At 68.3% G+C, this 57671-nt stretch carries 41 protein-coding genes and 9 pseudogenes (1 of these 50 running past the window's edge); 17 read left to right on the top strand and 33 right to left on the bottom strand.

What is annotated here, in order from left to right; all coding sequences use genetic code 11:
* A protein-coding gene (locus ABZ937_RS18280; protein ID WP_361692962.1) for a DJ-1/PfpI family protein crosses the window boundary here: on the bottom strand, nt 1-519 show its 5' portion. It extends 105 nt beyond the left edge of the window; the window shows 519 of its 624 coding nt (coding positions 1-519); its start codon is at nt 517-519; its stop codon lies off the left edge, out of view.
* 89 nt (nt 520-608) lie between these two features.
* Here ABZ937_RS18280 and ABZ937_RS18275 point away from each other — a divergent pair, with 89 nt between their 5' ends.
* Both ABZ937_RS18275 and ABZ937_RS18270 read left to right on the top strand, forming a co-directional pair.
* Complete coding sequence (locus tag ABZ937_RS18275) at nt 609-1946, top strand: PLP-dependent aminotransferase family protein (RefSeq protein ID WP_361692960.1); 1338 nt, start codon at nt 609-611, stop codon at nt 1944-1946.
* A gap of 124 nt (nt 1947-2070) precedes the next feature.
* A pseudogene (locus ABZ937_RS18270) lies at nt 2071-2184 on the top strand (IS5/IS1182 family transposase); the annotation flags it as partial.
* A gap of 117 nt (nt 2185-2301) precedes the next feature.
* Here the strand turns inward: ABZ937_RS18270 and ABZ937_RS18265 are convergent.
* From ABZ937_RS18265 to ABZ937_RS18255, 3 genes and pseudogenes are all read right to left on the bottom strand, one after another.
* Nucleotides 2302-2499, bottom strand: a pseudogene (locus ABZ937_RS18265) (transposase); the annotation flags it as partial.
* A 210-nt stretch (nt 2500-2709) separates the two neighbouring features.
* A pseudogene (locus tag ABZ937_RS18260) lies at nt 2710-3027 on the bottom strand (IS701 family transposase); the annotation flags it as partial.
* 175 nt (nt 3028-3202) lie between these two features.
* Nucleotides 3203-3796: a TetR/AcrR family transcriptional regulator gene (locus ABZ937_RS18255; RefSeq protein WP_361692958.1), complete on the bottom strand. Its 594-nt coding sequence runs from the start codon at nt 3794-3796 to the stop codon at nt 3203-3205.
* 273 nt (nt 3797-4069) lie between these two features.
* On the opposite strand from ABZ937_RS18255, the gene ABZ937_RS18250 reads away from it, so the two are divergent.
* From ABZ937_RS18250 to ABZ937_RS18235, 4 genes are read left to right on the top strand one after another with little or no spacing between them, the layout of a single operon-like run.
* Nucleotides 4070-5059: a fumarylacetoacetate hydrolase family protein gene (locus ABZ937_RS18250; RefSeq protein ID WP_361692956.1), complete on the top strand. Its 990-nt coding sequence runs from the start codon at nt 4070-4072 to the stop codon at nt 5057-5059.
* Between the two features lie 20 nt (nt 5060-5079).
* The gene (locus ABZ937_RS18245) at nt 5080-6300 is read left to right on the top strand and encodes a thiolase family protein (RefSeq protein ID WP_361692954.1); all 1221 of its coding nucleotides are present in this window, start codon (nt 5080-5082) and stop codon (nt 6298-6300) included.
* A complete protein-coding gene (locus ABZ937_RS18240; protein WP_361692952.1) occupies nt 6297-7838 on the top strand; it encodes an AMP-binding protein in 1542 nt (513 codons plus the stop codon). Before ABZ937_RS18245 ends, ABZ937_RS18240 begins: the two co-directional genes overlap by 4 nt.
* Before the next feature lie 33 nt (nt 7839-7871).
* Complete coding sequence (locus ABZ937_RS18235) at nt 7872-8672, top strand: cyclase family protein (protein ID WP_361692950.1); 801 nt, start codon at nt 7872-7874, stop codon at nt 8670-8672.
* A gap of 49 nt (nt 8673-8721) precedes the next feature.
* Here ABZ937_RS18235 and ABZ937_RS18230 read toward each other — a convergent pair whose 3' ends face one another.
* Nucleotides 8722-9798: a hypothetical protein gene (locus ABZ937_RS18230; protein ID WP_361692948.1), complete on the bottom strand. Its 1077-nt coding sequence runs from the start codon at nt 9796-9798 to the stop codon at nt 8722-8724.
* A 72-nt stretch (nt 9799-9870) separates the two neighbouring features.
* Entirely contained in the window at nt 9871-10479 is a 609-nt protein-coding gene (locus ABZ937_RS18225) for a TetR family transcriptional regulator (RefSeq protein WP_361692946.1), read from the bottom strand.
* A gap of 449 nt (nt 10480-10928) precedes the next feature.
* Between ABZ937_RS18225 and ABZ937_RS18220 the strand changes: the two genes are divergently transcribed.
* The 3 genes from ABZ937_RS18220 (at nt 10929) to ccrA (ending at nt 17144) form a co-directional block, all read left to right on the top strand.
* On the top strand, nt 10929-11672 hold the full coding sequence (locus ABZ937_RS18220; protein ID WP_361692944.1) for a hypothetical protein: 744 nt from the start codon (nt 10929-10931) through the stop codon (nt 11670-11672).
* Between the two features lie 190 nt (nt 11673-11862).
* Nucleotides 11863-15858 carry an acyltransferase domain-containing protein gene (locus tag ABZ937_RS18215; protein WP_361692942.1) on the top strand — a complete coding sequence of 1332 codons (3996 nt, stop codon included), beginning with the start codon at nt 11863-11865 and terminating at the stop codon, nt 15856-15858.
* Nucleotides 15859-15917: 59 nt separating this feature from the next.
* Nucleotides 15918-17144 carry a crotonyl-CoA carboxylase/reductase gene (ccrA, locus tag ABZ937_RS18210; protein WP_361692940.1) on the top strand — a complete coding sequence of 409 codons (1227 nt, stop codon included), beginning with the start codon at nt 15918-15920 and terminating at the stop codon, nt 17142-17144.
* Here the strand turns inward: ccrA and bla are convergent.
* Nucleotides 17143-17977, bottom strand: a pseudogene (bla, locus tag ABZ937_RS18205) (class A beta-lactamase); the annotation flags it as partial. The gene ccrA and the pseudogene bla overlap by 2 nt on opposite strands.
* 187 nt (nt 17978-18164) lie before the next feature.
* On the opposite strand from bla, the gene ABZ937_RS18200 reads away from it, so the two are divergent.
* Nucleotides 18165-18899: a hypothetical protein gene (locus tag ABZ937_RS18200; RefSeq protein ID WP_361692938.1), complete on the top strand. Its 735-nt coding sequence runs from the start codon at nt 18165-18167 to the stop codon at nt 18897-18899.
* Here the strand turns inward: ABZ937_RS18200 and ABZ937_RS18195 are convergent.
* Nucleotides 18881-19153: pseudogene (locus ABZ937_RS18195) on the bottom strand (transposase); the annotation flags it as partial. The gene ABZ937_RS18200 and the pseudogene ABZ937_RS18195 sit on opposite strands and share 19 nt — an antisense overlap.
* 163 nt (nt 19154-19316) lie before the next feature.
* A protein-coding gene (locus ABZ937_RS18190) for an IS5 family transposase (protein WP_361693214.1) occupies nt 19317-20110 on the bottom strand; the annotation gives its coding sequence in 2 pieces (ribosomal slippage) (nt 19317-19789 and nt 19789-20110; 795 coding nt in all).
* Between ABZ937_RS18190 and ABZ937_RS18185 the strand changes: the two genes are divergently transcribed.
* The 3 genes and pseudogenes from ABZ937_RS18185 to ABZ937_RS18175 all read left to right on the top strand — a co-directional run bounded on the left by ABZ937_RS18185 (nt 19998) and on the right by ABZ937_RS18175 (nt 22872).
* Nucleotides 19998-20804: a 5-formyltetrahydrofolate cyclo-ligase gene (locus ABZ937_RS18185; protein WP_361693212.1), complete on the top strand. Its 807-nt coding sequence runs from the start codon at nt 19998-20000 to the stop codon at nt 20802-20804. The two genes, ABZ937_RS18190 and ABZ937_RS18185, sit on opposite strands and share 113 nt — an antisense overlap.
* Nucleotides 20805-21622: 818 nt before the next feature.
* Nucleotides 21623-21947 (top strand): annotated as a pseudogene (locus ABZ937_RS18180) (site-specific integrase); the annotation flags it as partial.
* 292 nt (nt 21948-22239) lie between these two features.
* Nucleotides 22240-22872 (top strand): BTAD domain-containing putative transcriptional regulator, encoded by a 633-nt coding sequence (locus tag ABZ937_RS18175; RefSeq protein WP_361692936.1) that lies wholly within the window; start codon nt 22240-22242, stop codon nt 22870-22872.
* 29 nt (nt 22873-22901) lie between these two features.
* Here the strand turns inward: ABZ937_RS18175 and ABZ937_RS18170 are convergent, their stop codons facing one another.
* The 19 genes from ABZ937_RS18170 to ABZ937_RS18080 all read right to left on the bottom strand — a co-directional run bounded on the left by ABZ937_RS18170 (nt 22902) and on the right by ABZ937_RS18080 (nt 48524).
* Nucleotides 22902-25973, bottom strand: coding sequence for a hypothetical protein (locus ABZ937_RS18170; protein ID WP_361692934.1), 3072 nt, complete (start codon nt 25971-25973; stop codon nt 22902-22904).
* Between the two features lie 13 nt (nt 25974-25986).
* Nucleotides 25987-27507, bottom strand: coding sequence for an IPT/TIG domain-containing protein (locus ABZ937_RS18165; RefSeq protein ID WP_361692932.1), 1521 nt, complete (start codon nt 27505-27507; stop codon nt 25987-25989).
* 34 nt (nt 27508-27541) lie between these two features.
* Nucleotides 27542-29518, bottom strand: a complete 1977-nt coding sequence (locus tag ABZ937_RS18160) for a hypothetical protein (protein ID WP_361692930.1) — start codon at nt 29516-29518, stop codon at nt 27542-27544.
* Nucleotides 29515-31152, bottom strand: coding sequence for a putative baseplate assembly protein (locus tag ABZ937_RS18155; protein ID WP_361692928.1), 1638 nt, complete (start codon nt 31150-31152; stop codon nt 29515-29517). Before ABZ937_RS18155 ends, ABZ937_RS18160 begins: the two co-directional genes overlap by 4 nt.
* A 60-nt stretch (nt 31153-31212) precedes the next feature.
* Complete coding sequence (locus ABZ937_RS18150; RefSeq protein ID WP_361692926.1) at nt 31213-31575, bottom strand: GPW/gp25 family protein; 363 nt, start codon at nt 31573-31575, stop codon at nt 31213-31215.
* Between the two features lie 8 nt (nt 31576-31583).
* Nucleotides 31584-32069, bottom strand: coding sequence for a hypothetical protein (locus ABZ937_RS18145; protein WP_361692924.1), 486 nt, complete (start codon nt 32067-32069; stop codon nt 31584-31586).
* Nucleotides 32070-32075: 6 nt separating this feature from the next.
* Nucleotides 32076-32870, bottom strand: a complete 795-nt coding sequence (locus tag ABZ937_RS18140) for a phage baseplate assembly protein V (RefSeq protein ID WP_361692922.1) — start codon at nt 32868-32870, stop codon at nt 32076-32078.
* The gene (locus tag ABZ937_RS18135; RefSeq protein ID WP_361692920.1) at nt 32870-34000 is read right to left on the bottom strand and encodes a contractile injection system protein, VgrG/Pvc8 family; all 1131 of its coding nucleotides are present in this window, start codon (nt 33998-34000) and stop codon (nt 32870-32872) included. The genes ABZ937_RS18140 and ABZ937_RS18135 overlap by 1 nt, the downstream gene beginning before the upstream one ends.
* Entirely contained in the window at nt 33997-34590 is a 594-nt protein-coding gene (locus tag ABZ937_RS18130; RefSeq protein ID WP_361692918.1) for a hypothetical protein, read from the bottom strand. The genes ABZ937_RS18135 and ABZ937_RS18130 overlap by 4 nt, the downstream gene beginning before the upstream one ends.
* Before the next feature lie 6 nt (nt 34591-34596).
* Nucleotides 34597-35313 (bottom strand): hypothetical protein, encoded by a 717-nt coding sequence (locus tag ABZ937_RS18125; protein WP_361692916.1) that lies wholly within the window; start codon nt 35311-35313, stop codon nt 34597-34599.
* Nucleotides 35313-37319, bottom strand: coding sequence for a DUF4157 domain-containing protein (locus ABZ937_RS18120; RefSeq protein ID WP_361692914.1), 2007 nt, complete (start codon nt 37317-37319; stop codon nt 35313-35315). Before ABZ937_RS18120 ends, ABZ937_RS18125 begins: the two co-directional genes overlap by 1 nt.
* Nucleotides 37320-37537: 218 nt before the next feature.
* On the bottom strand, nt 37538-39805 hold the full coding sequence (locus ABZ937_RS18115) for an AAA family ATPase (RefSeq protein ID WP_361692912.1): 2268 nt from the start codon (nt 39803-39805) through the stop codon (nt 37538-37540).
* The gene (locus ABZ937_RS18110) at nt 39802-40641 is read right to left on the bottom strand and encodes a Pvc16 family protein (protein WP_361692910.1); all 840 of its coding nucleotides are present in this window, start codon (nt 40639-40641) and stop codon (nt 39802-39804) included. Before ABZ937_RS18110 ends, ABZ937_RS18115 begins: the two co-directional genes overlap by 4 nt.
* On the bottom strand, nt 40638-41300 hold the full coding sequence (locus tag ABZ937_RS18105; protein WP_361692908.1) for a hypothetical protein: 663 nt from the start codon (nt 41298-41300) through the stop codon (nt 40638-40640). Before ABZ937_RS18105 ends, ABZ937_RS18110 begins: the two co-directional genes overlap by 4 nt.
* 709 nt (nt 41301-42009) lie before the next feature.
* Nucleotides 42010-42897, bottom strand: coding sequence for a hypothetical protein (locus ABZ937_RS18100; RefSeq protein ID WP_361692906.1), 888 nt, complete (start codon nt 42895-42897; stop codon nt 42010-42012).
* An 11-nt stretch (nt 42898-42908) separates the two neighbouring features.
* Nucleotides 42909-43409, bottom strand: a complete 501-nt coding sequence (locus tag ABZ937_RS18095) for a phage tail protein (RefSeq protein ID WP_361692904.1) — start codon at nt 43407-43409, stop codon at nt 42909-42911.
* A 29-nt stretch (nt 43410-43438) separates the two neighbouring features.
* Nucleotides 43439-45046 carry a phage tail sheath C-terminal domain-containing protein gene (locus tag ABZ937_RS18090; RefSeq protein ID WP_361692902.1) on the bottom strand — a complete coding sequence of 536 codons (1608 nt, stop codon included), beginning with the start codon at nt 45044-45046 and terminating at the stop codon, nt 43439-43441.
* A 437-nt stretch (nt 45047-45483) separates the two neighbouring features.
* Entirely contained in the window at nt 45484-45846 is a 363-nt protein-coding gene (locus ABZ937_RS18085; RefSeq protein WP_361692900.1) for a hypothetical protein, read from the bottom strand.
* A 344-nt stretch (nt 45847-46190) separates the two neighbouring features.
* On the bottom strand, nt 46191-48524 hold the full coding sequence (locus ABZ937_RS18080; protein ID WP_361692898.1) for a DUF4157 domain-containing protein: 2334 nt from the start codon (nt 48522-48524) through the stop codon (nt 46191-46193).
* 757 nt (nt 48525-49281) lie between these two features.
* Between ABZ937_RS18080 and ABZ937_RS18075 the strand changes: the two are divergent.
* Nucleotides 49282-49991: pseudogene (locus ABZ937_RS18075) on the top strand (FAD-dependent oxidoreductase); the annotation flags it as partial.
* On the opposite strand, the gene ABZ937_RS18070 reads toward ABZ937_RS18075, so the two are convergent.
* Together ABZ937_RS18070 and ABZ937_RS18065 are read right to left on the bottom strand one after the other, a co-directional pair.
* A complete protein-coding gene (locus ABZ937_RS18070) occupies nt 49886-50434 on the bottom strand; it encodes a substrate-binding domain-containing protein (RefSeq protein ID WP_361693210.1) in 549 nt (182 codons plus the stop codon). The pseudogene ABZ937_RS18075 and the gene ABZ937_RS18070 sit on opposite strands and share 106 nt — an antisense overlap.
* A gap of 44 nt (nt 50435-50478) precedes the next feature.
* Nucleotides 50479-51203, bottom strand: a pseudogene (locus ABZ937_RS18065) (transposase).
* A gap of 149 nt (nt 51204-51352) precedes the next feature.
* On the opposite strand from ABZ937_RS18065, the pseudogene ABZ937_RS18060 reads away from it, so the two are divergent.
* Together ABZ937_RS18060 and ABZ937_RS18055 are read left to right on the top strand one after the other, a co-directional pair.
* A pseudogene (locus ABZ937_RS18060) lies at nt 51353-52538 on the top strand (IS701 family transposase).
* Between the two features lie 1325 nt (nt 52539-53863).
* Nucleotides 53864-54250, top strand: a complete 387-nt coding sequence (locus tag ABZ937_RS18055; protein ID WP_361692896.1) for a peptidoglycan-binding domain-containing protein — start codon at nt 53864-53866, stop codon at nt 54248-54250.
* Between the two features lie 231 nt (nt 54251-54481).
* On the opposite strand, the gene ABZ937_RS18050 is transcribed toward ABZ937_RS18055, so the two are convergent.
* Nucleotides 54482-55750 carry a transposase gene (locus tag ABZ937_RS18050; protein WP_361692894.1) on the bottom strand — a complete coding sequence of 423 codons (1269 nt, stop codon included), beginning with the start codon at nt 55748-55750 and terminating at the stop codon, nt 54482-54484.
* 321 nt (nt 55751-56071) lie between these two features.
* On the opposite strand from ABZ937_RS18050, the gene ABZ937_RS18045 reads away from it, so the two are divergent.
* On the top strand, nt 56072-56632 hold the full coding sequence (locus tag ABZ937_RS18045) for a YrhB domain-containing protein (protein ID WP_361692892.1): 561 nt from the start codon (nt 56072-56074) through the stop codon (nt 56630-56632).
* 23 nt (nt 56633-56655) lie between these two features.
* On the opposite strand, the gene ABZ937_RS18040 is transcribed toward ABZ937_RS18045, so the two are convergent.
* A complete protein-coding gene (locus tag ABZ937_RS18040) occupies nt 56656-57021 on the bottom strand; it encodes a hypothetical protein (RefSeq protein WP_361692890.1) in 366 nt (121 codons plus the stop codon).
* 17 nt (nt 57022-57038) lie between these two features.
* Complete coding sequence (locus ABZ937_RS18035; RefSeq protein ID WP_361692888.1) at nt 57039-57395, bottom strand: hypothetical protein; 357 nt, start codon at nt 57393-57395, stop codon at nt 57039-57041.
* Nucleotides 57396-57671 lie beyond the last annotated feature (276 nt).

Here is a 57671-nt window from a genome sequence, read left to right as displayed (position 1 = left end):
GCCTTCGGCGGCGTCGTTGCCCTCGAGGCGGGCGATGATCCAGGCGGCGAGGTAGTGCGAGGCGAGGCAGCCGCCGGCGGTGGCGATGTTGTCCTTGGCGTAGAAGGGCTGGTTGAGCACCTCGACGCCGGCGGCGATGACCCAGGGCTTTGTGGTCAGGTCGGTGCAGGCGGGGATGTCGTTGAGCAGGCCGAGCTTGGCCAGCACGAGCGCGCCGGAGCACTGCGCGGCGATGAGTTGACGCGAGGGGTCCAGGCCGCGCAGGACACTCATGATCGCCTGGTCTTCGACGACCTCGCGGGTAGCGATGCCACTGCCGACGATGACGGCGTCAGCGGCACACGCCTCCTCAAGAGTGGACATCTGTTCGATGGTCACGCCGTTCATCGACGTGACCTTGGGGCTGGGGGTGGCGACGGTGACACGCCAGTCATCGGTCTTGATGCGGTTGAGCACACCGAGCGCGATCAAGGAGTCGAGCTCGTTGTAGCCCTCGAAGGTGAGGATGGCGATGTGCACGGCGGCTTCCCTTCCGGATGAGCGGGGTCTTGACGGTAAGGAGCCGCGAGCAGGACAGTCAAAGAATTGTCATGGATACAATTCGATGCATGGCAGCCTCGCGGTACAAAATCCTGGTTGACGCGCTCGCATCCGACATACGGACAGGCCGACTCGCCGCAGGCGTGCGGCTGCCGACACACCGCGGGCTCGCCGCCCGCGAGGGCATCGCTGTGGTGACCGCGACCCGGGTGTACGCCGAGCTGGAAGCGATGGGCCTGGTGAGCCGGGAACAGGGCCGCGGCACATTCGTGCGCGACATCGCGGTTCCCGCCGGTCACGGCATCGATCAGCAAGTCGTCGCCACGGATGCGGTCGACCTCAGCTTCAACTATCCGTCGCTGCCCGGCCAAGCCGATCTCCTACGGCAGGCTCTGCGAGAGGTGGCCACCTCTGGTGAACTCGACTCGCTGCTGCGCTACCAACCACATCGAGGGCGTCCCCAGGACAGAGCCTCGATCGCACGGCACCTGAGGCGTCGAGGAATCACTCCTGACGCGGATCGGATCCTCATCGTCAACGGTGCGCAGCACGGCCTGGCCGTCACCGTCATGGCCGCGCTCAACGCCGGCGACGTCGTCGCGGTCGACGCACTCACCTACCCGGGTTTCAAGGTGCTCGCGCATGCCTTTCATCTCGACCTGGAGCCCATACCCACCACCACCGACGGGCCGGATCTCGATGCCCTCGAGAAGCTGTGCGCGACCCGCCCTGTGCGCGCGATCTACACCATGCCAACCTTGCACAACCCTCTGGGGTGGGTCATGTCGGCAACTGACCGCACCCGTCTGATCGAGATCGCTCGGCAGCACGGTCCGATCATCATCGAAGACGCCGCATACGCCTACCTGGTCGAGGACCCTCCACCGCCTCTGGCCGCAAGTGCACCGGACATCACCGTCTACGTCTCGGGACTGTCCAAGAGCGTCGCCACCGGCCTCCGGGTCGGCTTCGTCGTCGCCCCGCCGTCCAGGGTGCCGTCGCTCGAACGCGCGATTCGGGCGACCACCTGGAACACCCCGGCCCTCACCACCGCGATCGCCTGCCGCTGGCTCGAGGACGGCACGGTGGACCACTTGGAAGCACAGAAACGCGACGACGCCAAGTCCCGCCAGGCACTCGCCAGACAAGAACTGGTGGGCCTACCACTCATCAGCCACCCCTCGTCCTACTTCACCTGGCTGCCGCTGCCCGACGACGCACGCGCCGATCGCCTGACCGCCACCCTCGCGCGTCAGCACATCTCGGTAAGCACGGCGGAGCCCTTCACCACCTCGAAGCGCACACCACAGGCGCTCCGCCTCGCTCTCGGCTCGACCGACCTGGACAGTCTCCAGTCGACGCTGCGCACAGTGCGACGAGTCGCCATCGAGGACGGCTACGCCTGAACTCCACTCAACCAGCCGATTCCCGCCGCACCGGCCTCTGCGGACGAAAGGCCGTCGGCGCTGGAGTGTGGGGGCCGGTCGGCCTGGGACCCGAGACTTCCCGGGCGGCCTCGTACGCGCGACGGAGCGGGGTGTGGCCTGTCCGAAGTCCTGGCGGAGCTTCCGCAAGACCCGATGCAGTCAAAATCGAATGCCGTCAATTGCTGCAGCCGTCCTCACTCTGGAGCGGCAACGCTGAAAAAGCTCAGTGGTTGGTGGGCCAGCGAGCCGGGCCGAGCCGAGCCGCATCCGGCTGTCCATGAGCAGGCTCGCAGGCAGGTGGGGGGAATAGGGCACAGTCGGAAAAGACCGTGTCCTACATGGTGAGTTTGAGGAGCCGCTTGTAGCAGCAAAGGGCTGCGGCGAGTCCGAGAAAGGCCAGGTAGTTGCGGGGATGGCGTTCGTATCGGGGGCTCAGTCTGCGGTAGCCGGACAGCCAGGAGATGGTCCGTTCGATCACCCATCTGCGGCGGCCCAACCGTTCGCTGGGCTCTATACCCTTGCGTGCGATGCGAACGCCGATGTGCTTGCCCCACAGCCATTGGACAGTTCCGGGTCTTCGCGCAACCACGCCGCAAGTGGCGCCAACTCGTCTTCGAGACCCTCGCCATCCCTGTCCGTCTGCTCAATGAGCATCCTCATACGCCTTCTTCCCCCTGTGCCTCGATGAGCTCATGGCGATCCGGTTGCCCGCCGTCATCGGATTCTCCGGAGTCAGTCACTGCTATGTGGGGTCTGGGGTGGGGCAGAAGAGTGTCCAGTAGGCGCCGGATCTCTGCCACGGTGAGGGGAATGAGGCTGGTGGTGTCGTTTCTGCCGCCCCCTTTACGGTGTCCTGGGCCTGCGCTGCGAGGACGGCGAGCATGGCCAGGGTGATGTGGCGGTATCAGCCCACGTAGCGTCGGACTTCGTATTCGTCCAGGCCGCACTGGTTCTTCGCGGCCTGGAAGCATTCCTCGATGGCCCAGCGTGAGCCGGCGACACGGGCCAGTTCGGCGATCCCGATGCCGACGGGTGCGTAGGCGAGGTAATAGGCGAGCTCACCGGCGCGGAGCCCGGCAGGACACCCGAGCACCACCAGACTTCTCCAACTCACCTACTCCGACAGCAACTTGACAACGCCCTGTGCGCTGTCATACGAGCGAAGCCAGTCGTTGGAGCGCGCTCCAACGCAAGCACACGCCCCACGTGGCACCGACAGTCGCGACCGCGTCCCCTCACACCCCGCGCGGAGCGACCGCCAGAGCGAAGAGCTGCTTGAGGGCCGCGAAGGACGCCTCGCGGTCCACCAGGCCGTCGAGGCTGTGCAGGGTGTTCACGCCCACCCCGCTGCCGAAGACGATCGACGCCAGGCTCTTCGCGTCGGGCAGGCCGGGTGTTTTGGCCGTGATCCGTTCCAGATAGCCGATCCATACCTGCCGGGTGCGCTCGTAGCCCCGTACGTAGGCTTCCCGCAACGGGCCCTCGCCGCCGAGGACTTCCGGCAGGACCGTGGCGAAGACGCGGCCGCAGGGGGCGTCGACAACGGCCAGATGCGCGTCGACGAGCTGGTCGAACGAGAGCGGGCCGGACTGCGGCACGCGGCGGCGGTACTCCTCCTCGGCCGTGCTGAAGGCCCGCTCGATCACTTCGACGATCAGGCCGTCCTTCGAGCCGAAGTGCCACGCGACCGAGCCGCGGCTGATGCCCGCCCGCTCGGCGACCGCCTGTACGGACGCGGCCCTCGGGCCTGCCTCGGCCACCAGGTCCGTCGCCGCCTGAAGCAGACGACGGCGGCTCTCCCGCGCGGACTCCTCACGACGACCAGCCATGCGGGCGATTGTTCCACAGGGGGCGCAGCCACCCCAGACCTCCGACGGCCGGTGCCCGGACAGCCGGGCATGGCGCCGACACCGATCATGCCGGAAGACTTGACGGTCTATGTCAGCCGTCCAACTATTGAACAGCTGTCCAGCATTCGCGGGTGAGCCGATCTCGCCACCCGCCGAAGCCGTCGAGCCGTACCCGTTCCGAGCCGCACCTGTGCTGAGCCGTACCCACACCGAAACTTGTTCCGAGCCGCTGACCGCACGTTGGGAGACGTCATGCGCCTGGTCACGTTCGTCAGGGAGAACCAACCGAACCGGCAGAGTGTCGGGGCCCTGCTGGACGAGGATTCGACCGTCCTCGACCTCACCGCCGCGGCCCCCGACGAAGGGGCCTTCGCCTCCATGCAGGCGCTGATCGAGTCGGGCGACGCCGGTCTCGGCCGCGCCCAGGAGCTGGCCGGACACCGTCCTGACAGCAGCCTCCTCCCCCGGGCCGGAGTCCGGCTCCTGTCGCCCCTGCCGCGCCCGGCCCGGCTGCGTGACTGCGGGCTGTTCATCGCCCATTTGGAGTCCGGATTACGGGAGTTGGCGCGGCGCCAGTCCGCCGCGGCTGAGGACCCCGCCGCCGAGTTCGAACGGCTCATGGCGAGCGGCCGGTTCGACCTGAATCCGTTGTTCCGCGAGCGGGTCATGTACTACACCGCCGACCATCTGTCGGTGAGCGGTCCCGAGGACGTGATCACCACACCCGTCGGGGCGCAGGAGCTCGACTACGAGCTGGAGTTCGCCGCCGTGGTGGGGCGCACGGGCCGGGAGGTCAAGCCGGGGGCGGCCGGTGAGCACATCTTCGGCTACACCGTCTTCAACGACTGGAGCGCGCGCGACCTGCAGATGGTGCTGATGCGGGCGGGCGTGGGACCGTGCGAGGGCAAGGACTTCGCCGGGTCCAACACGCTCGGCCCCTGCATCGTCACCCGCGACGAGCTCACCGATCCGTACTCCCTGACGATGACCGCCCGGGTCAACGGCCAGGAGTGGTCGCGCGGCGGCACCGACGGCATGGAGCACAGCTTCGAGGACGCGGTCGTGCAGCTCAGCCGGGACCGGGCGGTGCACGCCGGGGATGTCATCGGGTCCGGCACGGTCCCCTCGGGCACCGGGTTCGACCTGGCGCGCTCGCTGAGCGACGGGGACGTGGTCGAGCTGGAGGTCGAGGGGATCGGTGTCCTGCGCAACACCGTCCGCATCCCCGCGAACGGCTCATGAGCGACGCGTACGTACTTGCCGTGGGCCGCACTCCGTACGGCAGGTTCCCGGACCTCGGCGTCGGCGCGCTGGCGGGTGAGGCGCTGTCGCTGTGCCTCGCCGACGCCGGGGTTGAATCCTCCCGGGTCGACGGGGTGTTCTTCGCGAACGCCACCCAGGGGGCCCTGGAGGGACAGCATCTGATCCGAGGTCAGATCGCGTTGCGCCGCACCGGCCTCGAAGGTGTTCCCGTCGTCAACGTCGAGAACGCTTGCGCCGGCGGTGCCACGGCCTTCCATCTCGCGGCCACCGCCGTGAGGGCCGGGGAGATGGACGTCGCCCTGGCCCTCGGCGCCGAGAAGATGTACGGGGCCGACGAGGCGCGCACGACCGAGGCGTTCCGGGGCGGGCTTGACGTGGCGCGCTGGGAGGCCGAGCTCAAGGCGCTGCGGGAGGCGGCCGGGGCCGAGGCCGCCCCGGCCGGGCGGCGCTCGGTGTTCATGGACATCTACGCCGCCCTCGCCACCCACTACCGACGGCGGCACCCGGACTGCACGCCCCGCCGGCTCGCCTCCGTCACCGCCAAGAACCGGCGGCACGGCTCCCTCAATCCCAAGGCCACCCACCACACCCCGCTCACGGTCGACGAAGTGCTCGCCGCACGCGAGATCGTGGCACCGCTGACCCTTCCCATGTGCGCGCCCATCGGCGACGGCGCGGCGGCGGCCCTCGTCTGCTCACCGGCGGCGGCACGGCGCCTCGGCCTGCGGCGTGCCGTGCGGATCCGGGCGAGCGTGATCGCCTCCGGCTCGGGCCGGGCCCTGGACGACGAGGCCCGGCAGATCACCCGGCGCGCCTCGGCCACCGCGTATGAGCGCGCGGGACTGGGGCCTGGCGACGTCTCGCTCGCCGAGGTCCATGACGCGACGGCGATCGGCGAGGTCCTCCAGCTCGAAGCGCTCGGCCTGGTGGGGCCCGGCGAGGGCGCACTCGCGGCCGAGCGCGGCGAGACCGCGCTCGGCGGCCGCCTCCCGGTGAACACCTCCGGCGGTCTGGAGTGCAACGGCCACCCCGTCGGGGCCACCGGCATCGGGCAGATCGCGGAGCTCGCCACGCAGTTGCGCGGTGAGGCCGGTGCGCGTCAGGTGCCCGGCGCCCGTGTCGGGCTGGCGGAGAACGGCGGCGGGTTCCTGGGCTTCGAGGAGGCGGCCGCCGCGGTCGTCGTCCTGGAGGCGCCGCCCGGCGAAGGGGGACGGCCGTGAACGAGCCGATGTACGGTCCGGTGAACATCGCGGCCCTGTTGCACCGGGCGGCCGGGCGGACCCCGGACGCCCCGGCGGTGTGCGAGGGCGCCGAGGTGCTGCGCGACTATCGTCGACTGGCCGAGCGGGCACGGGCGATCGGGGCCGCGCTGTTGCGCGAGTACGCGCTGCGCCCCGGCGACCGGGTCGCGCTGGCGATGCGCAACACGCCGTACTATCCGGAGATCCTGTTCGGCGTCTGGTGGGCGGGGCTGGTGGCGACGCCCATGAACGCCCGGCTGCATCCGAAGGAGTTCGCCCAGCAGATCGAGGACTGCACGGCCCGGGTGTGTATCGCCACGGACGAGCTGATGGGGCCTCTGCGCGAACACGGCCTGGGGACCACCATGTTGACCTCGGTGGCCGAGCTGGCCGAAGACGCGGTCGAACCGACCGGTGGCGAGCCCCCGGCGGATGTACGACCCGGCGATCCCGCGTGGCTCTTCTACACGAGCGGCACCACCGGTCACCCCAAGGGCGCGACGCTCACCCACGGCAATCTGGCGGCGGCCACCGCCTGCGCGCTCGCCGACATCGGCCGGGGCATGGACGCCTCACTGCTGCACATCGCGCCCCTGTCCCACGCCGGTGGGCTCTTCGGCCTGGCCACCGTCGCCCGCTCGCGCCCCCAGGTCTTCCCCCGGGGCGGTGCGGTGGACGCATCCACCCTGGCCGAGTCGCTGCGGGCGTTCGGGCCGGTGACGTTCTTCGCGGTGCCGACCGTTCTGCGCCGCCTGCTCGACCCCGCTCTGCTGGCGGACGAGCTGGTCGGTCGGGTGCACCACATCCTGTACGGCGGCGCCCCGATGTACACCGAGGACCTGCGCAAGGTCATCGCCCGCTTCGGCGCCGAGCGGCTGTGGCAGGGGTACGGGCAGGGCGAGTCTCCCGCCACGATCACGCATCTGCGACCCGTGGACCACGAGGGGGACGATGCCGAGGCGCTGGGGCGGCGCCTCGCGAGCGTCGGGCGCCCGCGCACCGGGGTGGAAGTGCGCGTGGTGGACGCGGACGGCCGGGAGGTGGCGCCCGGGATCACCGGCGAGGTCACCGTCAGGGGTGACACCGTGATGGCGGGCTACTGGAACAACCCCGAGGCCACCGCACGCACCCTGCGCGGCGGTCGACTGCACACCGGCGACCTCGGGCGGTTCGACGCGGACGGCTTCCTCACTCTCGTCGACCGCGCCAAGGACCTGGTCATCGCCGGGGGTTCCAACATCTATCCGCGCGAAGTGGAGGAAGCCCTGCTGCGCCACCCGGCGGTCGCCGAGGCCGCCGTCGTCGGCGCTCCCGACCCCGAGTGGGGCGAACTGCCCGTTGCCTTCGTCGTCTTCGCGGACGGACGCACGGCGACGGCCGCCGAGCTGGACAACCACTGTCTGGGGCATCTGGCGCGCTTCAAGCGGCCGCGGGACTTCCGGTTCGTCGCCGCACTGCCCAAGAACTCCTACGGCAAGGTCCTCAAGACCGAGCTGAGAGGACTGCTCGGCAAGTAACCGAACGCCGAACGCGAGAGAGGCTGAGTTGAGATGAGCCGCATCGTCGACCTGACATCCCCCCTCGATCCCCGTGACCTCGACCTCATCCCCCCCGACATGCCCGACCTGGCGCTGGTGGTCGCGCCGAAGATCGACTACCACACGCACGACGTCTGGGGCCGCGACTTCATGGTCGCGTCCTTCGGCTGCGACCCCGACGACCTCCCGAGCCGCGAAGGGCCGGCGGGCGAGGTCATGCGCGAGATCAGCACCCACTGCGGTACGCACGTCGACGCACCGCTGCACAGCGGCCGGATGTGCGAGGGCCGCCCCTCCCGCACCATCAGCGACCTCACACTCGATGAGCTCTACCGCCCGGGCATGGTCCTCGACGTACGACCATGGGCCAAGCCAGGCGAGGCGATACCCGTGGAGGCGCTGCGCAAAGCCGTCGAGGCGACCGGACGGGACATCCAGGAGGGCGACGCGGTCCTGATCCGGACCGGCCAGGAGCGCTACTCCCTGGGCGAGCCGCAGTACTTCGACTACCCCGGTATGTCGGGCGCCGGCACCCGATACCTCACCGGCAAGGGAGCCACGATCCTCGGCATCGACGCCATCGGCTGGGACCGTCCGATCCCGAGGATGCGCGCGGCCTTCCAGGAGACCGGTGACAGCACGCACATCTGGGACGGCCACTACGCGATCCAGGACAAGGAGGCGCTGATCGTCCAGCAGTTGGTGAACCTGAGCTCGCTGCCGTCGACCGGCTTCATGGTCGGCTTCTTCCCGCTGAAACTCACCGGCACGAGCGCGGCGCCCACCCGGGCCGTGGCCTTCGTCGACGAGTGACCCGTCGCGACGGCCGTACGGGCTCGGGCCCGTACGGCCGTTGGCATCTCTACGACTTCCAGAGCGTGGGCTCCGGCTCCCGGTCCGGGGCGGGGGCCGCGGCCTTCGGCGACGCCCGGCGACGCGAGCCGAGGACGAAGAGCGCGAGCCCGCCCAACAGCCAGCCCGACAGCACGATCAGCGCCCGTGTGCTGCCCGAGCCGTCGAAGAACGCGGTCGAGCGAAGCAGGGTCCCGCCCGCGCCCGGCGGCAGGAACTGCCCGAAGGTGCCCCAGGGCGTCGGCAGCCATTCGGAACCACCCGCGAGCCCCGACAGCGGGTTGCCCAGGAAGATCATCATGGCGGCGCCCAGACCGAGCCCGGCGCCGCCGAGCACGGCCTGCAAGCCGATGACCGTCCAGCAGGTGGCGGCCGTGCTGAAGGTGACCGCCAGCGACGTGAGCGCGTAGTTGCCATTGGTCACGCCGAAGCCGTACTGCAACACGGCCGTGAGGGCGAAGCCACCCGCGATCGAGAAGCCGAAGGCGGTGGCGGCGCGCTGGGCCGGGTCGCGTACGAGCGACACGATCGCGGCGGCGGCGAGATAGCCGCCGAGGACCAGCGGCAGCGCACCGGCCGAGAGCCCGACCGCGTTGGGGTCGTCGGCCGTCGGCGGGTGCAGATCACGCACCACGATCCCCGAGTCGGCGGTCGCCGGGTCAAGCGCGCGGGCGAGGGTGCGCAGAGTCGTGGCGATGGTCGGGCTCGCGGTGGTGGCGATCAGGACCTCGGGCTTCGCGCCCGAGGTGGCGCCGACGACCACCGCGCCGTAGATGTCGCGGTCGTCGATGCGCTCGCGGGCCGCCTCGGCGTCCGGCAGCGTCCTGATGTGGAACCCGCCGGGTTTGGCCTGCTCCAGCTGCCCGGCGATCTTCTCGGCGGCCGCGTGGGGCCCGGCGACGGCGATGGGTACCTTGTGCGGGCCGGAGTTGATCGCCGGTAACGCGAAGGCGGTGAGCATCGCGACGAGCAGCGCCGTGAGACTGACGACAAGGATCGGGACCTTCCGCCAGCCGTCCGGTGCGGGAGATGCGGCGCCGAGCCGCTTCTCGGCTGGAGCGTCGTTGCTGACAGGCTTACGGGACATGGCAGTTGGCTCTCTCTGTGCGGTGGGGCACCCGAGGTGGCCGCGCCGGACGGGGTCCGCGCCACGACCGCGCTACGGATCGATCCGTACGCGCCGCAGCGCCTGCCGTACGGCGTCCAGCGCGGAGGCGTCGGAGCCGCCGGCCACCCAGTGCTCGAAGGCGAGCCGGGTGGTGGTGAGGGCGAGGGTGGCCGCGAGGCGCGGGTAGAGGTCGTGCTCGGCGTCGGTGCCGGTACGCCGGGCGATCTCGGCGGCCAGCACGGCCGCCATGGTGGTCTCGAACCGCATCTGCTCCGCGGCGAGTTGTGAGTGGGCGAGGGTGAGGCGGGCACGCAGGACGATGCCGGGTTCGACGGCGGGCGACTCCTCCAGCGCGCTGGTGAGCGCCTGGCTGAGCGCGTCCCACAGCGGCTCCTCGGACGGCCGCGCCCGCAGCGCCACCCGCACGCGCTCGGCCCGGTCGGCGCCCGTGGCCAGGACGGCCTCCTCCTTGCTGGCGAAGTAGTTGTTGAACGTACGGGCCGACACCCCGGCCGCGGCCGCGATGTCCTCGACGCGGACGGCCTCCCAGCCCCGCTCCGAGGCGAGCCGCAGCGCCGCGAGGCTCAGCGCGGTGCGGGTCGCCTGCTTCTTGCGCTCGCGCAGCCCCGGCTCCGGGGCGTTCTGCTGTGCGGTGCCCATGACCGGGCAGCGTACAGAAGTTGCGCGCCACGCAAGAATTCGCACCACGCAAAAAGAGTCATATCCGAACCACTGGTCCCGGCGCGGCAGTTCACGCCACCAGGGCCGCCGGGGCGACTGCCGAACCGGCGGTAACCGTTGCCCCGCTCGACAGCGGCCGGGAAGGGCGGAGGGGGCCGCCGTCGCCTCGATATGGGCCGCATCACCGGACGCGGGACCATGCGACTGGCTGGATGTCAACCCCTGTGCACCGGTTACGCGTTGACGATGTATCGCTACGAACTGTAGCGTTACTCAGCGGTAGGGTGGTGATCACAGAGAGGCGCGTGTTTCCAGGGGCATGAAATGGTGGGCTCCGCGCATCGCTACCCGGGCTTCCCCTCACTCCCTCGATGTTGCGAGCGCGGCTGCCTTTTCGGACGCGATACTGCAAACTCGATGAGGCGTGCATGCGTAATTCCAACTCCCTTTGTGATGAAGTGCTGTCGCAGATGCGGCCGCTGATCGAATCCGTCGTCAACGATGTCCAGATCCGCGCACTCGAAGATTCGACTCTCGCCGTCATAGACGACAGAAGTGTCGCTGCCAGCACACTGGATAAGCTGGTGGGGCGGGCCGAGCATTCGGTGACCATGCTCGTGCCGAATTCCGAGGACGCGTTACCCGTGGTAGGCGCCGCGTTATGCGGGCTGGCCGCGCGGCGTCCGCGCCATGTCCGCGTGCGGATTCTCACCGCACCCGACATGGCCGGGGACGGGCGGCTGGCCCGACTGGGCACATCGGTCGAGGGCGTCGAGATCCGGGTCGCCTCGGCCGAGGTGCGGCACGCCGCCGTGGTCGTGGACGCGCAGGTCGCGCTGGTGCGCTCGCCCGGCGTGGTCACCGCCGAGGCCTCCGTCATCCGCGCCCCCGGCGTGGTCAAGGCGCTCCACGACCTCATGATGACGGCGTGGCACCGGGCCGCACCGCTCACCCAGTACCAACAACTCCAGGAATACCTCAGGCGCGACTGCGGGACACGGATTCTGCAGATGCTCGGCGACGGCTGCACGGACGAAGCGGCCGCCCGGGAGCTGGAGATGTCGGTGCGGACCTACCGCAGACGGGTCTCGGACATCATGCGGCTGCTCGGCGCCCGTTCCCGATTCCAGGCAGGGTTCTATGCATCGAGCATGGGCCTGTTGCGGACGTAGGTCCGCAGCTGTTTCGCGCACATTACGTGTAGGCAGCAACCTGCCACTGATGACATCAATTGGCCGGACCAGATGGCAATTTGCTGCCGGGACGTTGAACATTACCGTCCGGTATTGCGAGAGTCGAAGCCGATCCCGCGCGGCCGACTGCCGCGCGGTCTGCCCGACTTAAGGAAGTCACGTACACATCATGGGTCAAGACACCCCGGTGCAGCCCGCACCTATAGCGATCGTGGGAATGGCCTGCCGGGTCCCCGGCGCCGACGGCCCGGACGCCTTCTGGCAGCTCCTGATGGACGAGGTCTGCTCGGTCGAGGACGTTCCGCCGGTCAGGTTCGGGCGGCAGTACGAGATTCCCGGGGCACACGTCCGCTCGGCGCTCCTCAAGGACGTGGACCGGTTCGACGCGGAGTACTTCGGGATCTCCCCCCGCGAGGCGGCGGGCATGGACCCGCAGCAGCGGCTGTTCATGGAGACCGTCTGGGAGGCCCTGGAGGACGCCGGGCAGAACCCCGCCGAGCTCGCGGGGACCCGTACCGGCGTCTATGTGGGCACCACCAACGTGCACTACTGGGATCTCCAACAGAGCGTCGGATGGCCCGACATCCACGCCTCGCTCGGCGCCGGATCGCGCTCCACCACCACCGGACGGGTCTCCTTCGCCCTGGGCATCACCGGGCCCGGGCTCTCGGTGGACACCGCCTGCTCCTCCTCTCTGACCGCCATCGCACTGGCCTGCCAGAGCCTCCAGGCGGGCGAGTCCACGCTGGCCATCGCGGGCGGGTCCCAGCTTCTGCTCGCCAACACCGAGAACCACGGGTTCGTCGACGCCAACGTCTTCTCGGAGAACTGCCGCTTCGGCGCCGCCGCCGCCGACGGCTTCGTCTTCAGCGAGGGCGTCGGCGTGGTCCTCCTCAAACCTCTGGAGCGAGCGATCGCCGACGGCGATCCCGTCCGCGCGGTGATCCGCGGCTGGGGGATGAACAACGACGGCGCCGGCAGCGACACCATGATGACCCCCGCCCTGAGCGGCCAGCGCCAGATGCTCCAACTGGCCTACGAGCACGCCGGGATCGCCCTGTCCGACGTCGACTACATCGAGGCCCACGGCACCGGAACCCGCGCGGGCGACCCGATCGAACTCGGCGCGATCGCCTCCGTGTTCGGCGGCCACCGGGCGGACCGGCCGCTGCTTGTCGGCTCGGTGAAGAGCAACATCGGCCACACCGGCTCCGCCGCCGGCGTCCTCGGGCTGATCAAGGTTGTCCTGTCCCTCCAGCACCGCACCGTCCCGCGCAGCCTCCATGTCACCGAACGCACCTCCGCGATCGACTGGGACGGCGCCGGCCTCGACATCCCGCGCCTCGGCGCCGTGCCGCTCGACGCGCCGGGGCGTGCGCTGGCCGCCGGGGTGAGCGGATTCGGCGTCTCGGGCACCAACGTCCACATCGTCGTGACCGAGGCCGAGCCCGACGGCGGCGGCGTCCGCCGGCCGGCCGCCGCCGAAAGCGGCGCCGAGCAGCTGCTCACCCTCTCCGCCGCCTCGCCCGAAGCCCTGCGACAGCGGATCCAGGACGTGGCACACCACCTCGCACCGGGCGGAGCGGGCCGCAGCTCCGAGCTCGCGGACCTCTGCCACACCGCCGCCACCCGCCGCCCGCACCTCGACTGCCGTCTCTCCGTCGTCGGCGACAGCCATGACGCACTCGCCGAGCGCCTGCGCGACGCCCTGGCCGAGGACGCCGCCACCCCGGGCTACGCCGGCCGCCCGCAGATCGCCTTCGTCTTCTCCGGCCACGGTTCCCAGTGGATCGGCATGGGCCGTGAACTCATGGACGTCTCACCGGCGTTCAGCGCGGCACTCATCCGCTGCGACGAGGCCGTACGCGCCGAGACCGGCTGGTCCGTCATCGACCGGCTCAGCGACGGCAGCGACCTGATCGGCGAGACGGTGGCCATCGTGCACCCGGTGCTCTGGGCGATCCAGGTCTCGCTCGCCGAGACCTGGCGGGCCTGGGGCGTCGAGCCGGACGTGGTCATCGGGCACAGCATGGGCGAGTCGGCCGCCGCCTGCGTCGCGGGCGCGCTCAGCCTGGCCGATGCGGCCGCCGTGGTCTGCCGCCGGGCCCGGCTGATCCGCGACCGCGTCGCCGGGCGCGGCACGATGTCGGTGGCCGCACTCACCGCCGCCGAGGCCGAACAGCTCATCGCCGAGCTCGCGATCGACGTCTCGGTCGCGGCCAGCAACGGCCCGCGCACCACCGTCCTCGCCGGGGAGATTGAGGGCATCGAGAAGATCAAGGCCGAGCTGGACAGCCGCGATGTCTTCTGCCGCGTCATGAAGGCCGAAGCCGCCTCGCACTGCGCTCAGATGGATCCGCTGCTCGATGAACTCGCCGCGGAACTAAGGGAGATCGAGCCGCGCGCCGGACGCGTCCCGCTGCGCTCCACGGTCACCGGTGAGCTGGAGGACGGGACCGGGCTCGACGCCTCGTACTGGACCCGCAACATCCGCGGCCGCGTCCACTTCCACGAGGCCGTGCTCAGCACCGCGCTGCAGACCGAGACGGTGTTCATCGAGATCAGCCCGCACCCGGTCCTGTCGGGCGCGGTGCAGGACTCCCTCGACGACGCCGCCCTGCCCGGCACCGCCATCGGCTCCCTCCTCCGCGAGGAGCCCGAGCGCCGGACCCTGCTGACCCAGCTGGGCAAGGTGTACGAGACGGGCGCCCGCGTCGACTTCAACGGGCTGTATGGCGGCGGACGTTGCGTACCGCTGCCGGTGTATCCCTGGCAGCGGGAGAGCTACTGGGTGGAGGACCTGGAGTCCCTGCCGCAGTCCCACGAGTTCTGGCTGGACGCGCCGGGGTCGCCGTTCCTGCCGGACACCCCGGACGGTGGTGCGGCCGTGGTGCATGGGCCCGAGTTCGTGGAGGCCGCGAGGGCTGCGGCCGCCCTGGCCTCGGGCAGTGACACGGTGCTGCTCACCGGGGTGGACATCGAGGAGGCGCTGCTCGTACGCCCCGGTGAGACGTATGTGCTGCGGGTCGTCCTGACCCCGTCCGCGACCGACGGGAGCTGGGAGTTCGAGGTCACGAGCCGGCCCGCCGCCGAGGGTGACTGGACCCGCCGCGCCGGCGGAACCGCCACGGCAGTGCCCGACGGCACCCCGGCCGGACACGAACCGCTCGACCAGGTCCTGGCCCGCTGCCCGGACCGGCTGGACCCCGACACGTTCTACCGCCGTACGGCCGGGGCCGGTGCGCTCCGGCACGTGCTCGACGAGATCTGGCTGGGGCAGGGCGAAGCCGTCGCCCGGCTGCGCCGGCCCGCCTCGATGGAGCCCCGTCCGGGTCACCCGGTCCACCCCGACCTGGTGCGGTCGGCCTACCAACCGGCCCTCGCGCTGCTCCCCGACCCTTCGCTCCTCACGCCGAACCTCACCTCGTTCACGGTGTCGGGGCCGGCGACGGACGAGCTGTGGACCGCGTGCCGGATCACCGAGGCCGCCGACGGCGAACTCGCCCTGGACATTGCTCTGTTCGACGACGAACACCGAGTCGTCGCCGAGGCCAAGGGCATGCCGATACGTCGCCGGACCGGCGAACCGACCGAGGAAGACAAGGTGAACGCCACCATGACGGCCGAGCACGCGCGAGCGGCGGAACCGGGCGAGGTGCAGGGCACGCACCAGGGCATCGAACTCACCGGCGAGCTGCGGCTGACCGACCCGAACAGCGGGTTCGTCATCGAGCTGCGCGGCAGCCTGCGGATCGCCGCGAACGGGGCCGGTACGGCAGGTGGGGCAGGTGGGGCAGACATGGCGGAGGCCGCGACCCCGGTCACCGCACCCACCCGTACCGCCGCACCCGCCGCGATCCCTGCCCCCGCCCCCGTCGCAGCGGCCCAGCCCCAACCCACGCGGCAGCCCACACCCCAGCCCGCCACGAGCCGCACCGTCACCGAGCGCGTCGCGGAGCACGTGGCCGCCGTCCTGAAGATGCGCGTCGCCAGGCTCGATGTGAACAAGCGGTTCAGCCAGCTCGGCATGGACTCGCTGATGGCCACGGAGCTGCGCAAGCGGCTGGAGAAGGACCTCGGCGTCGCCCTGCCGATGACCCGGCTGGTCAAGGAGACCACGACGGTGTCGCTGGCCCGGGAGCTCGAAGCGGAAACCGTCGCTTGACGACCCCTGCGACACCCCCTGCTCGACAGCAACGACAGAAACACCAGGTGGAGGAAGAGTTGACCAAGGACCTGTACGACATCGGACAGATGCCTCCGCTGGGCGAGGTGCCCTCGCGTATGCACGCGTCCATCATCCGCCCGGATCGCTACGGTCCGCCGGAGCAGGGCTTCGCCATGGAGGTCGTGGACACGCCGCGCGTCGGCCGGGGCCAGGTCCTCGTCTATGTGATGGCCGCGGGCATCAACTACAACAACGTCTGGGCCTCCCTCGGCTACCCGTACGACGTCATCGCCGGGCGGCAGAAGCGCGGTGAGCCGGAGGACTTCCACATCGGCGGCTCCGAGGGGTCCGGCATCGTCTGGGCCGTCGGCGAGGGCGTCACCTGTGTGAAGGTCGGCGACGAGGTGATGCTCTCGGGCTGCACCTGGGACGAGACCGCCCAGGACATCCGGATGGGCGCCGACCCGATGACCTCCGCCACCCAGAACGCCTGGGGCTACGAGACCAACTACGGCTCGTTCGCGCAGTACGCGCTCGTCGACGACTACCAGTGCCACCCCAAGCCGGCCAACCTGTCCTGGGAGGAGGCCGCGTGCTTCCTGCTGACGGGCGCGACCGCGTACCGGCAGCTGTGCGGCTGGGCCCCGCACACCGTGGAGCCCGGCGACCCGGTCCTGATCTGGGGCGGCGCCGGCGGCCTCGGCTCGATGGCGATCCAGATCACCCGCATCCGCGGCGGTGTCCCCATCGCCGTGGTCTCCGACGAGGAGCGCGGCAAGCACTGCCTGGAGCTCGGCGCGGAAGGGTTCATCAACCGCAACGACTTCGACCACTGGGGCCGACTGCCCGACACCACAGACAACGTGGCCATGGGCAAGTGGATGAAGGGCGTACGCGCCTTCGGCACCAAGTTCTGGGACATCCTCGGCGAGCGCCGCGCTCCCAAGATCGTGCTGGAGCACAGCGGCCAGAACACCATCCCCACCTCCATGTACCTGTGCGACACGGCAGGCATGGTCGTCATCTGCGGTGGCACCAGCGGCTACAACGGCGATGTGGACCTGCGGTTTCTGTGGATGCGTCAGAAGCGCCTCCAGGGCTCGCACTTCGCGAACATCCGCCAGTGCCGCCAGGTCATCGAGCTCGCCGCCAGCAAGAAGCTCGACCCGTGCCTGTCGTGGGTCGGTGACTTCGAGGAGACCGGCCTGGCGCACCAGCTGATGTACGAGAACAAGCACCCGTCCGGGAACATGGCCGTACGCGTCAACGCGCTGAGCACCTGACAGACAGGGCGACCGGTGGGCGGCCGGATGGCCAGGCGATACCGACGTTGTTGTTGACCCCGTAGCTGCCGCCCCCGGTCTTGTCGGACACCCTCCAGGCGGCGGGCAGCCCGGCCGCGCAGGCGTTCACCGCTGGTGGTGCTGGCGAGCAGTCAGTCGGTGAGCAACCGGCGGTCACGGTGGGCGAGTTCGCCTCCGAGGACGAGACGGGCATACGTCCGCCCGATGGCCCGGGGTGTGGTGGTGTCCGTCTCCCGCCACGGCTCCGCCGAGTTCAACTCGGGCTCCCAGCGGTCCAGGCGGGTGACCCGGTCTCCGGTGGAACGGCAGAAACGGGTGATGGCGGTGGGCCCGCCCAGCTCGCGCAGCAACAGGTTGGCGGCGGCGTTGTCACTGTAGGTGATCGAGCACTCGCACAGCTCGGCGACCGTCCTACCGTTGGCGAGGTTCTCGGCTTTGCCGGTGATCGGTGCGTAGCCGGAGTCCTTGACACCTTGGGCGGTGTAGCGGATGCGGCGGGCCAGGAAGTCGCCTTCGCGGTCCAGGTCCCGCAGGACCGCCGCCGCGCCGAGGGTCTTGAACACCGAACACATCGGGAAGCGCTCGTCCACCCGGTACACCACCGTGCGTCCGGTGGCGGTGCCATGGGCGTACGCACCGAGGCGTGCGCCGTGCTCCCGCTCCAGGGCACGCAACTGCCGGGCCACCGCGCCGGTCGCGGGCGAGGCGGCCCGGGCCGGGGCAGCCGGCGACACGGCGGCGAGCGCCGCCCCGGCTCCGGTCGCCAGCACTGTGCGTCGGCTCGCACGAGCTCCGATGGATCGCACAGTCATGTTCTTTCGTTCGGTCATTCGTACGATGGGATATCTGCCATGACACCACTTTCGCTCCGCCCCGGTTACTGAGAATTTCGAGTTGCAGTCGGGTAGTGACGGTTCAGTCCGCTGCATCAGCTTCGGCACAGCCTGATAGCCTGCGATCTTCGCCGGTCACCCGGACGGAGTCCCCCGGCAGGTCGCCATGTCACACCATCAGCAGCTCATGACAGCCCTCGATGCACTGGACCGCGCCTTCGCCTCTGAAGAGCCGTTCCCCGTCGGAGGTTGCACGTACTGCTACGGCGAGGAGGGACTCGCCGAACTCTCCAGGCCGCTGCACCTCATACCCGACGACATGGTGTCCGCGGCCGCCGGAGAGGTGCCCAGCCACTGGGACGACTTCCCGCGTCTCTACCGCCGCCTCGTCCCGCGCATCATCCGCCCCCTTGTCGCCGGTCAGTTCCACGTCTCCGAGGAGATGATCGCCACCCGCCTGGTCGAGGCGGGCTGGAGCACCTGGGACGCGCCCCTGGCCGACGCTCTTCGCAACGTCTGGACCGCATGGTGGCAGGCCACGTTGCACACCCACCCCAGCCCGGTGTCCATCAGGGACACCCTCGGCCTCATCACCGTCGCCACCGACAGCCTGCGCCCCTGGCTGGACATATGGACCGCCACCCGGACCCCGGCCGCCGACGCGCACTTGGCGGACCTGATGGTCGACGTGCTGTTCGAGTACGAGATCACCGACCTGAGCCTGGGGTTCCACAGCGAGTACCACGCCACCGCGGAGCTGGTGGAATGGCTCCTCACCGATGTGCGTGACCGTGTCACCGACTCCCGTCTCGACGACCCGGACTTCATTCACCACCTCCAGCAGCTGATCAGCGCTCCAGCTGACGTCTCAAACGACGCGGTTCACAAGGACGACTTCTGAGCTCTTGGGGTTGATGTCGGCTGGTCGGTGAGTGTGAGCCCGGTGCCGGTGAGGCAGCCGTCGATCAGGTCGGGGCGGAGTTGGATGTGGCGCAGGCCCGGTCGGAGGGTGCGTTCGAGGTGTTCGTCGTCGGTGAAGGCGGTATTGGCCAGCGGCCCACGCCGTAACAGCGACCAGACGCCCTCGACCGGGTTCAGGTCTGGCGTGTACGAGGGCAGTTGGATGATGGGGAGCCACTCGTGTGCAGCCGCGTAACTGCTGCGCCGCGATCGGCGAGCGATAAGGCATCCGGTCGACGGCAAGATCATGGTTCTTATCGAGGAGGGCATTTTCCTGTCTGGCCCCGAAGACACGTCGATCTGGGTGGACGCGTATCGGATCGACGTCCACCCGACGACCAACCTCGCCTTACAACGGCTAACACAATGAGTTCAGTTGTCGGTGGCTGATCAGGCAGCAGGCCAGTTTGAGGAACGCTTCGTGGATGTCTGCTCGCCGTTCCCAGCGCACACGCAGCCGGCGGAAGCCGTGGAGCCAGGCAAAGGTCCGCTCGACCACCCACCGGTAGACGCCGAGCCCGAAGCCGTGCCCGGTCCCGCGCCGTGCGATGGCGGGCACGATGCCGCGGGCGCGGACCTGTTCGCGGTAGCTGTCGTGGTCGTAGCCGCGGTCCGCGTAGAGCGTGACCGCCCTTCGGCGGGGCCGGCCGACTCTGCCACGGACGGGCGGAATGGCATCCAGCAAGGGCAGGAGCTGGGTGACGTCGTTGCGGTTGCCACCGGTCAGGATGACCGCCAGCGGGGTGCCGTGTCCGTCGGTGATCAGGTGGTGTTCGGAACCGGCCCGGCCCCGGTCGACCGGCGACGACCCCGTGAGGCTCCCCCTTTTAACGCCCTGATGTGCGAGGAATCGACCACGCAGCGGGACCAGTCGAGCTTCCGTTCCGCGTTCAGCTCGGCCAGCAGCACCTCGTGCAGCTGCTGCCAGACCCCGGCCTTGTTCCAATCCCGCAGCCTCCGCCAGCACGTCATCCCCGAACCGAATCCCAGCTCCGTGGGCAGGTACTCCCACTGGATGTCCGTGTGCAGCACGTACAGGATCCCGCACAGCACCTGCCGGTCCGGCAACGGCTTCCGGCCCGGATACCGGAACCGGCGTTCCCTCCTTGGCAGCAGCGGCTCGATCCGCTCCCACAACTCATCCGACACGATCCACGGGGTCTGGGACGCTCTCGACGCCGCCGGCGCGGTCTACGACGACAGTGCTCACGGCCGCATTCCCAACTTCCGAGGGGCCGACGAGGTCGCGGCACGGCTGGCTGAACTGGACGGGTGGAAGGATGCGAACGTCATCAAGGCCGTGCCGGACAAGGCCCAGCTACCTGTTCGGGTTCGTGCCCTGAGCGAGGGCAAGCTCGTGTACATGGCAGTCCCGAAGCTGGCGGCGCTGAAGCCCTTTTACCTGCTCGACCCGGCCGCCCTGCCGGTCTCGCCGCAAGAGGCAGCCACCAGCCGCGTTGCGGCCACGATCGCACCCATGGTCGAGGTCGACTCCCTGCGTCCGGTCGATGTCGTCGTCCTCGGGAGCGTCGCGGTCAATCGGGACGGTGCCCGGATCGGCAAAGGCGCCGGCTACTCCGACCTGGAGTTCGCACTCCTGACGGAAGCCGGCCTTATTGGGCCCAGCACTCTCGTGGTGACCACGGTGCACAGCCTCCAGGCGATCGACACCCCGATTCCAGTCACTGACCATGACGTGAAGGTCGATCTGGTCATCACGCCTGATGAAGTGATCGAGTGCACGGATCCGCAACGGCCGGAGGGCATCCTCTGGGATCACCTTGTCCCGGCCAAGATCGCGGCGATCCCGGCGTTGCAGTCAAGAATGAAGTCGGCAGAACGCTGAACCGTGCGGTTGGCGATCACTCCATGGTGGAGAAGCAGCTAGGCTGGCGCCAGCGGCCGAGTGCAGCGTCTCGGTCTACGGTGCAGGGGCCTGACCCGGACGGTGCGCGTCGCACAACCAGCCGGCGGCGTAGAATCGGGCGGGTTCTCCGCACGGCTGCACACCTGCGCCGCATCTACCTGTGGTCCTGTTCGATTGCACTTTCGCAGCGACAGGCATGCTCCTGCCGGCGACACGGTCGGGCGAGTCGTAGAGACCATGTCTCTCGGCGCAGGTCGCGTCTCCCTCGGGGGCTGGCTTCCAGAGCTCAGCGGCCGTAGCACCGCTGCCCGCGCTTCGGGCAGCTTCGGTAACGGCGTCGAGATATCGTTCGTGGTCCCCGGCAGGCGTCCAGAATTTCATGGTTCCCAGCCGCTCACGTATCACGACCCGTACGCATACGCCAGCAGCGGCGTTTCGTATGAAACTGAATGGAAGGGGGCGCTCCGGAAGCCGGATGACCCTGGGTGGGTACACGTCCGTACGTAGCCATGGGACAGCCGTGTTGGTATTGGCGATGATCAAACTGTTCGTGTGCCACATGTCCGTTATTCCTGCACGCCGTGCCCGATCATCACGTGTTTCTACCCGGCGGGGGTTCTCTTCGGACCTCTGTACTTCAAAACCGATCTAGACGCCGTCTTGGCCTCACTCAGGACATCCGTGCGGATCGCGCCGCCGCTGCTGACCTTCTCGGCCGAGGCCTTGTATCCGCCTTCTTCGGCAGCACGGACGGCGCGTTCCTTGTAGGCGAGGTGCTCTTCCGATCCCGTCCGTGGAACGGCGAGGCGGCGGCCGTGAACCTCAACAACATCGTTGCCGACGACGTGTACCGGGTCACGGAGCAGGTCAACCAGACCACCGGCCAGTACGCCCCGCTCAAGCACCGAGTGGTGCGCCGACAAGCACGGCACCGTCAACGGCTACCTGCTGCGCCACCCTAGCGATCCATCCCGGACGTTCCCGCACTTCGCGTCGAACTGCCTGAGCAACGGCATTCCGATCACGGACGTCGCCGAGTGGATGGGGCACAAGAGCCTCGACCTCACGTTCGAGATCTGTAGGCACCTGATGCCCGGTTCGATCGGCACGGCCGCCAGGGTCGGCGCCGACCCCGCGCGTCGGTTCGGGCTTCGGCCAGTGGCTGCTGGTCTTGTGCTGACGGCCGTTTGCCGGATGAGGGTCACTCGAAGGGATTGAGCGTCACGCAGGAGTTGGCGACGGGTGATTTTTCCCCGCCCGAGCTTGCATAGCCTTCCCTATTGGTGGGAGCGGAATTCTGTCGGCACCCACCGCGCAGTCGACGAGAACGAGGTAGGGACGCACCGTGCTGCCTCACTGTATGCGCCTTCTTGGGGCCTTCCAACTCGAGTGCTCCGCCGCCGGAGCCGTCAGCGTGCCGCCGAACGGTCAGCGGGTCCTGGCTTATCTCGGCCTTCAGAGGACCGTGGCCCGGACTGTCCTGGCGGGTACCCTGTGGCCGGACGTCACCGAGGAGAACGCACTGGGCAGCCTGCGCACGGCTCTCTGGCGGCTGCATCGCGGACGGCATCCGATGGTCGAGAGCCGCGGGGGCGTCCTTGCGCTTTCGGACGGCGTGCAGGTGGACGTCCATTCCTTCACCCGGGCCGCACTGCTCGTACTGAACAGACCGGCGGCGCTGGGGGACGAGGTCCCGCCGGAATTGCTGTCCTGCGGTGAATTGCTGCTCGGCTGGGACGAGGAGTGGGTGCTGATCGAACGGGAGCGGTTGCGTCAACTGCGCATGCACGCTCTCGAGTCTCTGAGTGCCGTCCTCACCGAGCGGGGCTGCCATGGTCTCGCACTGGAGGCAGCCCTTACCTGCGTGGCCTTGGCGCCGCTGAGGGAAAGCGCCCATCGTGCCGTAGCCGCGGTGCATCTGGCGGAGAACAACGTGGTGGAGGCGTACAGGCATTACGAGATCTTCCGACGGCTGCTCTTCGACGAGCTGGGCGTGGAGCCGTCGCAGCGCTTCCGGTCGATGTTGCCGCCCCGCCGCTACGGGTGACGCGACGGCGGGGCTCCTCGGCCTTTTCCCTACTGGACTTCGCTTGTCTTCCGTACGCCGATGCCGCGCAGGCTCACCCCCGGTGTGGCCAGTGGGTTCAAGTCGGAGTCGCGGGTGCGTCCGCTGATGTCGGTCACGCGCAGGGCGGGTGACTTCATGTTGTTGCCGGGCAGCTCGAACGTTTCGGTGACTCCTGTCGACTCACCGAGGCTCACCCACTCCTGGTCTTCTTGCGAGAAGGCTTCGACCCGGTAGGCACGCAGATCCGTGTCGGGGCGGACGAAGACGGTGACGTCCTCGGACCCTTCCAGCACGACGTCTCCGTCGAAGCCCACGACCAGCTGTCCGCCACCCCCCAGTGCGACGAATGCGTCCGGACTTTTGTCGTGGACGGTTCCCAGGACGGCTTCCGAATTCCCGTGGGTGTTGTTGGTGGTGAGGACCCCGGGGTCGAAGGTGATCACCCGGTTCGGGTAGTGGAGTTCCCGCAGAGGCGGGAATTTCACTTTGGTCACCGGCACGCCGTCGAAGGAGAAGTCGATGGTCGGTTCGACTGCTGGGTCGTGCCGCACGACAGTGGTGTAGGTGCCGTCGAGTTGGCTGACGATCTCGCCGTGTTCGGTGCCGGTCGCCGTCAGGCCGAAGCCGCCGACAACCTGCGGATCGATCATCATCACGTTGCCGAACCGGTCGCGTGGGATCAAGGTCACTTTCGCGACGCCGGGCCCTGTCTGCTGGATGTCGATCCGGGTGTGATCCGGGTCCGGCTGGACCAGTACGTACGTCTCCTGCTTGGCTTCCCGGCGGAAGTCGATGCCGTCGATGGTGCCGGTCGCCGTCACGTAGAACGTGTAGTGCTCGGGCGTTTGGGTGTTCGTGAACGTGGCCGAATAGACGCCCGTTCCCTCCTCGTCGGTCATCTGCAGGCTGACATCGCGCGTGGTGTGGTCGAAGCTGAATCCGGCGAGTTTGGCGGCGCGCTTCTTGACCAGCGTGGGAGTGGCGTCCAGATCGTCCAGCTGGGTCTGGGCCTGTTCCATGGCTTCGGCCGGGATGTCGAGGGCGGAGAGCCAGTTGGCCATCGATTGTGTGGGCGCCGAAGTGGAGAGGGAGACCGACGCTCCCGTCACGGGCATGCCCGCGGCGGTCAGCCTCGCGGAGATGGTGATCGGGTCGCCGGCGAAGTAGTCGGTCTTGTCCATGCCGAGCGACACCTCCAGGGCGGAGTCGACCAGTGCGTCGTATGTGTACTTCTCGGCGCGGAAGTCTCCCGGTCCGCCATCGGGCGCGGGGATGTCGGCGGGCGCGGTGATGACGAGCGTCCATGTGCCGTAGCGCGTGGACGCCTGGCCGGCGGGACCGGTCCGTCCCTCGCCGCTGAGGAACCCTGGGTCGATGAGATAGCTTTGGGAGCGGTTGTCGCCACGGAAGGTGACGCCGCCGAAATTCCCACTGCCGGCGGTCTCTGGCGTGATGCGTTCCTGCAGCGGTGTCAGCAGCTCCAGCCGGAGCCGGGCCTGGTCGGGAGTGTTCCAGTTGATCACCAGGGCCGCGCGGCGGTCGAACTGGTTGAGCAGGACCTCGTGGCGCACTTCCGGAGTACCGGCGAGGAACAGGCCGTTCGGGTCTTTTGGTGAGGCCGTCGGAGCGAGCCCTGACTTGAGCGCGTCCCGCAGGGCCGCCGCGAGTCCCGTGGCAGTGGTTCCCTCCTCGTCGACGGCCCGGTGCTGGCCGCCGCCGGCCGAACCGGAGCACAGCTGCTTCAGCAGCACGTGATTGACGTCCGTGAAGCCTTCGATTCCGTAGCCGACCGCGAACATCGAGATGTTCCTGTCGGCCAGTGAGGTTCCGGGCGGGGCCGTCCCCGTGGGAGGAGCGACGAATTCCATCGGCATGTGCGTGCCGGAGTTGTGGGCGCCGTCACTCATCAGGACGAGCCAACGACGGTTCGCCGCTACGCTGAGCGCGTCGCTGCCGAAGTAGCTTGTCGCCGGGGCGAGCACTCGATCGAGTCCGTCGCCCATGGGAGTGCCGCCGTCGGGAACCACCTGCGCGACTGCTGTCTTCGCCGTCGCCGTGCCATCGGGTTGGGGGATGGCCGTCATCCGGACGAGGTCGAAGGTTGCCGCATTGTTCGGATCGGCGGCCGGGAAGCGGGCGATTCCGAAGCTGCCGCGTGCCGCGCCGAAGTGGGCCAGGAGGTCGAGGAACTGGCTGGTCGCCGAGGAGAGTTCGCTCCAGCGGGAGTCGGGAGAACCCTGGGGGACGAACTCTCCTTGTGCATCGGAGGCCATGCTGCCCGAGGCGTCCAGCAGGAGGACGACCTCCAGGCGCTGGACCGTAGCGGTGAGCGACACTTTCTGGTTGTGGCCGGCGCTGCTGGACGCCGTTGTGTCCGGCGGTGTGGCGGTCAGGGCGACCATCGCTTTGATCTTGCCGTCGGGCGCAGGCGGAGCGCCTGGGGCGTCGAACTTGATCGCCAGCGGTGCCGTCCCGGAGGGCGGAACCGTCAGTGGCAATGGGGAACCGAGTGTGAAGCCCGCGGGCAGGGCCGGAGCGACCGAGGTGATGATCAGTGGCCCGGTTCCCTTGTTGGACACTTGTACCCGCTGCTCGAGGGAATCGCCGGTCAGCACACGAAAGGCGTGGTCCGCCGGGGACACGACGATCCACGGCTGTGCCGTTTCGGCCTCCGAATCGGCCACCACCCAGGTGAATTCGCGTGCGGCCGACAGGTCCTTGTTCCGGATGCCGAGCTGCCATTCCTCAGTGGTGTCCTTGTCGAACCCCATCCGGATTCTGTAGACATTGCCGGACTCGCTGAGCTGCTGTACGTCGCCGACGTAGTCCGCGAGATCGTCACTACGGAACACCGCAGTGGTGAGCGCAGTGATCTTCACCTCGGCGCCGGTCCCCGCCTTGATGAACAGTTCGGGCGGGCTTGAGCCGCCGGCCATGGCGACGCGGATGAACATCATCTTGACGTACGCGCCGGCCGGGACGGACGGACCGGTCAGTTGACTGATGGGGGTGAAGGTGATGTCCCCGGCAGCCACTGTCAGGGGTGCGGTGGGGGGATCCGGGAAAACGGCGAACGGCATCGTCGTCCTCCTTTCATGGCTGGGACTGGACTGTGAACTTCGCCGGGCTGGTGACCGTGCCGCCCTGGGTCTGCACCTTGACGTCGACGGGCCCGGCTGCAAGACCGGCCGGCACCTTCACGACGATCTGGGTCGCTGTCGGCGCCCCTTGGATCGGGGCTTCTGTTGTTCCGAAGAACACCTTCGGGGTGCCGACGTTGAAGTTGGTGCCGCTGAGGGTGACGGGCTGGCCCACTTGGCCGAGCTTGGGTGTGAAGGGAACTGGTCCGAACGTCGGTTTGGGGATGCTCGGCTCGGCTTTGAAGAGGTCCTGGCTGATGGTCTTGCCCGCCGCGGTGCGTACGGCGATGGGTACGTCGGCAATCTCGGCACCCGGTGGGATCAGGCCCTCGGGCACCCTCACCCTGATCTCCGTCGGTGACGGCGAGCCCACCACCTCGGCCCGCACGTCACCGAAAGAGACCTCGGGAGTACCGAAACCGAAATTGAATCCGAAGAGGACCACCTCCGTCTGCGGCACGCCGTGATCGGGTCTGAACTGTCCCCCGGCCGGAGCGAAGACGGGATCGGGCAGGACGGTGAACTTGATGGTGGCCGTCGCCCCACCGATATCGTTGGCGACGGAGACCTCGACCTGCTCGGGTTGGCCATGCGGCGTCAGACCGGCCGGCACCCGAGCCACGATCGTGGTCGCTGTCGGGGCCCCCTCGGGATCCGCCCTATGCCCACCGAAGAGGACCTTCGTCGTGCCTACGTCGAAGTTGCCGCCGTTGAAGATGATCGGCTGGTTGACCACCCCGCTCCTGGGCGTGAACTCCGGAGCCGCTTCGGGGGTGAACCTGGGGGTGAGCAACCGTTCCATGAGACTCAGCCGGGTTTCCAGGTGCGAGACCGTCAGACGACGAGTCCGCAGGTCCTGGATGTCGGACTGCTCGATGGTGGCCTTGCCCGCAGGACGGGTGAGCAGCGCCAGCCGATGGTACGCATGGCCCTCCTCCGGAGGGTCCGGTACCTCCTCGGACCCCTCGCGCACCCGGACCACCCATGCGGGTTTGAGCCTCACGGAGGTCCGGACGCCGACGTCCTCGCTGTTCAGCAGTTCCCGGTCGACTGTTCCGTCCTCCTCCACCAAGCTCACGTCCAGGTACACGAGGTCCTTGCGGGAAACGGTGGGTGTGGTCAGTGGATCGTCGAGGTGCTGGCTGCTGTACGTGATGTCCTGTGCGATCCGCACCTCGATTCCGCCGACCAGACAGGTTCCCGTCCCTGCCGTGCCAGTAGTGATGCGGAAGTCGGGCTGGTTCTGTCCGCCCTGGGCGGGCAGGGCACTGATTTTGAAGCCGTCGTCGCCCTGGGCCGTTCCGTTGCCGATGTAGCGGGTGACGATGTCGCGTACCGTGCTGGCCAGCAGGTCCTGCAGAAGATTCAGGTCGCGATCGAGGATCGGTACACCCTGCTCCATGTGGATGCCCACATAGCCCTGCTCCCGGCTCTTCTGCAGAAATTCTTGCGGTGACTTGGAATAGTCGCCCATGGTGTTCTCCCTGTGTTCCCGGGCCTTGGGCCGGCTATTCCGTGATGAATACGGGGCGTGCCGACACGGGCATGAATTCCTCCAGTACGCCGGCGAGCCGGGACACCGCCGCCTGGATCTCTTCGGAGGTCTCTGTACGGGGGGTGAGGTACAGCCCGACGGCGTCCCGCGTGATGCGTCCCCGCCCGGCGCTCCGGGCGGTGTCGTACAGGTACCTCTGGGGGTCCTCGAAGGTTCCGTGCAGTGGGAGCCGGTCTCGGGCACGGGTGTCCACGGTGGTGGTTCCGGCGTACCGGTGGTCGAGGGTCAGGGCGCCGGAGGCTGTGCTTCCGTGCCGCAGACTCTGGTTGGAGCGGTGGAGGAGGAGTGTGCCGGCCTCGGTGTCCAGAGCCAGGGGGGCCCGCATGGCGTGGGTGCCGGCGAAGAGCTGTTGAGCGGTGCCCCAGGTATCGGAACCGATGTCGAGAACGTTCCGGAAGAGTGCCCAGCCACCCAGGCGGGTGGAGCTCCAGAACAGCTCGACGGCGTCGTTCCCGGCTGCGCGAGCGGCCGGCTGGCGGTCGTGGTCCCCGTCGGCCTGCCGGGTCAGGCGTCTGACGGGGGACCAGTCACTGGCGTTCGGGTCCAGCCCCTGCTTGGAGCGGTAGACGATGTGCCACCGGGTCTGTTTCTGCTCGGCCGGTTCCTGACGGGCCCAGAACACCCACAGTTTGGGTGCGGTGGCGCCGGGATGGAAGAGGACGAAGAGGTCGTCCTTGAGGCGGGCGTCGTGCTCACTGTCCGAAGGAAGGACTGCGGGGGTGGGCAGTTGCCAGTCGGTGGCGTCGCGCCGGTTGTACTTGAGCTGCCAGGTCCCGGCCCCCTGTTCGAGCCAGAACAGCCAGAGGCCTCCCTCGTCGTCCGCCACCGCGGCGGGCGTCCGTTGATCGGATGCCCCTTCCTTGAGCAGGGCGGGCGCGGACCACTTCTCGCCCCTACGGTCGGCGTGCCAGATTCGCCAGATGCTTTCGCCGGGCGCGCGGCCCTGCCAGTACAGCCGCAGGGTGTCGCCCTGCACAGCCGCCGTGGGGTACTTGTCGACGCCGGGTCGGCTGATGACCGGCGCACTCGGCTGCCACACGCCGTCTGCGAGACGCTTGCCCCAGATGTCCCAGTCATGCGCGCGGCGGGTGTGGTAGAAGAGCTGAGCCGAGTTGCCGGGCCCAGGGACCGCAGCGGGTCGTCCGTCGTGGACGAAGTGCACGGATGCGAGGGCCGGCTCCGACCACTGCCCCTGTGAGTCGCGCAGCGCACCCCAGAGGGTCTGGCACTCGGGCTCGTTGGTACGTGCGACGTTGTGCACGAATTCCTTGGTGCGGTTGGTCCAGCCGGTGACCCTGGCCACGGTTGCGTCGAGAACTCGGACTGAGCCGATGGCCTGGTAGATGTGGGGCGCGGAGCGAACCTCGTTGCGCTGTGCGGCCAGGGGCAGCCGGTAGTCGGTGTGCCAGCCGATCCAGTGGGCCAGCAGCGGTAGCAGGCGCCCGTCGACACACAGCGGGTCGACGAGTCCCAGCGCCGCTCGCGCATGGCTGTAGAGCCGGTCGAGTTCGCCGCCCGGGAGTTCGAGGAAGCGGCGCAGTTGACTGCGCTCGGCGTCGTACCGGTGGTACACCGCGGGCAGCAGGGAGTGCAGGAGCTCTGCGAAGCCGTACGGTGTCGTGGCCATCGCGGTGGTCCGATTGTGCCTGGCGTCGTCCGTCGACGGGGCGTCGAATACCGGCGGATCTCCGGTGAAGGGGAACAATGCGTAGTAATAGGTTCTCTCGCCATGGACCGGTCTGTCGGTGACCGTTGTGATACCGACGCCTTCGTCGACCGGCACTCCGTCTTTCGGTGTGGCCGGATAGTCATGCCGGCCACGGACCACGGCCACACCGACGGATGCATCCGTGCCGGGCGGATAGCGCCAGGCGATGTCGATCCGGTGGCCGTCGGGATGGGCCTTCGCGGTGATGTCCAGCAGCTTCACGCTGAAAGCCTCCCCCGCTCCAGTAGCTCGACCTTGAGTCCTGCCTCGTAGCCCGGGGCGTCGGGGACCATGGGGACCTCGTGGGGGCCGAGCTCGATCGTTCCGTGCTGGGCAATGAGCGGCTGGGGGCTGTCGCCCCGCCGGAACTCGGTGATGTTGACGAAGTCCACGCCGGGTACGTCCTGGATCCGGTCGTAGAACCGGCTCAGATGGACCGTGTCCCCGAAGCCGACCCGGTCGAAAGCGAGCAGTTCCGCAGCCGTTCGCTGGACCGCGGCCACCACCTCCGATGGCACGAAGAAGCTTTCGATGCCGATTTCGGCGGTGACGTGGATGGCGACGTAGGACACGTTTTTGATCTCGACGATCTGACCGATCATTCTCTTGTCCTCGAAGTAGTCGAGGAGATCCGCTTGGAGTACGTCGCTGACGTTCCCGCCGCCCTGGGGTGCCACGTACAGCCACACCCTGCTCCAGCTGGTGGCGAGAGCACGTACTTTGCCGACGCCGTTGAAGCTGAGCGCCAGTGCCTCGTAGTCGGCGGCGGTCACCGCACGCCGCAGGGATCTGAACACCGCGGGGGCCCGACGGACCGCCTGTGCGATGTCTTCCCTGTCGGCGCCGCCGGTGGCCGGGAGAGGGTTGAAGACCTTGGCCTGGAGCCGCACCAGCTGGGGTGCGCCGATGATGGTGGTGATGGCGTGAGCCGGTACGTTGCCGGCTCTGCCGCCTCCTACGCGGTAGGTGGCTCTGATCTCGGCTCCCTTGGTCGGGATCGTCCCGAACCTGCCGTTCCCGGCCTCGTCGCCTTCGCCTCTGCCGTCTCCGAAGACGATGGTTGCCCGGTCCTCCGCATCGATCTCGACCACGTAGTCGGGCATGCCGGGCTTGCTGAACGCCAGGCTGTCGCGCCGTGTCCAGTCCGTCGCCTTGCCGAGCAGATGAGTCCTGATCCGCAGGTCCTGCAGGGCGTGCGGTGTGCTGCCCGGCGGTCGAAGGACCGGCCGCGACTGGATCAGGGCGAAGCGCTGATTGGGTGTACCGTCGGACACACCGAGAAGCTCGTCGCGGATCTGTCGCCCCTCCTTCACGGGGATGCCGCCTCGAACGGGGCCCGGCCGGGGCGCGGCCGGGTCGCCCGGTCCGAACACCCGCATCCCGGTAAGGGGATCGACCTCCACATTGCTGAAGTCGATCGTGATCGGTGCGTCGTCGACGTACTCGAAGCGCAGGCTCGGTCTGTCCCGGGTACTGCTGGTCGCGAATGCGTCCCCGGGGTGGATCTGTACCTGCTGCTCCACCTCGGCCGGGACGGCGATCGCCAGGACGGTCGTGGACGGTGCGGCCGTGCTCAACTCGTACCCGATCAGTCGTAGGTGCTCAATGACACTGCGTCGGGTGCGGGCGGTGCTGAGGAAGCTCTCGTTGGCCACCCGGTCCTGGTAGTAGCTGAGGAGATCGCCCATGTGCGCGAAGAGTTCAAGCAGGACGTTCCCGAAGTCGGCCTCGTTGGTGAAGTCCCGCCACTCGTGCAGCTTCTCCGGGATCCGCTCCCGCATCGCAGCCAGGAGACTCTCGTAGTCGCGGGCCATGTAATCGATGAAAGGCTGCCCGCCTGCCTCTGTGATCTCCACCAGCACTCCTGTCCAAGGTTTTCCGTCGATGACTCGAGGTCCGTGCGGCGGTCGGCGCGTTCACCGGAACGTGACCCGGACGGCCCGCCGGGTGAGGTCGCGACGGCGTATGTACGCGAGCTCCACCGTCGCGGCATCGCCGTCCGTTCCGACGTCCACGGCGTCCACCACCAGTTCGTCGCCCAGCCAGCGGGTGAGTGCCTGGCCGATGGTGAACTCGACGGCGGCGGCCATGATCATGTTGTTCGGGTCGAAGACGAGGTCGAAGAGCCCGCAGCCGAAGTCCGGCTGGTTCACCCGCTCTCCCGGCCTGGTGAACAGCACCTGGATGATCCTTCCGTGCAGGTGCTGGTCGTCATCCGGTGCCTGGGCGATCCCGCCGGCCTCATCGACCGCGAAGGGGAATCCGATGTGTGAGGTCACCGTGTCTCCTAGGCGGTACAGGTGATGAAGGGCTGTCCCTGCGCCGACACCTTCGAGCCGGCCGGAGCGCCGATGCCGCTGCAGGTGTCGATGGGGTCCCCGTCGAGCAGCACCTTCACGCCGTTGATCGTCAGCAGCGCGCTGCCCGCTGCCGCGTTGGGCGTTCCCGTCCCCAGAGGTACGTCCGTGATCACCAGTGAGAGCGGCTGCGGCACTGGAGCGGGGGGCAGGAAACTGCTGCCGGTCGGCCCTGAATGCCTGCCGAGAGGGGGTGCGGTTTCGGACGGTGGGAGTGTGCTTCGGCTGGTCACCAGGGCCACGGGGACGTCGTCGATCCGCACGAGGTCGCTGAGGCCTTGCGTCATCGAACCGGAATAGGTGAACTCCGCGGTGCCGGTGTAGGGGACGGGCGGATTCGAGGTCGTCATGCCGGTCACGTTGTGCCTGTCGGTGCCGTTGACCGGATCCCCCTCGACGACGACCAGCTTGCTCACCACCGCTCAGCCCTTCTTCAGGTCGATGCCGGCCGCGACGATCGTGACCGTCTGGCCCGACGCGTCGATCGAGAAGGGCACGACGGAGCGGAGGGTCATGGCGGAGTCGGTCATGCGGATCGAGTTGCCGGTCGTGTCGGTGAGTTCGATGCCTGCAGTGGACAGCTTCACGCTGTTGCTCCGGTTGTCGGCGATGGTCACGGCGGAGTCGGTCATGCGGATCGAGTTGCCGGTCGCGTCGGTGATCTCGATGCCGTTCTTGTCGAACACGATGGTGCTGTTCCGCTTGTCGACAAGGGTGAAGCCTTCGCCGTCCATCGTGATCCGGTGTCCGTGACGTCCTTCCCGCAGGAGCAGTGACTCCTTGCCGTCGGCGTCCTCGAACTGGACGGTGTGGCCCTTCGAGGTCTTGATGATCTTCCGGGTGGGAGGATCCTGCACATCGGCGGTGGTACTGCCGTCGGCCGCCTGTGGTGTGGGCAGCTGGCTGTTCGAATCCGGCCGGGTCCAGTAGGTGCCCACCCAGACGGGGAACTCGAGATCACCCTCCTCGAACTCGACCCAGACCCCGGCATCCCGTTCCGGTACGAACAAGAAGCCCTGGTCCGCGGCTCCGCCGTACGGGAGGCAGGGCGTGGCCCACCCCGTGACCACATCGGGGCCGAGAACACTCGGCACGCTGACTCTCAGTCTGCCGAGCCGGGCGGGATCCCTGTCGTCCACCACGCGCCCGCGGTACTTGCCGTAGAAGCGGCGCTCGGTCTTCTCCAGCAGATCCGCCACAGTTCGTTCCAGTTCCATCAGATGCCTCCTGTGAGTACGGCGAGGAGACCACCGCCCTCGCCCGAGAAGACTTCGTCGCCCTTGGGTCTGAGCGCGTTGCGCTTGGCGCGGAAGCTCTGGGTGTAGCCGTCCGCGGTGAATCGGTGCGTGACATGGGTGACGTAGTAGACGCCGCTGTACGCCTCGCCTGCTCCCTTGATCAGCACGGTCGCGCGCGGCATGAGGACGGTGCCGTACTCGTTCGCGGCGACGTCGCCTTCCGCCGTCACAAACCATTCGCTGCGGTCGTGCAGCCCTTGACACAGGGCGGACATTTCCGCCGCGCCGGTCGTGACTGCGCGGGTGACGCAGAGCAGTCCCGCCTCGTCCCGCGGGGTCTTGAGCGAGGCGGCCGGTTCGGCTCCGAGGATGGGCCGGCGGCCGTTTTCGGACCGTGCCTGGAGCATCTTGCCGCTCACATGGTCGAGCTGCGTCATAACGGCGTCCACCGGCACGAGGGCGTTCGCCTCGAGCTGGATCTGGTCGACGTTGGTTTCTTCGCCGAAGTGCACTGCCAGGACCGGTTGCGTCGCGCCGTCCGTCGGGGGCGGTCGGAAGCACCCGCGGTCCGCTTCCACGAAGCACTCGAAGCCGTTGCGCAGCGCCAGTCGTCTGAGGAGCTGGATGTCCGTCTCGCGTTGGATGATCGTGGACACGAGCTCATCGTGGACGACCTCGGTGTCGGTGACGTCCGGCGTGAGTCCGTACGCCTCGAACACCTCGGCCGCGATGTCGCTGTCCTTCTTGTTGGGCCAGTCCTTGAGCCGGTCCACCCGGTCCATGAGGACGCTGGCGTCCATCCCCCAGATTTCCAGCCGGCACTGGTCGAGCCGGCTCCCGAGGTGCGGGCGCAGGTGGGTGATGTAGCCGGAGATCAACTGTGTGAAGTCGTCCTCCAGCCCCGCGGTCACGACCACGCGGTGCCAGAGGGCGAAGCGTTCGTCGTCCACGTACGGCCATGTGCCGTCGGTACCCAGGAGCAGAGCCAGGTCGATCCGGAACATCCCGGCGAGTTCGTTGTCGAGTTCTACCTCCAGACTGACCAGATCGGCGTAGAGCTCCTCCACTTCGGAGCCGTCGATCTCGATGCGCAGGTGGTCGTGTTTCATGACCCCGCCCCTCCGCCCGCCGCGACGGGGACGACGATCCGTCGTCCGGCCGGCCCGCTCACGGACCATGTCTCGACCGTGAGCCCCGCACCCTCGATCGCGTCGGCGATGGCGGCGCTGTCGACGGTGGCCCGGTTGTGCGTCACGGTCACGACAGGAGTGCGGCGCTCCGTCACGACGGTCACCTGCTCTCCCTCCAGTGTCACCACGGAGTGCTCCAGGGCCGTGTCGTGTCGCACGGTCACGTTCTCGACGCCCACTGTGGCGGACAGGGCGGCGAGTGCCCGCGCCCACAAGTCGTCATTCGCCACTGTCACCTGGTACGACGTGGTGACCAGGGCCTCCTGGCCGGTCAGGGCGAGTGGTGAGAGGAACTGCGGGTTCGCGTCGCAGATGCGCCAGTACTGGAGGGGCTGGTCGTAGTAGAGGAAGGCCAACTGGTCCAGCCGGTCGCCGTCCCCGAGGATGTGCGTGAAGGTCCCGGTGACCTCGGGCAGCAGTCGTAGATCCTTGGCGACCACGGTGCGACCGTCCTTGCCGGACACGGCCACGTCGGGCACCTGGCGGTAGCGGGAGCGTTTGCTGAACACGGACGATCATCCCGGGACGACGACGTTGGCGATTTCTGCGATGTTGGCCAGGTTGAGCAGCGACATCGCCTCCGACATGGCCTTCGAGTATCGGTACGGCACGCTCTTGCCCTCGATCACCGTGAGGTTGACGGCCACCGTGGCCCTCAGTGGATTGAGATCGGTGCTGAACTCGGTCTCGGTGATGTTCATCGAGGTGATGTTCACCGGCAGGACCCGCTTGCGACCGAAGATGAAAAGCACCATCGGCGGATTGGGGCTGCGCGCGAAGCTGAACCCTTTGGGCTTTCCCAGCAGCGCGTCGACGGCGGCGCTGATCACGCCCTCCGCCTTCGGACGGACCATCTGCTCCAGCGTGGCGAGCCGGGGCGCGATGCCGAACTGCTCTGTGATCGTGTCGCGGTCGTCCAGCTTGTCAGTGGCGTCGAGCCGGATGTCGAAGCCGATCGTCTCCTCCTGCACGGTGACGAGCTGCTTCTTCTGGAGTGCGCTCAGATTGTCGAACTGGCCATGGAAGGCCCGCAGGTCACGTCTGGATCCGGCTCCGGGCCCAGAGCCGTGGCGGGCGTCCTCGGCGCCGGGAAACGTGAACGACAGGCTGCGGTTGCGGGTCACTTGCACCGGATTGAACTGGAAGACCACGGCCAGCGGCGGAAGGCTGAGGCCGAATTCGATGAAAGCGCCACGGAGGATCTTGGGCTTGTTCGGGAATCCGTTGCTCACTAGTGACACCTCATGGGGCCCAGTCGGCACGAGCCGTGCGGATACGTCGTCTCCACCCGCTGTACGACGTACTGATACGGTTCCACCTTGGTCATCCAGGCGAGGCACTGGAAGATGAAGAGGACCTCCTGCGCGGAGGTGAATCCCTTCTTCGTCCGCACACCACCCGGGTAGTAGCGGCGTTCGCCTCCGTAGTCGAACCGCAGCGCGGCCTCGAACGCGTTCGGGCATCCGTTGGCGTCCACCAGCCAGGCCCGCCAGGTGGGGTGATGGGCGGGGGCGCCGACCGTGTGAAGTCCGCCGTGAGGCGCGAGGCTCTCCACGGGTACCCGGGCGCTGTCCGGCTCCGGTACCGCCCACACCACTACGGGCACGGCCGTCCCGGGTACCCCGACGGTCCACATCAGTGCCTGGACGAAGTTGGTGATGTCGATGCACTGGGCTCCGAGGCTGATGTCGTCCGCCAGCTCCCACGGATACGTGTGCAGCGGCACACGAAGGTTGTACGTTCCCCATTGCTCCATGAGGCCGGAGACCAGGCGATGCGGATCGAGTCCGCTGCGCTTCGCCACTTCCCCCACCATCGTCACCGCGGTACGCATCCTCTTGTACGTGACTTCGTCCGGAGCCACCGGCGTTCCCGCGGTGACGAACACGGTGTGCCTGCTCCTCGCCACCTCGTGTCGCCAGCCCAGCCACTCCATGGACCACACGATCCGGCGGTCCTCCAGTTCGGTGATCGCGTCGGGCAGCGCGGCTGCCGAAGTGAGCGCCAGACGCTGGTTCGCCCCACCCCGCAGACTCCCGGTGTACGAGAAGTTGAGGGCGGGTTCTGTGCTGCTGCCGGTCAGCCTCACCGGCGCCGAGGGAGCGCTCGGGGGAATCACGTCGATGCCGAGCTCCACGGACACGCGGGTGCCGCGGGACTGGCTGATCGGACTGCTGGTCACCTTTCCCTTGTCCGCCGACCATTCCGGCTCACCGTAGGGTGGCCCGTTGCTGCTCCAGTCGGTGGTGTTCTCCTTGAGCATTCCGTGGTCCGACCGGAAGGTGATGGCGCGTACGGAGGTCCCAGGATGCTCCTGCTCCTCCGACTGCCGGGAGCCGCCGGCTCCCAGGGCGCGGTCGTGCAGGTCCGCGAGCTCCCGCCGACGTGCGTCAGGGAGTGCGGCCATCAGCCTGCCGTAGTCGATGGCGGCCAGTGTGGTCGCCAGCCGTGGCGTGGGCAGCGACTTCAGCAAGTCCAGGACCTCGACGGCTTCCTTGGGGGAGACGGCCCAGTCGAGCAGTCCGTAGGAGAGCCTGACGTCGATGTCTTCCATGGTCGCTGCGGGTGCCCGGAGCCCGGTGACGTCGGCGGCCAAGGCGTCCCATTCGGCTACCCGGTTCTTCGGCAGGTTGTCGCGCAGCCGCTGTGCGAGGTCCGCTCTCGCGAAGACCACGGCCTGCTGGAACCTCGGTAGAGCCTTCACCAGACTCAGGGCGCGCAGCGCGTCCTCGTCGGTGATCGCCCAGTCGAACAGCCCGTAGCTGAGCAGTTCCTCGATCTCCGCCATTTCCGGAGTCGGCGCGCGCCGGACCGCGGCCGGAGCGCCCTGCCGGCCCTGAACCACATGTGTCAGTTCGTGAGCCATGAGCAGGTGGTCGTGCTCGCTCTCCCCACGGCCGAGGTAGACATGGTTGCCGGCCGTGAACGCCCGGGCCCCGAGCTGGTCCGCCATCTCGTGGGTCTGCGGATCGCTGTGCACGCGCACGTCACGGAAGTCCGCGCCGAAACGAGGTTCCATGAAGGCGAGCGTGGACTTCGCCAACGGCCGTTCAGCGGCGGGAAACGGGCTCTCGATCCGGTGTGCCCACTCGGCGTCCGTCGCACCGGTGGGGCGCCGGACCGACACCGGTCGTGCCCGGTCGGCGGCCCGCGCGCCGGTCGATCCGGGCAGGGCGACGACCAGGGCGGCGACCCGGTCGGCCTCCGCCTCGTGCGGGTCTGCCAGGAGACCGGCCATCGGCTTCGGCCGCACACCGCGCAACCGGCATTCGTCACAGCAACTACCGCTCCCCTCCTGCTTCCGGTCCGTATCGCGGCAATCGGCCGTGCGCTGGAGATACGTGTTCCCCATGCTGCGCCGCAGGAGGGCCGGCGGATGGGTCATGGCCGGGCGAGCCGTCCGGTTCCGAACAGCGGGGGCCATGGCGAGGCCGTGTGCGCGGTTGCTACGAGTGGTCAGCACCGGTCGCCTCCTTGGCGGTCGACCGCGGCCCCGGCGGGTAGGCCCGGGCCGGTCCAGAGCTTGCCGATCTTTTCGAACTCGCCCTTGGCCGCTTGCAGGACGTGGTGACGGCTGATCGCGCCGCCGTCCGCCGAGGCAAGGCATGCAGCGTTCAGGACAATGTTCTTGATGCTGCCGCCGGCCACCGGAAGTTCCTTGGCGAGCTGTGCGAAGTCGATGTCCGGGGCGAGGGGCACTGCGGGCGGGAACAGGGCCTGCCAGATGCGCTGTCGGCTCTCCGCCTCAGGGAACGGGAACTCGACGATGTAGCGGAGGCGCCGTGTGAAGGCATCGTCCATGTTGCGGCGCAGATTGGTGGCCAGTACGACGATGCCGTCGTGCTCCTCCACCCTCTGGAGCAGGTAGCTGGTCTCGATGTTGGCGTAGCGGTCATGGGCGTCGGACACCTCTGTACGCTTGCCGTACAGCGCGTCGGCCTCATCGAAGAACAGGATCGCGTCGGCTGCCTGCGCCTCTGAGAAGATCCGTGCCAAGTTCTTCTCCGTCTCGCCGACGTACTTGCTCACGATCCTTGACAAATCCACCTTGTACAGGTCGGTGTCGAGTTCGTGCGCGAGTACCTCGGCCGCCATCGTCTTGCCCGTGCCCGGCGGCCCGCTGAACAGCACGCCGATGCCTTTGCCGTGGCTGAGGCGTGCGCCGAAGCCCCAGTTGTCGTAGACACGGTGCCGGTGTCTGGCCTGGCAACAGATCTCCTTGAGGCGGGCGACACGGTCCTCGGGGAGTACCAGGTCTCCCCAGCGGGCGTACGGCTGCACCCTGACGGCCAGGTCACTGAGCCGTCGGCGGGACTGTTCGCGGCAGGCGGTGGACACGTCGGACAGACTCAGCGGCCGTGTCCCGGGCTCCATACGGCGCCGATTCTCCGCATGTTCGAGCGCAGCCCGCATACGGCCGCTGGAGAGGCGGAACCGGCACCCCAGCTCCTCCGCCCAGGTTTGCGGGTCGTCGGTATGCCCCCGCAGCGCCCGCCGCCATCGGGCGGTGCTCTGCGCCACGTCCGGCAGGGGCACGGATACGGGCAGGGAGGGGTGGCCCTCGAAGGAGGTGAGGCCCACTGGGTCCGACTCCGTCGTCAGGAAGAGCAGGCCCCCGAAGTCGGTGATGGCGGACGACAGCGCGAGGCGCAGTGACGCGGCGTCGGCCTGCTCGAGGAGATCGGATCCGGCGAGCAGAACCGCCGCGGACTGGAGCGCTGCCTCCCTGAGGGCCGCCCGAACGAGGGACTCGGTCTCCTCCTGGCTCCGGCCGGTGAGCCCCCGCAGGTCCACGTCGAGCAACGGCATGCCGAGCTGATGGCTCGTCGACCGCGCCACCTCGCGCTTTCCTGCACCATCGGGACCGAAGAGGCGCAAGACGAGTGGACAACGTTCCGGCCCGGACTCGGCCAAGTGGCGTTCCGCCAGCCGCAGCGCATTCGCGCAGAGCGGGCCCTGGTCCGCTTCCTGCGCTTCTCCAGGCTCCGCAGGACGGTCCAGCCGAGCGGATCCCACCAGCCGGGCGTCCATGTCGTCCAGCCCCAGGAGGAACTGACAGATCCGTGGGTCCAGGGCCATGAACTGCGACAGCCCTGTTGAACCGGACGGGCTCTGCGGATCGTCGACCGTACGAAGGATGTCGTACCGGAGCAGCGGCGCAGTCCGGGTGAAGAGGCCCCGCGCGGCCCACCGCTGCCGTTCCGCCGGATACAGCAATTCGAGCATCAGGTCGACACTGGGCCGCCTGCGGGTGATGTCGTCCTGAAGGTATGCGTACAAGCGATCGTATTTGCGCCTGAGTTCCGGAGCGAGCGCGATGACCATGGCGCCGAGCTCCGGCTGCGTCAGGCCGAAGCGCCGGCCCAGGGCCGGCAGTCGCAGTACGGTTCCCTCGGCGGCGCTGAGTCCGGACCGTCTCTCGATCTGGGCGCCGGCCCGCCGAAGGGCGTCGCGCAGGTCTTCGAGAGCCTTGTCGCCGTTCCCGGTGGTCCCGATCTCGTCGTCAGCCCCGGACGCCAGCAGCCAGTGGACTTCTTCGTCACTGATGCAGATCGCCCGCGCGGTCTGGCCCTCGGGCACCATCGCATTGCGCAGGTCCATCGTGGCAAGGCGCAGCCGGATGAGCAGATCGAGGCGGTGCAGCTCGTCGGCGAGGTGCTCGTGGTCGTCCTGGTAGGGCCGCGGCAGGGCGACGGCCTCGGGCGAGCCCTGCTGCAACGTCATGGCGTGACCTCGAACAGGAAGGTTCGGCGGAAGAGCCGCGAGACGTCCACTCGGACCTCGTACAGGCCGGACGTCAGGTCGTTCGGGAGCGACACCGAGAACGCGTCGCCGCTCGATGCCTGGCCCTCGGCCAGCGTCCGGTCACCGAACCGCACCTCGGCCCGGTGGTCCGCCAGGTGTGATCCGGAGAAGGTGACGACCGTGCCCGCCGGCCCAGCGGCCGGGGACATGCCGGTGACAGCGGGCGGCTGGAACGGAGCGTCGATTCCGGGAACGCCGATCCGCCGCACGCGCTTGGGCATCGGGCGCTCGCTCTCCGGCAGACGATCGAGCTGCACGGTGGACACCTGGTAGGGAACCGACAGGCGAAACGGCCGGGAGAACGTGGTCCACATGCGGTTCAGGTCCTCGGCCTCCAGTGAGCTTGCCGCGATCTGGAGGCGCTCTCGGGCATCGGTGAGTCCGGCGTCCAGATGGGTGCGCGGCACCACGGCGTTCTCGTGGAACACGCGCATCGCCTCGCCCAGGATCTGGTGCGCCGCAGAGTTGCCGACGAGGTCGTCGTTGGGGGCGTACGGCGTCAGGAGGTAGAAAAGGTTCAGCGACAGAGGTGCGTCGGCCAGCCGGCCCGGCGGTCCGGCCTTGAGCGTCCAGTCCTGGTTCTTGAGGAACGGGTTTTCCGCGACCTTGTAGAGGAACAGATTGACGCGACGGCCGCTGCCTTGCTCGTCCGGAGCCAGGATCGTCACATCGACGGGCGGGTCGAGCCGCATCTCGCGGAGGAGAAGGTTGCGCAGGGAAGCGCTGACCATGCCGATCGCGGTCGAGGCGCTCATCGGAGGATTCCGATGCGGAACCGGCTGATGTGGCGGCGCTCCCAGAAGGCCGCCGTGCGCGCCAGATGCGGAGCGGCGACGGCCCGGTGCCTGACGGCCGCGACCACCGGATCGTCCGGCTGGCACGGATCATGGGCAGTGGTCGGGAACGGATCTCCGGCAGTGGTCGTGAAGGGCGGATCCCCGATGACGGCACACTCCTCGGCCGCAAGAGTGAACCAGCTCGTGCCTGGAGCCGGGCTCTGTACCCTCGCTGCGGCAGCCGTCTGGGTACCGGACGTGTCCGCAACGATGGCCGATGCGGCACGGCGCAGGCGGCGACGGCTCGTCAGGTCCTCGTCGCCAAAGGCAGCCGCCTCCACAAAGGCAGCCGCCTCCTCCCGCTCACCCGCAGGCGCGAGGGCGTAGGCGCCCCGGACATACGGTTGTGCTGGAAAGACCGTTCCGGAGTCCGGCCCGTCGAGCGCCGTGGGGGAAGGGCGCGTCGCGGTCGTAGGCACCGCCGCCACGGTCCGGTCGGTCGCCTCGCGTGGCCCGGCACCCAGGATGAGGTTCGGAACCATGGTGGCTCGCTCATCGAACGGGACGAGCCGTCCCGAGCCGCCCCCACGCCGCGTGCCGGCGGGCGGCACGGGCGCCTGCCGCGTCATCTCGGGCACGGGCCCGTGGGCCGGCGGAGAGTCGTCCCCCGCCGCCTGCCATGGTTCCGCATCCTCTTGACCGTGGCCCCGTGGTGCCGACCTGGGCCGAGAGCCGTGATCCATGCCCCGCATCGGTGGGCTCCCGTCGGGCGCCGTCGTGGGCTCGTGAACCGAAGGGGCCGGCCCACCGAAGTGGTCCAGTGTCTGCCAAGGGGTGTCGGCATGGGGCCGACTGGTCCTTCCCGGGACGGTGAAGTGGTCAACGGCCCGGAGGACGGGAGAGTTTGCTGCTACCTCATCACCGGCGGAAGGGGCGTCGACCGGACGGTCGTCGTTCCCGGCCTCGGGATCGGCTTCCGCGATTTCGGGGATGAGCGGCTCGCCTGCGCGAGTGGGGGCGACCGACGTCCCGGTTCGCACCCGTCCACGCCGTTCAGCGGCGGCGGAGTGCGGTTCCACGCGGGGCTGCACTGTTCTGCCGCGTTCCTGCCAGGCCCGGCCCGGGGCGCACGGTTCGTGGGACTCCACCGGCTTGCCTTGTTTCTGCCGAGTCAAGTCCGGCGCGTACGGTTGGTGGTGCTGCGGTGCGCCGGTGAAGGCGGCGGCCGGCAGCCGGCAGGCCACGAGCGGGGGCCCCTCGTCGGCGGGCACGCCCAGAAGTACTCGCACACGGCTGCGGTACTGGAACGGTCGGGCGCCATCGGCCAACAGCATGGAGAGGTAGGTGTCAGGTGCCACAGTTCTGCACCTCCAGGAGCACGTCATCGAGCACGTCGATGTAGGTGCGCCGTTTGTCCCGCGCCATGTCCATGATCTCGCGCTCGCTCCAGTGGTAGTGGAACGCGAGGTGGTGTACCTCCCGGTAGAGCAGCGCCGCACCGGCGCGCAGGTCACCGAAGAAGAACCGCTGGACGTCGAAGGGCACGAGGAAGGTACGGGTGCACTCCGCGCACTCGGTTTCCATGGTCTGCTCGACCCTTGGTGCCAGCCGCTCCATACGCTCCTCGATCTCGGCCCTGGCCCGCGGAGACAGAGCCGCGACCCGCTGGTCACCGGGCGGCTCATAGGGGCCGATGCGCAGGATGCAGCGGGAAAGGAGCAGGGTCAGCGCCTCGGCTTCGTTGTCGGCGAGCAGCCCGGACAGATCCTCTTGGTCCGAGCCGTCGGGCAGCCGGAAGTGCACCTCGGCGCAGGCCGCTTCACCGTCGTCCCGTGCTTCCGCCGACAAGGTCATGGAGTGCACGGGTGCGTGATCCGCCGCTTCCTCGACGGGTACATCGGCGAGCGAGAATTCCAGTGATACGCGTCGGCCGCAGTCCGGCCAGGGGCAGAGAAGGCTTCCCCGCACCAGATCTCCGAAGGCGACCCTGCGCAGTTGGAGGAGCAGGAACTGACGGTCGGCGACGAGCAGTCCGCGCACCACCTCGGGGGTGACGGGGGCGATCGAGCCCAGTCTGCGCAAGCAGCGGCTGAGGACCTCCGTGACAAGCGATGCGCTGTCGGTGTCCCTCCGGACCAGCAGCTCTTCCTCGCGCCCTGTCATGGCCGTCAGCTCGAACTGCCGGTGCAGCCGGCCTTCGTCGTCCCAGTACCCGCCCGGAAGCACGCCGTGCATCAGGTGGCTCCTCAGGTTTCCTTGGGCTCGGCCACCGACGTGTCGCGGACCCAGCCCTCGTTCTCGAGCTTGATCGTGGTGATCATCACCGCGTTCGCCGACGCGTCCAGCTGCGGCAGCGCCTGGTACTCCGAGACCCAGCACCGGAACACGTTGTACGCCAGCACCTTCTGGCCCTGGTGGTTGTACACCTCGATGGTGATGTCCTTGCGGAAGGTGGCGAGCGACATGGCGGCATCGCCCTGGAAGTTGTTGACCTTGTTGGCCCACTCCTCGAAGACGGTGTCATGGGTGACGCCGGCCTCCAGCGTGATGGGGTCGTACTTCGTCTTCCCCGGAATCTGATGCGGCCCACTGGCGTCACCGCCCTCGTACCAGGGGGTGACCTCTGTCGTCCTCTTGAGCGCGCTGCACTTGCTGAGCCCGGCCACGTACTGGTTGTCCCACTTGACCTTGAACCTGTACCCGAGGTACGGGTCGAACCGGCTACTGTTGACGGTGAACTTGGCCACTGGCCGATCTCCTCACGTCGGGCGCCGTGTCAGCCGGACGCCATACCCGCCCTCTGACTGATCTTCACGACAACGAACTCCGCGGGTCGCAGAGGTGCAAAGCCCACCAGGACATTGACGACCCCTGCGTCGATGTCCGCCTGAGTCGTCGTCTCCCCGTCGCACTTGACGAAGAACGCCTGTCCGGCGGAAGACCCCTGGAAGGCGCCCTGACGGTAGAGAGTCATCATGAACGAGCCGATGCTGAGGCGCAGTTGCGACCACAGTGGCTCGTCGTTGGGCTCGAACACCGCCCACTGGATGCCGTAGTAGATGCTGACCCGCAGCATGATCGCCGTCCGGCGGACGGGCACGTACCGCCACTGCGGATCCGAGCTGATGGCGCGCGCGCCGAAGGCGACCACGCCTGCCTGGGGGAAGCGGCGGATGACGTCCACTCCCTGCAGGTTGAGGTTGCCGTGTTCCACGTCGCTGAGTTCCGTCGCCAGACCGACGACGCCGTTGAGGCTTGCCTCGGTGCCGGCGGGCGCCTTCCACACTCCGCGCGTCGAATCGATGCGCGCGTAGAGCCCCGAGATGTAGCCGGAGGGTGGTAGCAGGATCGCGTCCTGCGCCTTGCCGGTCGGATCGAGCGCCTTCACCCACGGGAAGTAGAGGGCACCGTAGGAGTTCGGGGCGGTGAGCCCTTTCCGGAAGGTGTCTGCCTGCTCCGCGGTGATGTCGCCCTTCCCCGTCTCTCCGACGTAGAAGACGTCTTGCAGCGGCCTGTTCGCGCAGTAGGCCATACCGAGATTCATCATCGCCGTGGTGCCGATACCCGGTACCGCCAGGAGGCTGAAGTCGGTGATGTTGTCCAGCCGCGTGAAAGCGTCGGCGTAGGCCGTCTCCTTCAACTGCGAGGTTCCGTCGACACCCGCGGTCACCGCCACGACGGGCTTGTCCACCGCAGCGTCTCCGACCTGAACCACCTCGGCCCGCGCCGGACGTCTGAGGGCGATACCGTCCTCGGGGCGGCCGCCCGCCGCGGGGCTCAGCTTGAGCTTGTCGGCCGCGGTGTCGAGTCCTGCGGACTGCACGCGCACCGACGAGGTGGCGGAGTCGGTGCCCGAGCGTAGCACCAGCCGCTTCTCCGCATCGTCCCCCTCCACTTGGCAGGTGAATCCGGTGAACGCCGCTTCGTTGGTGGACTCCTTGAGCTTGGTCAGTGCCCGCACGGCATGCTCGATGGCGGTTGCCGCCGCCTCCGGGGTGGCGATGGGACCGGCCTCGGCAGGCAGCGTGACGTCCTGGAGTCCGTCGCCGTCGAGGTTGATCCGAAAGGTGAGCGGTGTCTCCAGGGGCAGAGCAGGTGCCACCCCGCCCCGGAGCAGCCCCCGTTGCACAGCGCGGTTCTCGTCGGGAACGGTGGCCCTGATCAGGTGGGACTCCGCCTTGAGGACCTTTGTCACGAACCTGGGGGACTCGGGGTCCATACTGAGGTTGTCGAACGCCTCTACGGCAGGGGTGGCGTTCAGGTCGGGCGGCACGACGCGGGGATCAGTCTGTCGCCGGACGCTCACCTTGAACGTGTTGCCCGGGTCCTCGGTGCCGTCCTCGATCTGCAGGACCAGGCTGTTGCCCCACGCACCCTCGCTCATGGCCGAGAAGACCACCCCGGATGTGGGTGACTCGGCCCTGTTCTGGAGGGTGACGCTCGCGGTCCTGGCTTCCTCACGGGTGACGCGTACGACATAGCACTGCCGTCCGCCGTTGTTGAAGTACTGGAACACACTGTGGGCGAGGAAGCCATCGGGAATGAATGTGCCGTAGAGCCGCTGGAACTCGGTCCAGTTGGTGACCCGGGTGGCCTCCCTCGGCCCCATCTGTGCCAGCCCGACGAATGCAGCGGTGGAGGTGCTCGCGGCCGTCAGGGGTCTCACACCGCCGGACGTCTCCTCGACGTAGACGCCCGGATACGACAGCGTCGGCATGGGTCATCTCCTCTCGCGGAACCCGTCGGCCGCCGCCCGGCCGGCCGACTCCGAGACCTTTCCGCGGCGGCGTCACCGCCGTGTCACCGATGCGTCAAGGGCCGTCAGCTGTCGAAGCGGATCTCGTACCGCCGCCCTTGGCGCACCACGGTCAAGCCGACGATCTCGGTGAGCGAGAGTCCCCCGTTCGGGCGCCGGACGAGCCGCCCGACGACGATGGCCTCGTCGCGGTAGCTGAAGGGACCGCCCCCGCAAGCCGGCACCCCCGCATACAGGCGGTCGACCAGATTCGGCTCCTCAAGAGCCAGCCGGCCGTCGACTGCCAGACGTGCGCGATCGCCCCCCTTCACGAGCTCAGCCAGATGGACGAGGTAGGCGCCTTGGGCAGGGACGACGCCCATGCCGCGGACGCACACTGCGATGCCGTCCAGTTGTTCGATTTCCTGTAGTACCTCGGGCACGGACATGAGGTTTGCTGAGGATGCACTTCGCGCTCATCCCCCGTGGTCTACAGCGAGTAGTGACCGTGATGGCCTGGCCGGTGAAGTCCTTGGCGAAGATTTCGACGAGCTCGAAATACTTGATGCCCCATGGATTGCGGACAGCCAGTCGTGTTCCGCAGCACAGCGACCGCCGGGTTTCCGCCGGCCTGGGAACTGGTGGCGCGAGCCAGATCGTCGACCTCAGGCTCATGCCAAGATCGATCCTGTGCCGAGGGAACAGTGGCAGCAGGACATCGGTAGACCTGTCCCGTCGGAGCGCGCGTAGGGCTGGTCGTCTTCAGCAGCAACCGCGGGTGCTGAACGGGCAGTCAGCGCCCGTGGCTGCTCCGGTAGACCGTGGAGTACACCTGCCCGGACGGGGCAACGTGATCGACTCTCAGCACGGCGCCCGGCGGAAGCGCGCTCGGGAGGTTGTTTCCGCAGATGGTGCACTGGTCGATACCCATCGTCAGCGTTGCCTCGGTCAGCCCCTGCTGGTGCATGATCGCGGCGGCGTGTCCCTCCACGTGGGTCGCGATGTTTCCCTGGCTGGGGCCGCCGGAGGTGAATGCTTCGCCTCTGCCTCGCGGAATTCCGCCGCGATGCGTACCGCCCCAGGGCCCCCCGTCCACACCACTCTTGATCCGCATGGGCTGCCTGCCGGGGGCCTCAAGCGTGCCCACCGCTCCCTTGTGTCCCGGATAAAATTCCTCTGCCGCCCGCACCTTCGCGAGCGGCGACTCTTCGACAGCCGCAGGAAGCCGAGGGGTGGGCGGTTCAGTGCCGCCTGGTCGCGAGCCTCGCGGAGCCGCGGATGCCTTGGCGCCCTGGATGTCCTCCGCCTTGCGCAGCAGCTCCTCCGTGTTGGCGGTGAGGTCGCCCGCCAGCCCGCCTGTGGCACCCTCCCTGCCCGCGGCCGTGCGCAGGTTGTTGTACGCGGTCCGCAGGCCGTTGACCAACTGCCCCAACGACAGTGCGACACGCGCGAAGCCGTAAATGGCCGTCGCGCTGTGCACGTAGTCGACGTACTGAAGGAACTCACGGCCCGTGTCCCCGAAGCGGGCGAGGATTTCGCCGCGATGCTCCTTGATCACCGACGTCAGGGTGCCCAGGACGAACGCGGCCCGGTCGGCCCACAGCAGGACCCGAGCCGCCATGGTCGCCTCGACACCGAGGCCGACGAGTGAACCCGCACCGAGGGTGAGGCCGATACCGACAGCCTCCGCGAGCTTGGTCAGCACGGTCGTGGTCGTCTCGTTGGACAGCTCCACGAGGATGAGGGCGGGTCGGTATACGAGCACCCCGCCGAGGTCGTACAGCCGAACCCCGACGATTTCGTTCTCGGGTAGTTCGATGCCACCGATGAACGTGTCGACGGGCAGTGTTCTGGTCTCGGCCCGGAACATCGCCGTGCCGAGGACACGGTTGGGCATGTGGACCCGGATACGACCGCCCGGCCTCCGCTGGGCGCTGATCGGAGCGTCGTCGAGCACAGTGAATCCGGGCGCTCGGAAGGGGAAGACCTTCGCTGCTCGCACTCCGGTGAGGAAGTCCTCGGGCCTGATGCGGGCCGCCTTGACCCTCAGGAGCCGGTCGGCCTGCCGTTGCTCGTCCGCGTCCTTGCTGCCCTCCGTGAGCTCGTCGAAGAGACGGTCGATGACGGCGCGGCCGGCGGCACTGGTGGTCATGCGCACGATGTCTGGGTCACTTGCGGCGGCACAGAACTCGTAGGCCACGTCGTCGCGGTCGGTCGACCCCAAGGCGTCAAGGGTGTCCTGCACGAACGCGAAGTCGCCGGCCCGGGCCCGGTTCAGCAGTTCCCGACCGAGAGCACGCTCGTCGAGATCGCCGTACCAGCTCGTGTGCCGGCTGATGGTGTCGGACGCCGGGCTCAGCAGGACAGCCGCCGTCGGCCCGGCTCGCCCGCCCCGCCCGATGGGCGGCACGGGAACGCCCCGCACCAGTCGGTCGGCGACCAGGTGGGCCTCGAGCTCGGCCGGATCCGCAGGATCGCTCACCGTGCTGTACCGGGCGGGGCCCCTGGCGCGGCCCCGCTGCCTCTGCTGGATGGTGTGCGTCACCTCGTGCGCCAGGAGACGCAGTCCTTCCCTGGTCGCCGGAGCGAACCGGCCCGAACGGAAGAATATGTCCTGGCCGGTGGTGAAGGCGTCGGCGCCCAGCCGTCTCGCGTCGGCGTCGGCCCGAGGCCCTGCGTGCAGCCGTATGCTTGCGAGATCCGTGCCGAACCGGCCCTCGAGGTCCGACCGGAGGCCAGGCTCCAGTGGTTCCGGGGTGTCGCAGGCCGGACGCGGGGCTGCCTGGCAGCGGCAGTCGTGCAATGCGCCGAGGTACTGATTGCCGAAGCTGCGCCGCAGATGGACGTGGGTGGCCGCACGGTCGCCTGCCTGCTGCTCCTTCGCAGCGCCTGTCCGCCCGTTCTTCGGCGCGCTGTGGTAAGCACGCGAGGTGTGGCTCACGGCACGTCGAACTTCTCCCAGGCGCTCCATGCCGTATCGGGGTTGGTGTTCACCTTGCGGGTCACGAACACCCCGAGTTCGGTCGTCACTGCGAACAACTGCGGTCGTCCGTCCTGCAGGCTCACCCCCGTCATCGTCCGCATCGTCGCTCCAGGCGGGCCGGGAAACGGTGACCATCCCGCCCATTCCGGATCCGTGCTCGCCACATTGAGCTGCCAGTTGCTGATCAGCTTGCCCTGGCCGGTCACGGCCCAGAGCTGGGGCCGTCCATCCGTCAACCTGGTCCACGTCAGGATCCGTATGCTCATGACGCCTCCTAGCCCGGACACTGAGCGGACCCCGTCGCCCCGACGGGGCCTCAATGCCGCTAGATGAAGACGGAACGAAAACCCGGCTCGGGGTCCTGCCCCGTCGTTCCCCTACGCTTGACGATAGGCCGTTGGGGCACATCCCGCAGGTCGTGGTCCTCTGCCCCACATCTGTTCCTGACCGGCATCGGTCCAGACTCCGTCGCGCCGCACCTGGATCCTCGGCGCGGCGCCGAACCAGCCGCCGTCGACGAAACATCGGCGCGTTCGTCGTTCCGGTGCCGAAGTGGGGGAGGCTCGATCGTCGCGGGCAACGGCCTCCGCATGGGCAGACGTTGGACTGGAGCCACATCGACCTGCCGTCGGAGCTGATGTATTTGGACGGGTTCGTAGCGGTCGGCGCGGCCACCAAGGTGATCAGACTTTGAGTTTGCGCACGGAGCGCTGCTGTACAACCTCTCGTAGCCGCCGTTGTGCGTGGCGGGCACCGAGCCGGATATCTCGAAGACCCACAGAAACCGGCCGTCGTACTCCTCACCCCAGCGGATGCCGTCCAGCTGGCGGCCGGGTCGAGGCGTGGATGATCCAGTTGAGGGCAGTTTATCCCGTATGGTTCCCGAGATCGTACCCATGAGATGGGAAAGCCTATGCCCGAGCTGGACAAGCGCTTCGACGTCGTGGTCCTCGGAGCGGGACCCGGCGGCTATGTCGCCGCAGCCCGCGCCGCGCAGTTGGGCAAGCGCGTTGCCGTGGTCGAGGAGAAGTACTGGGGTGGTGCGTGCCTGAACGTGGGCTGCATCCGAGCAAGGCGCTGCTGCGCAACGCCGAGCTGGCGCACATCTTCACCCGCGAGGCGAAGACCTTCGAAATCAAGGTCGACGGGCAGGTCTCCTTCGACTACGGCGAGGCATTCCGCCGCAGCCGGAACGTGACCGACGGTCGGATCAAGGGCGTCCACTGCCTGATGAAGAAGAACAAGATCACGGAGTGGGACGGCCGCGGTACCTTCCTCGATCCGCACACGCTGGAGGTGGCAGGTTACGACGGCTCGACCCACACCATCGGCTTCGATCACTGCATCATCGCCACCGGTGCCGCCCCGAAGCTGCTCCCCGGTACCCGCCGCACCTCCCGGGTGGTGGCGTTCGAGGAGCAGATTCTCGCCGAGGAGCTACCGCGGTCGATCGTGATCGCGGGCGCAGGTGCGATCGGCGTCGAGTTCGCGTACGTACTGCACAACTATGGTGTGAAGGTCACGATCGTCGAGTTCCTGGACCGCATGACCCCCCTGGAGGACGCCGAGGTCTCAGCCGAGCTTGCCCGCCAGTACCGCAGGCTGGGCATCGATGTGCTGACCTCCACCAGGGTCGACGCCATCGACGACTCGGGACCGCAGGTCCGTGTCAGCGGGGACTGGGCCACCGTGGACAGATCGAACCACTCGGCCACCTGGTGGTCGTCGAAGCCGATGACGGACATCCGGTCCGGCACCTCGATCCGGGCCTGGCGCAGGGTGTGGATGACGGCCATGGCCAGCTCGTCGTGCTCGGCGAACAGGGCGGTGGGCGGCCGGCGCAGGCTCAGCAACTGCCCGACTCCGGCGACGAGGCCGCGCTTGTCGTCGGCGGCCATCGTGACCACCAGTTCGTCGTCGAGCGGGATGCCCGCCTCGGTGAGTGCCTGCTGATAGCCCAGCAGTCGCTCGTTGGAACTGAAGGACAAGCCGCTGGCCCCCCTGGTCGGCGCGAACGCGATCCGGCGGCGCCCTGAAGGTGGATCAAAATGCATGACCGGGAGTTCGCCGACGCGGTCGGTCCACGCGGAGCGGGTGGTCAGCCTTGGGTGGATGCGGCCTCAGACCATCGCGCGGGCGATGCCGTACCGGTCGGTGACCTGGGGAACCTCCACCGGTAGCCGGCCAGTAGGTGGGTCATGCGCGGGACGTCGTAGCCGGCATCGAACACGACCGGGATGTCCCGATCACCAGAGTGCCACCACCGGCCCATCTCGATCAGATCGACGACCAACCTGGCGGACCTGGGTGCGGTGACCTCGGTGACGTCGCTGTCCGGGCCGAGGCTGACGGCGTCCAGGAGCTGGCACCAGGACGTCCGGCCCGATTCCAGGGCGGTGATGAACAAGTACGGCCAACCGGGTATGGGCTGGTCCGGGGACCGTCCGCTGCGGTCGTAGACGTGGCGCAACAGGCGGTCGGTGCTGGTGGGAGCGTCGGGGCGGAGTCAGTTGCTGACTGCGAGTACCAGGCGGCTGTCGGCGGTGGCGTGGGCATGGGCATGCCAGCCTGCACCTGCCGCAGCCGGGGCACGTCGACGTTCCCGTTGTTCACGGCGTCGTACATCGCGCCGTGCCCGCGCCGGTGCTCGGCCACCAACGTCGGGCCCACCGACGCCCTCACCGGCCTGTCCGCACACAGCAACGCATCCGCGAGGCCGAACAGTCCGCCCCCGCGAGCGGTCAGACAGTCGAACAAGTCCTCCCCGAAGCGTGACGCTTTCGCGACTGTTTCCCCTGGAACATGATCAGGCAGTGGACTCACCTTCACGCGCTTCGTCGTGGTCACGTGCAGCCTTGGTTGAACATGATCAGACGAGAGCCGGCTCAGTGTTCGGCGAACATCCAGATGAGCGGCCTAATACTGCAACGGTGCTTGCCGTGACTGATGGCCAGGTCGGTCGTGGTGTGGTCATGGGTGGGGACCTTGCTGATGCCAGGTTGTGGGCGCGTGAACTGGATGCGGTGCATGAGCGGTTCGTGCACCGTTTCAGCAGGTCGGAGCCGCGTGAGTCGGCGCTTGCCTATATGCGGGGGCTGATCGCGCCGTTGCAGCGGAAGAACGGCTGGACGCTGGCGGAGGAGGCCGGCCATGCGGGTCCGGACCGTATCCAGCGGATGCTGAACCGGATCGAGTGGGACGCCGATGAGGTGCTCGATGACGTGCGCCAGTACGTGATCGACAACCTCGCCGACCGGGATGCCGTCCTGGCCGTGGACGACACCGGCTTTCTGAAGAAGGGGACGCGGTCTGCCGGGGTGCAGCGGCAGTACTCCGGCACTGCCGGGCGGACGGAGAACTGCCAGGTCGGCGTCTTCCTCGCCTATGCGACCGGCCGTGGGCGGACACTGATCGACCGGCGTCTGTATCTGCCTACGTCCTGGACCGACGACCGTAAGCGGTGCCGTCGGGCCGGCATCGGCGACGAGGTCGGCTTCGAGACGAAGGTGGCCATGGCCAAGGCGATGGTCCGTCGCTCCATCGCGGACAGGATCCCGTTTCGGTGGGTGACCGCGGATGCGGCCTACGGCTTCTCCAAAGGCTGGCGCTCGGAGCTGGAGCGGGCGGACGTCTTCCACGTCATGGCCACCACCCGGCACGACACCGTGGTCACCCGCTGGGCCATCGACCATCCCGTGCACGACCTGTTTCCCGGCATGCCGCGGCAGAAGTGGAAGCGCCGTTCCTGCGGGCAGCGGGGCTCACGGCCTGCGGATCTACGACTGGGCACGGGTCGAGGTGCGGCCCTGGCACCGCGAGGACCGCCGACACGGGGTGCTCGCCCGCCGCAGCGTCACCCGCCCGCAGGAGATCTCTTACTACATCGCCTACTGCCCCGCCGAGACCACGCTTGATGAGCCGATCCGCATCGCGGGCAGCCGTTGGGCGATCGAGGAGTGTTTCCAGAGCGCGAAGCAGAAATGCGGCCTGGACGACTACCAGGTCCGCCGCTACCCGGGCTGGCACCGCCACATGACTCTCGCCATGGCCGCTCACGCCTGCCTGACCGTCCTGCGAGCCCGCGAGCTGGACACGGGCAAAGCAGAAACGGATCCTCTCAGCTCGTCCACCTCAGCCTCGCCGAGATACGACGGCTGATCACCCGCCTCACCGACCGCCGACCCACACCCGTCGAGCACATCCTGCACTGGTCGACCTGGCGCCGAAGGCGCCAACACCAGGCCCGCACCAGCCACTACAAACGACGCGGACACAGCCCCTGACCTGGCCACCAGTCACCGCAAGCACCGTTGCAGTATTAGGAGCGGAGCCGGTGCGACAGGCGCGCCACCGACCGCACCGGCGAACAACGCCCGGGTCGCCGCGCCCGCCGCGGACCGGCGCGGACGGCCGGCTCTGACCGTGGGGTGGCCTTCTGCCCGTAGTCCTCCGAAACGACAGGTGCGGACCCGGCGCTCCGGCCGCCGGATCAGGGGCACCGTCCTGTTCGTGGCTTGCTTCGACGACATCCTCTTCCCTGCGACCGGCCGGCCGGTGCCGGCCTTCCTGTGGTCCCCATCTGCTGTCTGCTGATGGCGCGTTGAGACAGCTTCGGACGAACTGCGTATCGATCCACAAGGACATGGGCGCCCACGGACGTGGATCGAGGAGGAACGCCGATGGAACGCGATGGCACCCGATCACAACTGGACTTCGCTCGGGAGCGTGACACCGCGCAGGAGATCCAGGACTCCTTCCAGGCGATCCTGGACGCCCTTGACGCCGCACGCGCCGAGCTCCACGCGGAGGGCCGGAGCCTGCGAACGGCGAGCCCCCCGCGATCCTTCGATCACCACGGCGGAGCGACCGCGAACGGCAGCCGAGCAGTTCCTGTCAAGGTCCCCTCGTCTCCGCCGGCTCCTCCGCCCCCGGCCGTGCATCCGCTGACACAGCGGGTGAGGCGTCCACCTGGGCCCCCAGGCCTGGTACCCGCCCCTCCGCAAGGCGTCCCGCCGACCGTCGTCGATCCGCCGCGAGCCGGCCATGTGCGCCGGCTTCCGCAGGACCCCGTGGTGCAGCCGCTGTGGTCACACGGCGGGCAACAGAGGGTGGGGGAGCAGCCCACCACGAGCGACACAGCCCCAACGCGCCTTGAACCGACGCGCCTTGAACCGACGCGCCTTGAACCGACGCGCCTTGAACCGACGCGCCTTGAACCGACGCGCCTTGAACCGACGCGTCTCGAACCGACGCGCTCCGAGCCGTCGACAGACCGCCCTGTCGTCGGATCTGTACGGGCCGGCGTGCGCCACGCACCCGGCCCGCCCCCGGAGGCCTCCTGGACGGCAGAGCCGGAACATCTCGCACCCCCCACCGCGCCTCCCGGTGCCCCACCCCATCAGGCCCCACCGCGCCCGGACACGGTGCGGATGCCGTTGACGCAAGGAAGCCCAGGACATCGGCGGTTCACCGACCGGCGGCACGTGCGGGTCGCCGGATTCTTCGGGCTGGGTGCCGTGAGCGGACTGCTCCTCGCCTCGTCGCTGCTCACGCACGGGCACTCCGAGCCGCCGCCGCCTGCCTCCGTGGAGGAACCCGAAAGTCCGCTGCCCAGCGATATCGCGCCGCTCCCCGAGATCCCGGGCACCGGCGTACTGCGTGAGGGTGACAGCGGGCACGGGGTGTACGAGTTGCAGGTGCGTCTGCTCCAGATCCCGCAGCTCTACGACGGCGGTGCGATCGACGGCCGCTTCGACGCGGAGGTCCGGCAGGCTGTGGCCAGATTCCAGCAACGGTTCGGCATCCGGGGCGACGAGACCGGCGTGTACGGGGACGACACCCGCTACGCCCTCATGCTGCGCACGAAGTAGTCCTCACCGACTGCGAACCTGACCGAAGAGCGAGCAAGCCTCTGATCGACAAGTACCCCAACCGGTGGTTCGTTAAATCCGGCGGTAGAGGTCAATGCCGTGTCCTGTGGTGACCGCGTCGATCAGGGCCTGGAGCTCGGAGGGCGGGTCCCTGTCCGTCCAGGCTCGCCTCCATCGGGTGAGGGTGACGGCGGGGGTGAGCCAGGAGCGGATGGCCCGTAAGGCCCTGGGTCAGCAAGGCCGTTGGGGCTGGTGGGACGGGGCCGGTCCCCCTCTCTGGCCCCTCGTTGGGGCACGGGTCCGGCGCGGTGGCGTCCAGGGGCCCGGGTGGGGCGAACCACTGGCCCCAGCAGAAGGAGAAGGCGCAGTTGACCAGGGTCTGGTGGCGGCGGATGGCGCGGGCAGAGCGGACTTGGAAGTCGGCCCAGCCGAGTTCGTCCTTGATCTGTTTGTAGTTCTGCTCGATCCACGGCCGCAGTCCGTAGAGGCGGACGATCTCGGCGAGGTCGGCCGGCGGGTGCGCCCTGGTGGTGGCGTGGGGGGCGTCGGGGTGGGGCAGGTTGGTGGCCAGGTACCAGGTGACCTCTCCGGCAGGCCGGCCGGGTCGGTGGTGGCCACGACCAGCCGGCAGGGCGAGTCGGGTCCGTAGCCGCCCACGCGGGCATCGGCGGCCCACCAGGTCTCGGTGTGCCCGTCGCGGAAGTGACGCTCCACAGCCGTCCAGTCGCCGGGACGCTTGGCATCCTTCCAGGTCAGGGCGTGTGCGGCTTCGATGGGGGTGTGCGGCTGGTGGGCCGGGGCCCAGACACCGTTGCGCGGCTTGAGGGCTACTACGTAGGGCAGGCCGGCTTCGCGCAGCGCGAGGTACCAGTCGTCGCTGACGGAGCAGGCGCAGTCGGCGACCACCGCTCGGCAGCGGAAGCCCGCCTCCTTCCCGCGGACCGCGAGGGCAGCAGCCAGCTGCGGCTTGGTGCGGAAAGCCGGATCCGAGCGGCCGCGGGCGAAGTGGTGGGCAGGGGTGTAGGGAATCGCGTGCAGCGGGTAGTACACGCGGCCGTCGGTCCACACGGTGGTCACCGTGACGATGCCGTTGTCGGTTTTGCCCAACCGGCCCAGCCACTGCTTGCCCACGTGCGCGGTGGCTATGCCGTCCTTGCGGTCCCCGGAGTCGTCGATCACGATGACCCCACCGTCGTGCGGAGCCGTCGCCGGCTGCTCGCGCAGCAGTTCAAGCCGCCGGTCGTTGACCTGCTCGACCTCCCAGGGCGACTCGGACAGGAAGAACTGCAGCCGCTGCACCGCTGGCATCCCTGCGCCTTCTACCGGCTCCGCCCCGGCCAGACAGGTGATCGTCTTGTTTCGCTCCCGTGGCGCCAGCAGCCCGGTCAGATACTCGCGAAAGCCCCGCCGCTGGGCGAGACTGAAGAATAGGTCGTCGAACCGGGCCGCGTACTCCTCCAACGGCCCCGGCGCAGGCGGACACGGACGGCGAACGGCCATCTTCAGCCCCCAGCAAGGAAGTTGACTCCTCCCACCGGCCTACGACCGACCGACCTGACGTCAACCCACACCACCGCCGGATTTAACGAACTACCGGTAGGCGGCCAGCCGGTGGACGGCCGGGGCCGTGGACGGCAAGTAGGTGTCGGGGCTGGGCTCGTAGCCCCGGGCGCACGGGTCGCAGCAGCCCTGGGTGCGCAGCGGTATTGGCGGAGTGCACTTGTTCCGTGGGCGCGGTATTCCGGTATGGGCAGCGGCCGGCACCGTGACGACCGAGAAATCTGTTGGTCGCTGTTGCAGCCCGTAGGGGATGCTGCACGCGTGATTGAGCGAGACGCTGCAGTTCGGATCGTTGAAGAAGAGCTGGAACGCGACTATCAGCGTGAACTGGCGGCGGGTCTGAAGCCGATGCGCATGGCTGTGGCGCATGTAGAACAGCACGAGCTGGCCTGGGTGCTCTCCTGGACGTCCGAGGAGTACCTGCGGACCAGGAATCCCGATTTCATGCTCGCCGGGAACGGGCCGTACTTGGTTGATCGCCTCGACGGCAGCCTTCACCAGATCGGAGTCGTCTCCGCAGTAACTGAGGCCTGGGTGGTTGATTACCGAGTCCGCATACGAGGCCAGGCCGTACGAACCGCCGTCGATGATCTACATGAGGAGCTTCGGGCAGTAGCGGCTGCTCGCGGACGGATCCATGCCATGCACACCTTGCGCCAGAGACTCCCGGCGCTGACGCATGCCCAGGTCATCGAGTACGTGACCGCTCTGAGGGACGGCGATCCTCCGATACATCTTGTGGAAGTCGCAAGCAGAGAGCTGATACCACCTGTCGATCCGGTTCTGTCGGTGCGGACCATCCGCGGGCCTGCAGAATGCTGAGTTACCTGGCCTGACAGCTTCCTTTAGGTCTCCTTTCGGCACGCGATGTAGTCGAACCAGTCCCGCTTCGCATATGCGGTCCACCGTGTGGCGTTGCTGATGCTCGTGCCGGTGAGGTCGGCGAGGACGGATGCCGGCAGGTCGGAGGCCAGGGCAAGACGGGCGCTGTTGCGGCTGGCGAGGCCTTCGAAGCCGTGACGCCGGAGCAGTAGGCCGAGGTATTCGGACCGGATGGGTCGCGCGGGTTCCTGGCCAGGGAAGAGCCACGGTGTGGTGCTGGCTGTCCGGTTGAAAGTCCAGCGCTCCGCACTTACTTTCCGCTGCTCAAACAGCAGTTGATCGACTCTGGGCGGCAAACGCAGGCTGTGTCCATCGATGCTGAGTTCCACGGCGTCGCCGCTGACGATTACGTCGTGAGGCCGAGGAGCCGCGTGTAGGGAAAACCGAAGAGCAGTACCAGCTCCCCAACGGTACGGACGATGCCGGGGAGATCCTCTGCCGCGAGGCAGCGGCGCAGTTGCTGAACCCGCTCTTCCTCTTTGATGAACGTCTTGGGTGCGGCGATGCGTGGGGGCGGCACGTTCAGATCTGAGGCGAGGCCGCGGCGCTCGGCCCAGGTGATGAAGGGTCTGACGTCCCCTCGCGTGATGCTGCCTTCGTCGAGCCACCGGTCGAGGTCGAGCTGAGTGAGCTGATCAAGGCTTGTTCCCTGGTCATCGAGCCAGGTCAGCAGTTCGAGTACTCGCCTCAGCGTTGACCTCATTCTGTTCTGCGTAGAGATTCGAGTGGGTCTGCGACGGTTAGCGCGGCGGACCCGATGCAGGAGGTCCCAGTGAGCGAAGGGAGTGACGATCCGGCAATGATGGTCGGGCGCCTGCGCTAGCACGGCCTGGACAACGGCTTCACCGTCACGATCACCGGCTGACCCTCGTCGCGGCGGGAGCGGCCCGGAGGTGCCCCCCCCACCCCCGGCAAAGAATGTGGAGGGCCGGACTGAAGGAGATAGAGGGAGACCCCCACGTTGCGAGACGCGCTCACG

Source organism: Streptomyces sp. NPDC046727 (assembly GCF_040645635.1).
Classification (GTDB): domain Bacteria; phylum Actinomycetota; class Actinomycetes; order Streptomycetales; family Streptomycetaceae; genus Streptomyces.
This window is presented reverse-complemented; position numbering and strand designations above follow the sequence as displayed.

Bases quoted from the DNA above. Each gene is read 5' to 3' on its own strand.
- ABZ937_RS18200 (WP_361692938.1), top strand. From the start codon at position 18,165: ATGTCACACCATCAGCAGCTCATGACAGCCCTCGATGCACTGGACCGC.
- ABZ937_RS18115 (WP_361692912.1), bottom strand. From the start codon at position 39,805: ATGACGTTGCAGCAGGGCTCGCCCGAGGCCGTCGCCCTGCCGCGGCCC.
- ABZ937_RS18090 (WP_361692902.1), bottom strand. From the start codon at position 45,046: ATGAGCGAGGGTGCGTGGGGCAACAGCCTGGTCCTGCAGATCGAGGAC.
- ABZ937_RS18235 (WP_361692950.1), top strand. From the start codon at position 7,872: ATGAGCCGCATCGTCGACCTGACATCCCCCCTCGATCCCCGTGACCTC.
- ABZ937_RS18050 (WP_361692894.1), bottom strand. From the start codon at position 55,750: ATGGCCGTTCGCCGTCCGTGTCCGCCTGCGCCGGGGCCGTTGGAGGAG.
- ABZ937_RS18225 (WP_361692946.1), bottom strand. From the start codon at position 10,479: ATGGGCACCGCACAGCAGAACGCCCCGGAGCCGGGGCTGCGCGAGCGC.
- ABZ937_RS18120 (WP_361692914.1), bottom strand. From the start codon at position 37,319: ATGGCCGGTCTCCTGGCAGACCCGCACGAGGCGGAGGCCGACCGGGTC.
- ABZ937_RS18250 (WP_361692956.1), top strand. From the start codon at position 4,070: ATGCGCCTGGTCACGTTCGTCAGGGAGAACCAACCGAACCGGCAGAGT.
- ABZ937_RS18085 (WP_361692900.1), bottom strand. From the start codon at position 45,846: ATGTCCGTGCCCGAGGTACTACAGGAAATCGAACAACTGGACGGCATC.
- ABZ937_RS18135 (WP_361692920.1), bottom strand. From the start codon at position 34,000: ATGAAACACGACCACCTGCGCATCGAGATCGACGGCTCCGAAGTGGAG.
- ABZ937_RS18255 (WP_361692958.1), bottom strand. From the start codon at position 3,796: ATGGCTGGTCGTCGTGAGGAGTCCGCGCGGGAGAGCCGCCGTCGTCTG.
- ABZ937_RS18220 (WP_361692944.1), top strand. From the start codon at position 10,929: ATGCGTAATTCCAACTCCCTTTGTGATGAAGTGCTGTCGCAGATGCGG.
- ABZ937_RS18070 (WP_361693210.1), bottom strand. From the start codon at position 50,434: ATGCATTTTGATCCACCTTCAGGGCGCCGCCGGATCGCGTTCGCGCCG.
- ABZ937_RS18110 (WP_361692910.1), bottom strand. From the start codon at position 40,641: ATGAGCGCCTCGACCGCGATCGGCATGGTCAGCGCTTCCCTGCGCAAC.
- ABZ937_RS18035 (WP_361692888.1), bottom strand. From the start codon at position 57,395: ATGAGGTCAACGCTGAGGCGAGTACTCGAACTGCTGACCTGGCTCGAT.
- ABZ937_RS18140 (WP_361692922.1), bottom strand. From the start codon at position 32,870: ATGGAACTGGAACGAACTGTGGCGGATCTGCTGGAGAAGACCGAGCGC.
- ABZ937_RS18080 (WP_361692898.1), bottom strand. From the start codon at position 48,524: ATGGGCGGGATGGTCACCGTTTCCCGGCCCGCCTGGAGCGACGATGCG.
- ABZ937_RS18230 (WP_361692948.1), bottom strand. From the start codon at position 9,798: ATGTCCCGTAAGCCTGTCAGCAACGACGCTCCAGCCGAGAAGCGGCTC.
- ABZ937_RS18165 (WP_361692932.1), bottom strand. From the start codon at position 27,507: ATGGGCGACTATTCCAAGTCACCGCAAGAATTTCTGCAGAAGAGCCGG.
- ABZ937_RS18170 (WP_361692934.1), bottom strand. From the start codon at position 25,973: ATGCCGTTCGCCGTTTTCCCGGATCCCCCCACCGCACCCCTGACAGTG.
- ABZ937_RS18100 (WP_361692906.1), bottom strand. From the start codon at position 42,897: ATGCACGGCGTGCTTCCGGGCGGGTACTGGGACGACGAAGGCCGGCTG.
- ABZ937_RS18275 (WP_361692960.1), top strand. From the start codon at position 609: ATGGCAGCCTCGCGGTACAAAATCCTGGTTGACGCGCTCGCATCCGAC.
- ABZ937_RS18215 (WP_361692942.1), top strand. From the start codon at position 11,863: ATGGGTCAAGACACCCCGGTGCAGCCCGCACCTATAGCGATCGTGGGA.